The organism is Phytoactinopolyspora mesophila (assembly GCF_010122465.1).
GTDB lineage: Bacteria > Actinomycetota > Actinomycetes > Jiangellales > Jiangellaceae > Phytoactinopolyspora > Phytoactinopolyspora mesophila.
In genome coordinates this window covers 1-55,250 of record NZ_WLZY01000005.1, presented here as the reverse complement: position 1 = coordinate 55,250, position 55,250 = coordinate 1, and the positions used below count along the sequence as shown (strand labels likewise).

56 protein-coding genes and 1 pseudogene (1 of these 57 running past the window's edge) are annotated in these 55,250 nt (G+C 66.1%); 31 read left to right on the top strand and 26 right to left on the bottom strand.

What is annotated here, in order from left to right; all coding sequences use genetic code 11:
• The 5 genes from F7O44_RS15135 to F7O44_RS15115 form a co-directional block, all read left to right on the top strand.
• Positions 1-553, top strand: partial view of a hypothetical protein gene (locus F7O44_RS15135; protein ID WP_162451109.1) — the 3' portion only. The gene continues 113 nt to the left of window position 1, outside the view; the window shows 553 of its 666 coding nt (coding positions 114-666); its start codon lies off the left edge, out of view; the stop codon is at positions 551-553.
• A 233-nt stretch (positions 554-786) separates the two neighbouring features.
• The gene (locus F7O44_RS15130; RefSeq protein WP_162451108.1) at positions 787-1,506 is read left to right on the top strand and encodes a glycerophosphodiester phosphodiesterase; all 720 of its coding nucleotides are present in this window, start codon (positions 787-789) and stop codon (positions 1,504-1,506) included.
• Between the two features lie 106 nt (positions 1,507-1,612).
• Entirely contained in the window at positions 1,613-2,302 is a 690-nt protein-coding gene (locus tag F7O44_RS15125) for a PadR family transcriptional regulator (protein ID WP_162451107.1), read from the top strand.
• A 199-nt stretch (positions 2,303-2,501) separates the two neighbouring features.
• Positions 2,502-3,539, top strand: a complete 1,038-nt coding sequence (locus F7O44_RS15120; protein WP_162451106.1) for an ATP-binding cassette domain-containing protein — start codon at positions 2,502-2,504, stop codon at positions 3,537-3,539.
• Positions 3,536-4,309, top strand: a complete 774-nt coding sequence (locus tag F7O44_RS15115; RefSeq protein WP_162451105.1) for an ABC transporter permease — start codon at positions 3,536-3,538, stop codon at positions 4,307-4,309. The genes F7O44_RS15120 and F7O44_RS15115 overlap by 4 nt, the downstream gene beginning before the upstream one ends.
• Before the next feature lie 119 nt (positions 4,310-4,428).
• Here F7O44_RS15115 and F7O44_RS15110 read toward each other — a convergent pair whose 3' ends face one another.
• Positions 4,429-5,427 (bottom strand): NAD-dependent epimerase/dehydratase family protein, encoded by a 999-nt coding sequence (locus tag F7O44_RS15110; RefSeq protein ID WP_162451104.1) that lies wholly within the window; start codon positions 5,425-5,427, stop codon positions 4,429-4,431.
• A gap of 194 nt (positions 5,428-5,621) precedes the next feature.
• Between F7O44_RS15110 and F7O44_RS15105 the strand changes: the two genes are divergently transcribed.
• The gene (locus F7O44_RS15105) at positions 5,622-7,079 is read left to right on the top strand and encodes an IS1380 family transposase (RefSeq protein WP_162451103.1); all 1,458 of its coding nucleotides are present in this window, start codon (positions 5,622-5,624) and stop codon (positions 7,077-7,079) included.
• Positions 7,080-7,252: 173 nt separating this feature from the next.
• Here F7O44_RS15105 and F7O44_RS15100 read toward each other — a convergent pair whose 3' ends face one another.
• A complete protein-coding gene (locus tag F7O44_RS15100) occupies positions 7,253-7,510 on the bottom strand; it encodes a hypothetical protein (RefSeq protein WP_162451102.1) in 258 nt (85 codons plus the stop codon).
• 217 nt (positions 7,511-7,727) lie between these two features.
• On the opposite strand from F7O44_RS15100, the gene rpsR reads away from it, so the two are divergent.
• Entirely contained in the window at positions 7,728-7,988 is a 261-nt protein-coding gene (rpsR, locus tag F7O44_RS15095; protein ID WP_162451101.1) for a 30S ribosomal protein S18, read from the top strand.
• 16 nt (positions 7,989-8,004) lie between these two features.
• Here the strand turns inward: rpsR and F7O44_RS15090 are convergent, their stop codons facing one another.
• Together F7O44_RS15090 and F7O44_RS29345 are read right to left on the bottom strand one after the other, a co-directional pair.
• Positions 8,005-9,048, bottom strand: coding sequence for a DUF368 domain-containing protein (locus F7O44_RS15090; RefSeq protein WP_222851391.1), 1,044 nt, complete (start codon positions 9,046-9,048; stop codon positions 8,005-8,007).
• Positions 9,049-9,161: 113 nt separating this feature from the next.
• Positions 9,162-9,335 carry a hypothetical protein gene (locus F7O44_RS29345; RefSeq protein WP_174255938.1) on the bottom strand — a complete coding sequence of 58 codons (174 nt, stop codon included), beginning with the start codon at positions 9,333-9,335 and terminating at the stop codon, positions 9,162-9,164.
• 193 nt (positions 9,336-9,528) lie between these two features.
• Between F7O44_RS29345 and F7O44_RS15085 the strand changes: the two genes are divergently transcribed.
• Positions 9,529-9,933 (top strand): YjbQ family protein, encoded by a 405-nt coding sequence (locus F7O44_RS15085; RefSeq protein ID WP_162451100.1) that lies wholly within the window; start codon positions 9,529-9,531, stop codon positions 9,931-9,933.
• Between the two features lie 32 nt (positions 9,934-9,965).
• Here F7O44_RS15085 and F7O44_RS15080 read toward each other — a convergent pair whose 3' ends face one another.
• Positions 9,966-10,949: a sigma-70 family RNA polymerase sigma factor gene (locus F7O44_RS15080; RefSeq protein ID WP_246221116.1), complete on the bottom strand. Its 984-nt coding sequence runs from the start codon at positions 10,947-10,949 to the stop codon at positions 9,966-9,968.
• Positions 10,950-11,082: 133 nt separating this feature from the next.
• On the opposite strand from F7O44_RS15080, the gene F7O44_RS15075 reads away from it, so the two are divergent.
• Positions 11,083-11,427 carry a DUF3140 domain-containing protein gene (locus F7O44_RS15075; RefSeq protein ID WP_162451099.1) on the top strand — a complete coding sequence of 115 codons (345 nt, stop codon included), beginning with the start codon at positions 11,083-11,085 and terminating at the stop codon, positions 11,425-11,427.
• 33 nt (positions 11,428-11,460) lie between these two features.
• Here the strand turns inward: F7O44_RS15075 and F7O44_RS15070 are convergent, their stop codons facing one another.
• On the bottom strand, positions 11,461-12,420 hold the full coding sequence (locus F7O44_RS15070) for a LysR family transcriptional regulator (RefSeq protein ID WP_162451098.1): 960 nt from the start codon (positions 12,418-12,420) through the stop codon (positions 11,461-11,463).
• Between the two features lie 124 nt (positions 12,421-12,544).
• Between F7O44_RS15070 and F7O44_RS15065 the strand changes: the two genes are divergently transcribed.
• Positions 12,545-13,801 (top strand): pyridoxal phosphate-dependent aminotransferase, encoded by a 1,257-nt coding sequence (locus F7O44_RS15065; protein ID WP_162451097.1) that lies wholly within the window; start codon positions 12,545-12,547, stop codon positions 13,799-13,801.
• Here F7O44_RS15065 and F7O44_RS15060 read toward each other — a convergent pair.
• From F7O44_RS15060 to F7O44_RS15050, 3 genes and pseudogenes are all read right to left on the bottom strand, one after another.
• Positions 13,798-14,482, bottom strand: a pseudogene (locus F7O44_RS15060) (integrase core domain-containing protein). The gene F7O44_RS15065 and the pseudogene F7O44_RS15060 sit on opposite strands and share 4 nt — an antisense overlap.
• Before the next feature lie 18 nt (positions 14,483-14,500).
• Positions 14,501-14,860 carry a nuclear transport factor 2 family protein gene (locus F7O44_RS15055; RefSeq protein ID WP_162451096.1) on the bottom strand — a complete coding sequence of 120 codons (360 nt, stop codon included), beginning with the start codon at positions 14,858-14,860 and terminating at the stop codon, positions 14,501-14,503.
• Positions 14,857-15,744, bottom strand: coding sequence for an NAD(P)-dependent oxidoreductase (locus tag F7O44_RS15050; protein WP_162451095.1), 888 nt, complete (start codon positions 15,742-15,744; stop codon positions 14,857-14,859). Before F7O44_RS15050 ends, F7O44_RS15055 begins: the two co-directional genes overlap by 4 nt.
• Positions 15,745-15,791: 47 nt before the next feature.
• Between F7O44_RS15050 and F7O44_RS15045 the strand changes: the two genes are divergently transcribed.
• Positions 15,792-16,199 carry a MerR family transcriptional regulator gene (locus F7O44_RS15045; protein ID WP_162451094.1) on the top strand — a complete coding sequence of 136 codons (408 nt, stop codon included), beginning with the start codon at positions 15,792-15,794 and terminating at the stop codon, positions 16,197-16,199.
• A 131-nt stretch (positions 16,200-16,330) separates the two neighbouring features.
• On the opposite strand, the gene F7O44_RS15040 is transcribed toward F7O44_RS15045, so the two are convergent.
• Positions 16,331-16,915: a TetR/AcrR family transcriptional regulator gene (locus tag F7O44_RS15040; RefSeq protein WP_162451093.1), complete on the bottom strand. Its 585-nt coding sequence runs from the start codon at positions 16,913-16,915 to the stop codon at positions 16,331-16,333.
• Positions 16,916-17,001: 86 nt separating this feature from the next.
• On the opposite strand from F7O44_RS15040, the gene F7O44_RS15035 reads away from it, so the two are divergent.
• Positions 17,002-17,679 carry an ANTAR domain-containing protein gene (locus tag F7O44_RS15035; RefSeq protein WP_162451092.1) on the top strand — a complete coding sequence of 226 codons (678 nt, stop codon included), beginning with the start codon at positions 17,002-17,004 and terminating at the stop codon, positions 17,677-17,679.
• A gap of 31 nt (positions 17,680-17,710) precedes the next feature.
• On the opposite strand, the gene F7O44_RS15030 is transcribed toward F7O44_RS15035, so the two are convergent.
• The 5 genes from F7O44_RS15030 to F7O44_RS15010 all read right to left on the bottom strand — a co-directional run bounded on the left by F7O44_RS15030 (position 17,711) and on the right by F7O44_RS15010 (position 21,256).
• Positions 17,711-18,334, bottom strand: coding sequence for a helix-turn-helix domain-containing protein (locus F7O44_RS15030; RefSeq protein WP_162451091.1), 624 nt, complete (start codon positions 18,332-18,334; stop codon positions 17,711-17,713).
• On the bottom strand, positions 18,334-19,014 hold the full coding sequence (locus F7O44_RS15025; protein WP_162451090.1) for a helix-turn-helix domain-containing protein: 681 nt from the start codon (positions 19,012-19,014) through the stop codon (positions 18,334-18,336). The genes F7O44_RS15030 and F7O44_RS15025 overlap by 1 nt, the downstream gene beginning before the upstream one ends.
• An 83-nt stretch (positions 19,015-19,097) precedes the next feature.
• Positions 19,098-20,147, bottom strand: coding sequence for a dihydrodipicolinate reductase (locus F7O44_RS15020; RefSeq protein ID WP_162451089.1), 1,050 nt, complete (start codon positions 20,145-20,147; stop codon positions 19,098-19,100).
• 54 nt (positions 20,148-20,201) lie between these two features.
• Complete coding sequence (locus F7O44_RS15015) at positions 20,202-20,669, bottom strand: DUF4383 domain-containing protein (RefSeq protein ID WP_162451088.1); 468 nt, start codon at positions 20,667-20,669, stop codon at positions 20,202-20,204.
• A complete protein-coding gene (locus F7O44_RS15010) occupies positions 20,666-21,256 on the bottom strand; it encodes a DUF2231 domain-containing protein (RefSeq protein WP_222851390.1) in 591 nt (196 codons plus the stop codon). Before F7O44_RS15010 ends, F7O44_RS15015 begins: the two co-directional genes overlap by 4 nt.
• Before the next feature lie 73 nt (positions 21,257-21,329).
• Here F7O44_RS15010 and F7O44_RS15005 point away from each other — a divergent pair, with 73 nt between their 5' ends.
• The 7 genes from F7O44_RS15005 to F7O44_RS14975 all read left to right on the top strand — a co-directional run bounded on the left by F7O44_RS15005 (position 21,330) and on the right by F7O44_RS14975 (position 27,793).
• A complete protein-coding gene (locus F7O44_RS15005) occupies positions 21,330-22,331 on the top strand; it encodes a hypothetical protein (protein ID WP_162451087.1) in 1,002 nt (333 codons plus the stop codon).
• 162 nt (positions 22,332-22,493) lie between these two features.
• Entirely contained in the window at positions 22,494-23,465 is a 972-nt protein-coding gene (locus F7O44_RS15000) for an ABC transporter ATP-binding protein (protein WP_162451086.1), read from the top strand.
• A gap of 5 nt (positions 23,466-23,470) precedes the next feature.
• Positions 23,471-24,307 carry an ABC transporter permease subunit gene (locus F7O44_RS14995; protein WP_162451085.1) on the top strand — a complete coding sequence of 279 codons (837 nt, stop codon included), beginning with the start codon at positions 23,471-23,473 and terminating at the stop codon, positions 24,305-24,307.
• A gap of 37 nt (positions 24,308-24,344) precedes the next feature.
• Positions 24,345-25,256 carry an ABC transporter ATP-binding protein gene (locus F7O44_RS14990; protein ID WP_162451469.1) on the top strand — a complete coding sequence of 304 codons (912 nt, stop codon included), beginning with the start codon at positions 24,345-24,347 and terminating at the stop codon, positions 25,254-25,256.
• Positions 25,240-26,145: an ABC transporter permease gene (locus tag F7O44_RS14985; RefSeq protein WP_162451084.1), complete on the top strand. Its 906-nt coding sequence runs from the start codon at positions 25,240-25,242 to the stop codon at positions 26,143-26,145. The genes F7O44_RS14990 and F7O44_RS14985 overlap by 17 nt, the downstream gene beginning before the upstream one ends.
• Positions 26,145-27,062 carry an ABC transporter ATP-binding protein gene (locus F7O44_RS14980; protein ID WP_162451083.1) on the top strand — a complete coding sequence of 306 codons (918 nt, stop codon included), beginning with the start codon at positions 26,145-26,147 and terminating at the stop codon, positions 27,060-27,062. Before F7O44_RS14985 ends, F7O44_RS14980 begins: the two co-directional genes overlap by 1 nt.
• Before the next feature lie 50 nt (positions 27,063-27,112).
• Positions 27,113-27,793: an ABC transporter permease gene (locus tag F7O44_RS14975; protein WP_162451468.1), complete on the top strand. Its 681-nt coding sequence runs from the start codon at positions 27,113-27,115 to the stop codon at positions 27,791-27,793.
• Between the two features lie 260 nt (positions 27,794-28,053).
• On the opposite strand, the gene ald is transcribed toward F7O44_RS14975, so the two are convergent.
• Entirely contained in the window at positions 28,054-29,172 is a 1,119-nt protein-coding gene (gene ald, locus F7O44_RS14970; RefSeq protein WP_162451082.1) for an alanine dehydrogenase, read from the bottom strand.
• 129 nt (positions 29,173-29,301) lie between these two features.
• Between ald and F7O44_RS14965 the strand changes: the two genes are divergently transcribed.
• The 4 genes from F7O44_RS14965 to F7O44_RS14950 all read left to right on the top strand — a co-directional run bounded on the left by F7O44_RS14965 (position 29,302) and on the right by F7O44_RS14950 (position 35,807).
• Positions 29,302-30,927 (top strand): PucR family transcriptional regulator, encoded by a 1,626-nt coding sequence (locus F7O44_RS14965; RefSeq protein WP_162451081.1) that lies wholly within the window; start codon positions 29,302-29,304, stop codon positions 30,925-30,927.
• 58 nt (positions 30,928-30,985) lie between these two features.
• Positions 30,986-31,795, top strand: a complete 810-nt coding sequence (locus F7O44_RS14960) for a TrmH family RNA methyltransferase (protein WP_222851387.1) — start codon at positions 30,986-30,988, stop codon at positions 31,793-31,795.
• A gap of 187 nt (positions 31,796-31,982) precedes the next feature.
• Positions 31,983-35,123 (top strand): S8 family peptidase, encoded by a 3,141-nt coding sequence (locus F7O44_RS14955; RefSeq protein ID WP_162451080.1) that lies wholly within the window; start codon positions 31,983-31,985, stop codon positions 35,121-35,123.
• Between the two features lie 105 nt (positions 35,124-35,228).
• Positions 35,229-35,807: a hypothetical protein gene (locus F7O44_RS14950; RefSeq protein WP_162451079.1), complete on the top strand. Its 579-nt coding sequence runs from the start codon at positions 35,229-35,231 to the stop codon at positions 35,805-35,807.
• Positions 35,808-35,834: 27 nt separating this feature from the next.
• On the opposite strand, the gene F7O44_RS14945 is transcribed toward F7O44_RS14950, so the two are convergent.
• Together F7O44_RS14945 and F7O44_RS14940 are read right to left on the bottom strand one after the other, a co-directional pair.
• Positions 35,835-37,433: a BCCT family transporter gene (locus F7O44_RS14945; RefSeq protein WP_162451078.1), complete on the bottom strand. Its 1,599-nt coding sequence runs from the start codon at positions 37,431-37,433 to the stop codon at positions 35,835-35,837.
• Positions 37,434-37,647: 214 nt separating this feature from the next.
• Positions 37,648-38,139, bottom strand: a complete 492-nt coding sequence (locus F7O44_RS14940; RefSeq protein ID WP_162451077.1) for a DUF8129 domain-containing protein — start codon at positions 38,137-38,139, stop codon at positions 37,648-37,650.
• Positions 38,140-38,239: 100 nt separating this feature from the next.
• Between F7O44_RS14940 and F7O44_RS14935 the strand changes: the two genes are divergently transcribed.
• Together F7O44_RS14935 and F7O44_RS14930 are read left to right on the top strand one after the other, a co-directional pair.
• Entirely contained in the window at positions 38,240-39,424 is a 1,185-nt protein-coding gene (locus F7O44_RS14935; protein WP_222851386.1) for an exo-beta-N-acetylmuramidase NamZ family protein, read from the top strand.
• Between the two features lie 46 nt (positions 39,425-39,470).
• On the top strand, positions 39,471-40,358 hold the full coding sequence (locus F7O44_RS14930) for a MurR/RpiR family transcriptional regulator (protein ID WP_162451075.1): 888 nt from the start codon (positions 39,471-39,473) through the stop codon (positions 40,356-40,358).
• A 7-nt stretch (positions 40,359-40,365) separates the two neighbouring features.
• On the opposite strand, the gene F7O44_RS14925 is transcribed toward F7O44_RS14930, so the two are convergent.
• Complete coding sequence (locus F7O44_RS14925) at positions 40,366-41,334, bottom strand: zinc-binding dehydrogenase (RefSeq protein WP_162451074.1); 969 nt, start codon at positions 41,332-41,334, stop codon at positions 40,366-40,368.
• A gap of 224 nt (positions 41,335-41,558) precedes the next feature.
• Between F7O44_RS14925 and F7O44_RS14920 the strand changes: the two genes are divergently transcribed.
• On the top strand, positions 41,559-42,257 hold the full coding sequence (locus tag F7O44_RS14920; RefSeq protein WP_162451073.1) for a PIG-L family deacetylase: 699 nt from the start codon (positions 41,559-41,561) through the stop codon (positions 42,255-42,257).
• Positions 42,258-42,287: 30 nt separating this feature from the next.
• Positions 42,288-43,274 (top strand): GNAT family N-acetyltransferase, encoded by a 987-nt coding sequence (locus F7O44_RS14915; RefSeq protein WP_162451072.1) that lies wholly within the window; start codon positions 42,288-42,290, stop codon positions 43,272-43,274.
• Between the two features lie 737 nt (positions 43,275-44,011).
• On the opposite strand, the gene F7O44_RS14910 is transcribed toward F7O44_RS14915, so the two are convergent.
• The 5 genes from F7O44_RS14910 to ulaA form a co-directional block, all read right to left on the bottom strand.
• Positions 44,012-45,739 carry a gamma-glutamyltransferase gene (locus F7O44_RS14910; protein WP_162451466.1) on the bottom strand — a complete coding sequence of 576 codons (1,728 nt, stop codon included), beginning with the start codon at positions 45,737-45,739 and terminating at the stop codon, positions 44,012-44,014.
• Between the two features lie 268 nt (positions 45,740-46,007).
• Positions 46,008-47,366 carry a hypothetical protein gene (locus tag F7O44_RS14905; protein ID WP_222851384.1) on the bottom strand — a complete coding sequence of 453 codons (1,359 nt, stop codon included), beginning with the start codon at positions 47,364-47,366 and terminating at the stop codon, positions 46,008-46,010.
• A 20-nt stretch (positions 47,367-47,386) separates the two neighbouring features.
• Positions 47,387-47,845 (bottom strand): PTS sugar transporter subunit IIA, encoded by a 459-nt coding sequence (locus tag F7O44_RS14900; protein WP_222851383.1) that lies wholly within the window; start codon positions 47,843-47,845, stop codon positions 47,387-47,389.
• A 1-nt stretch (position 47,846) separates the two neighbouring features.
• Complete coding sequence (locus F7O44_RS14895) at positions 47,847-48,149, bottom strand: PTS sugar transporter subunit IIB (RefSeq protein WP_222851382.1); 303 nt, start codon at positions 48,147-48,149, stop codon at positions 47,847-47,849.
• Positions 48,150-48,156: 7 nt separating this feature from the next.
• Positions 48,157-49,596 (bottom strand): PTS ascorbate transporter subunit IIC, encoded by a 1,440-nt coding sequence (gene ulaA, locus F7O44_RS14890; protein WP_162451070.1) that lies wholly within the window; start codon positions 49,594-49,596, stop codon positions 48,157-48,159.
• 141 nt (positions 49,597-49,737) lie between these two features.
• Between ulaA and F7O44_RS14885 the strand changes: the two genes are divergently transcribed.
• Both F7O44_RS14885 and F7O44_RS14880 read left to right on the top strand, forming a co-directional pair.
• Positions 49,738-50,526 (top strand): GntR family transcriptional regulator, encoded by a 789-nt coding sequence (locus F7O44_RS14885; protein ID WP_162451069.1) that lies wholly within the window; start codon positions 49,738-49,740, stop codon positions 50,524-50,526.
• 87 nt (positions 50,527-50,613) lie between these two features.
• The gene (locus F7O44_RS14880) at positions 50,614-51,357 is read left to right on the top strand and encodes a sugar isomerase domain-containing protein (RefSeq protein WP_246221123.1); all 744 of its coding nucleotides are present in this window, start codon (positions 50,614-50,616) and stop codon (positions 51,355-51,357) included.
• Between the two features lie 4 nt (positions 51,358-51,361).
• On the opposite strand, the gene F7O44_RS14875 is transcribed toward F7O44_RS14880, so the two are convergent.
• Positions 51,362-52,117 carry a GbsR/MarR family transcriptional regulator gene (locus F7O44_RS14875; protein ID WP_162451067.1) on the bottom strand — a complete coding sequence of 252 codons (756 nt, stop codon included), beginning with the start codon at positions 52,115-52,117 and terminating at the stop codon, positions 51,362-51,364.
• Between the two features lie 226 nt (positions 52,118-52,343).
• Here F7O44_RS14875 and F7O44_RS14870 point away from each other — a divergent pair, with 226 nt between their 5' ends.
• Complete coding sequence (locus F7O44_RS14870) at positions 52,344-53,012, top strand: DUF4097 family beta strand repeat-containing protein (protein ID WP_162451066.1); 669 nt, start codon at positions 52,344-52,346, stop codon at positions 53,010-53,012.
• Between the two features lie 71 nt (positions 53,013-53,083).
• Here F7O44_RS14870 and F7O44_RS14865 read toward each other — a convergent pair whose 3' ends face one another.
• Positions 53,084-54,046 carry a quinone oxidoreductase family protein gene (locus F7O44_RS14865; RefSeq protein ID WP_162451065.1) on the bottom strand — a complete coding sequence of 321 codons (963 nt, stop codon included), beginning with the start codon at positions 54,044-54,046 and terminating at the stop codon, positions 53,084-53,086.
• A 103-nt stretch (positions 54,047-54,149) separates the two neighbouring features.
• On the opposite strand from F7O44_RS14865, the gene F7O44_RS14860 reads away from it, so the two are divergent.
• Complete coding sequence (locus F7O44_RS14860; protein WP_162451064.1) at positions 54,150-55,094, top strand: LLM class F420-dependent oxidoreductase; 945 nt, start codon at positions 54,150-54,152, stop codon at positions 55,092-55,094.
• Positions 55,095-55,250 lie beyond the last annotated feature (156 nt).

Here is a 55,250-nt window from a genome sequence, read left to right as displayed (position 1 = left end):
CCGGGCTTACGACGGCGTCGCACGCACCCTCGACGACACCCTGGCCGCCGCGCCACATGTCCAGCCGCGCCCTGGTTTCGATCACGCCGTGCTCCAAGCGATGGGTGTGGGCGAAGCCCACCATCAGGCAACCCCACCGCCGCGGCGGATCCGCTGGAACCGGCCTGCCACACTCCTTGCCGCTTGCCTGGCGGGCGTGGCGCTCGGCGTCGGAGGCACGGTGGCCGCCACCACGGCCGGCGATGACGCGCCGGCGGACTCGGTTGCCGCGGCCCCCGGGGCTCCCCTGCAGACCGAGGACGGCGACACCGTAGGCACCGCGGCATTCAGCTACCTCGACAACCAGCGAGTTGTGGTGGTCACGGTCGCCGGCGGCGGAGATGGACACTACGAATGCCGGCTCCGCCTCGCCGACGGCAACGCGACGACACTGGGTGAATGGCACGTCCCCGAGGCCGGCGCCACCTGGGTGATGCCGGTGCCGTCCGCACCGGTGGTCAGCATCGAACTGGTTGACGAGCAGGGTGCGATCTGGTCCACTGCTACGTTGTGACCGTCGTTCGAAACCCCTTCGAGCCGGACGGATGTGCAACGATGCTCGAAAGCTACCGCCACGCCTGACGATCAGACGGGCCGGACGTGACGATGGGCCCTCTTCGACCAAGTCCGGGTGAAGGCTGTCAGCGTGGGTACGTAGGAAGTGTGCCGCCGCACCGCCCTTGAGAGGGGCGTATCGAGCCTCGATAATGGAGTGAGGAAGGCACAGAAGGGAGTCAGGGACACCCCATGACCACCAGCGGCGATCCACGGCACAGCGAGGGCGCTCCCGCATTGCTGACCATCGCTCACCGCGCGGCCAATGACGCGAACATCCTCCGCGAGGCAATCGACTCCGGGATCGATCTCGTCGAGGCGGATGTCCGCTTCTTCAAAGGGGTACCGGAGATACGCCACACAAAGACCCTCGGCCCACGGCTCCTGTGGGAGCCGGGTGAGCTGGTTCGTCGCCGCGATACTGTGGTGCCCACGCTGGCTGACCTCCTCGTGTCCCTCGGAGACGACAGTCAGCGCCTCATGCTCGATCTCAAAGGGCTGCGTCCCGGCCTGGCGCCGGCGGTGGCCAAGGTGCTTCAGGAGCATGCGCCCGGCGTACCCCTCGCCATCTCTACACCGCATTGGTGGATGTTCAAAGCGTTCCACGACCTTCCACACATCCGGCCGATGCTGTCTGCCGGCAGCTGGCCCATGGTCGAACGCCTGCGAGAGCTGATCCGCAAGGACCCGAGCACGTGGCCCACTGCCCAGCCGGTGTTCGCGTGCTCGATTCATCGCACTCTGCTGACGCCGGACATCGTCTCCGAGGTCCGACGCCGGATCGATCACGTCGTCACCTGGCCAGTGGATACTCCGGAAGAGCTTGGGCAGGCCCGAGAGCTCGGTGTCACCGGGGTCACCAGCAAGGACCTCAACCTGCTCAAATCGCTGACCACGAATGGGCGGGCCTGAGCCCTACCTCAGCACGTTCCGTCGTTCGCCACGGCCACTTGACATCGGACACCCGACCCCTAATACTCGAACTCAAGTAACCGGTTCAGTATATTAGGGAGCGTGCATGGCGTCGAAGCGGCCGAGCAATCCACTGGCCCTTGCCGTGCTGACGCTCCTGAGTGAGAAGCCGATGCATCCGTACGAGATGTCGAGCACTCTGCGTGAGCGGCAGAAGGAGGAGAGCATCAAGCTGAACTTCGGCTCGCTCTACTCCGTCGTGGTTTCATTGGAGAAGCGCGAACTGATCGAGGCCACCGAGACAATCCGCGAGGGAAACCGGCCCGAGCGCACTGTCTACCGGATCAGCGGGGCCGGCAAGACCATGATGGTCGAGTGGCTCAGTGATCTGCTCAGCACTCCGGTGAAGGAGTTCCCGCAGTTCGAAGCTGCCCTGTCGTTGATGCCGGCCCTACCGCCGGACGACGTCATCTCCTTACTGGAACGCCGGTTGGCCCAGCAGCAAGAGACATACCAGGCCAACAAGACGCTGCTGGACAAGGGCAAGGCGCTGGGCATGCCACGCGTGTTCAGTATCGAGCACGAATACGAACTGGCACTGCTGAACGCCGAGATCGAGTTCCTCCGCCAACTGATCGACGACATGCGGTCCGGGACGTTGAGCGGTCTGAAGGGCTGGCGCCGGATGGCCGAGCTCCGCTCAGCGGGCATGCCGATGGAGGAGATCGAAGCCGTCATCAGCGATGAATTCAAGGAGGATTTCGCCTGGCTAGAGCATTTAGACGAACTCCGGTGAAACCACGACACCGGGAAAGATGACCCCCAGCCATCGGTGCGCCAACACCGAGGCCAGGGGCCACCACTGAAAACCCTGGAGCCGGACCCGCGTTAGGGGACCTTCCCAAGGCCCTGCAACCCCAAGGATACGAGGTCTTCCGCGACCTCGATGTCACCTGCCGCGGACCCGGTTCCTCACACCATGTGTAAGGAGCTCCATGTCCAGGCACACGCATGCCCTCGACGGGCAAACCCGAACAGCGGGCCGCGAACCGGCCATCGAAGCCACGAATCTGGTCAAGACGTACGGCGGTGGCGACAAGGCCGTGCGAGCGCTCGACGGCGTCAGCTTCACCGTGCCCAGCGGCTCCGTCTTCGGCCTGCTCGGCCCGAACGGCGCCGGCAAATCGACCACCGTGAAGATCCTGACGACACTCACCGCCGCCGACTCGGGGGCGGCCAAGGTGGCCGGGTTCGACGTCAACCGCGAAGCCGCCCAGGTACGGCACGCGATCGGATACGTTCCGCAGAAGCAGTGCTTCGACCCCACCGCCACCGGCCGGGAGAACCTCGTCCTGCAGGGACGGATATACGGCGTCCCCATCACGCAGACACGACAACGAACCGACGAACTTCTCGAACGATTCGGCCTGGCCGAAGCGGCCGATCGGATCACCAAGACGTGGTCGGGTGGGATGCAACGAAAACTAGATGTCGCACTCGGTCTGATCCACCGCCCACAAGTCCTGTTCCTCGACGAACCCACCACGGGCCTGGACCCCGAAGCCAGAGCGGACATGTGGGCGGAGATCTCCGGCCTGGCCAAGGCTGACGGGCTGACGGTGCTACTCACTACGCACTACCTCGAAGAGGCAGATCAGCTCGCCGATCAGCTCTTGATCGTCGACCGGGGAACAGCCGTCGCGGCCGGCACGCCCGAGGAACTCAAGGCTCTGCTGGACGGCGACACCATACAGGTTCACCTGGCCGACGTGGACACCCGCGAACACGCGCAAAAGGTCATCGTCGCGGTAGACGGCGTCCGAAGCGTCGAACTCGACGCCTCGACGCTGCACGCCCACGTCGCCGACGGCGCTTCGGCGCTTCCCAAGGTGCTGACCGCGCTGGCGTCCGCTGGCGTCCGGCTGTCGTCGATCACGGCCGCGCGGCCGTCGTTGGATGACGTCTATCTCCAGTTCGCCGGCCGCTCGTTCCGCGCGGCCGACCGCGCCGGCACCGAGGAGGAAACCAAATGAGCACCATCGTCAAACATTCGACGTACCTGACCGGCCGTTCGGTGCGGATGCTGCGCCGTGAGCCGATCTACGCCGCCTTCACCCTGGCCTCACCGCTGGTCTGGTTGCTGCTGTTCACTCAGCTGTTCCAGCGGGTGGTCGACGTTCCCGGGTTCGGCGACATCGCGTACATCGACTACATCACCCCGGGCATCGTCATCATGACGGCGATGATGAACGCCGGCTGGGCCGGAACCTCCTTCATCGACGACATGAGCCGGGGGGTCATGGACCGGAACCTGACCTCCCCGTTGAGCCGGACCGCGCTGATCGTGGGGAATCTGGGCTATAACGTGCTCATCACGATCGTCCAGTCCGCGGTCATCCTCGGCGTCGCGTTCCTGATGGGGGCACGCCCGGAGAACGCGCCTGGGTTGCTCGTCCTCCTGGTCTCCGCGATCCTCGTGTGCCTGATCTTCGCGGCGTTCTCGTGCACCATGGCGTTGCTGCTCGGAACGCAGGAGTCGTTGATCGGAATCTTCCAGTTCGTGGCGATGCCGCTGCTGTTCCTGTCGACCGTGCTGATCTCCCGCGACCTCATGCCCGGCTGGCTGGCCAACGTCGCGTTGTTCAACCCGGTGGACTGGGGCGTGGTCGCGGGCCGCGAAGCGCTGGCCACCGATCCCGACTGGAGCGTGGTCCTCGGCCGGGGTGCGCTGCTCATCGGCCTGACAGTGATCTTGAGCTGGCTAGCCACTCGAGCATTCCGGGCGTATCAGCGACGAGCCTGAGCAGACCGGCGTCACCGTGTGTTGATCATGGGCCCACGCACCCCCGTAACCTCTGAACGGCCGCACGGGCCCATGATCAACGTCTTTGCTGGTGCTGATGCGCGACGACCCGTCGCACATCAGCCGGCGGGCTGCAGGGGCGGGGTCGGCGCTCCAGCGCCGGCGACCATTCCGCCGAACATCTCCTCAAGAGCCTCCAGTCCGGTCCATCTCGGCCGCCATCCAAGCTCTCGCTTGATCCGCGTGACATCGAGTGTGGGAAGGTTCAACACGAGATTCAGCAGCGCCTCGTCGGCACGAGCCAGCCTCAGCCTCCAGGCAACGCCGAGCGAGGCCCGGGCAACCACCGCGGGAATGGTCACCCGGCGGGCGTGGAACAGATCAGCGATCATCGCGGCGTCTACGACGGGGTCCGCGGCCACGTTGTACGCCCCGCGCGCCTCGTTGTTCATCAGTGCGAGCCGGTAAGCCTGTGCGGCGTCGTCGGTATGAACCGCCTGGAACCTCAGGCCGGAGGGCATGGGCACCACGGGGAGTCGCTGGGAACGGAACAAGGCACGTGGCACGAACGGCCCGGCGAAGATCCGGTGCTGCTCCAAGCCGGACGCACGTTTGAAGATGAAACTCGGCCGGAGCCTGACCACCCGGATATCGGGGTGGCGCAGTTCGAAGGCGTCCAGATATCGCTCGACGTAGGCCTTCTCACGCCCGTAGGCCGCTGTGGGGAGGCTGTGTGTCGGCCAGGTCTCGTCCACGTGCTTACCGGGCCCGGGTGAATAGGCACCCACGGATGACGCATAGACGAGCGTGGAGACGCCCGCTCGCGCCGCCGCTTCGAAGACGCGGATGCTGCCCAGCACGTTGACTTCCCACGTGGTGACCGGAGCATGGGTGGGCTGAAAAGCCCAGGCAAGGTGGACGACGGCGCCGGCGCCGCGCACATGCCCGTCGAGATCGGCAGAACGAAAGTCAGCCTCGGCGAACGTGGCTTTTGGTGGCTTCCAGGCCGGTAGCCGCCGTGCCAGCCCAAGAATCTGTTCGACACCCGGCTCCTCACCCAACGCCTCGACGACGCCCGTTCCCACATTCCCGGTTGCGCCGGTGACCACGACCTTCATGCCCTTCGGCTACCCAATGGCATCCGAGCCAAACGTCGCGAACGCGGGCACCAGTGCCCTTACGGGGCCTTAGCCTCGATCCACCGATGAGAGTGGTGGGGTGAGCGTGCCGTAACGCGAGGATGCCCTTACGGGCTGGGAGATTGGGACTTGCGACGGTTCCAAAGACCTCAACCCGGAAGGGCACCTCTGGGATGCGACTCTCTCACACCCTTGGTCGGACCTCGGTAGCCTTCGATGATCCGAATCTCGTGTCGGCTGGCGGTCTGGTTCCGGTGCTTGCTCTGGCGGAGTCCGCGGGGCTTCGGGATCTGGCCGAGGAGCATTTGAGTGTGCCGACGGACAAGGGCGCGAACGCTGGGCTGAAGGTGAGCTCGCTGGTCGGCGGGATGGTCGCGGGTGCCGATTCGATCGACGACATGGCCCTGTTGCGACATGGCGGGATGGGGCGGCTGTTCGCCCGGGCCTACGCCCCCTCGACGTTGGGCACGTTCCTGCGGGCCTTCACGTTCGGCCACGTCCGCCAGCTCGATGCGATCGCATCCCGGTTGTTGATCGCGCTGGCCGGACTCACCCGACTCCTCGGCGCGAGGACCGACCTTGCCGTGGACGAGGCCGATGACACCGAAGGCGAGGCCGGGTACGCGTTGGTCGATGTTGACGACACCATCATTGAGGTCCACGGTCATGCCAAACAGGGCGCGGGGTTCGGCTACTCCGGGGTGCGTGGCTTGAACGCGCTGCTGGCCACCCTCACCATCCCTGTGGCTGCCGCGGCGACGGCGCCGGTGATCGTGGCGCAGAGGCTGCGCAAGGGCGCGGCTGGATCGCCCCGCGGCGCAAAGCGCCTGGTCGGCGACGCGGTGAAGACCACCCGGCGACTGCTCGGCAAGCAGCAGCTGATCCTGGTGCGGATGGACTCGGCGTACTACGGCCGCCGAGCAGTACACGCCGCCCTGGCCGGTGGCGCCGACGTGTCGGTCACCGTGCGGATGGACACCGCAGTTAAGAAGGCCATCGCCGCGATTCCCGACGACGCGTGGACGACGATCGAGTACACCGACGCCGTCTTCGACGAAGCCACCGGCCGCTGGATCTCGGTCGCCGAGGTCACCGAGATCGACTTCACCGCGTTCGCCGCGCAGAAGAAGGCCGACCACGTTGCTGGGCGGCTCGTCATCCGCCGGATCCCGGATTTCAACGCCGACAAGCACAAGGCAGCCGGCCAGGACACCCTGTTCGACCTATGGCGGTTCCACGCGTTCTTCACCACCGCCGATCCCCAGGTCCTCGACACCGTCGCAGCCGACAAGACCCACCGCGGCCACGCGGTCATCGAGCAGGTCCACGCCGACCTGAAGAACTCCGCGCTTGCACACCTGCCGTCCGGGGTGTTCACCGCGAACGCGGCCTGGCTGGTGCTCGCGGTCATCGCGTTCAACCTCACCCGCGCCGCCGCCAGCCTCACCAAGCCCGACCTGGCCAAGGCGACCACCGCGACCATCCGTCGCACACTGATCACCGTGCCCGCGAGGGTCGCGTCCTCAGCCCGACGCATCACCCTGCACCTCCCACACGCCTGGCCCTGGAAAACCGCCTGGACGGCACTGTTCAACCGAGTCAACGACCCGCCCTCAGCCCTCACGACCTGACCACCCAGCAGCCACCGCTGCGCGATACGAGGACCACAAAATGGAACAACCGGACAACGAGGTCCGGCGGATCCTCACGTCCTGGCAACCTCACACCCCGACGGGAACAACCACCTCAGCTCTTGCCAGCCGATCGGTGGATCGAGGCTTAGCCTGGTTCCACGGATCCAGGCTTAGTCCATCCCGCCGTCGCCGCCGGTGCCCCGGGGCGACTCAGGCTCTCTGATTCCCTCCGGCCCGCCGTCTTGATCGTCGGCGAAGGTGGGCCGGGAATGTTCTTCGGCGAAGTCACCTTCGTCTCCGAGGTCGTCGTCATCGAGCAGGTCGTCTTCTCCGGCGAGGTCTTCTTCAGCGGGCGAGCCGGGCGATCCCACACGGTCTTCGCCGGGCGGTGGTTCGTTCTCGCGATGATCGCGTTCATGGGCGTTCATGCCTCCAGCTAGTACCCCGGACCGAGCGATTCACGCTACCTGTCGATCCATCCGACGAACTATCCGCCGGAAACACGTGACTGCCGGCCGATATCAGTGGGACAATCTGCGGATAATCCGCAACGCTATTCCCGTTGTTGAGAGGTATTCTCATTTACCGTAGACTCCTGCGCGACGCGGGAGCACCCGACCCAGAGCAGAACAGAAACGGAAGACCATGGCCAACCGCAAACAAGTCAAGCCGGACAAGCGATCCGCCCGTAAGCGCAAGAATCCACTGGATGTCGCCGGCATCACGTACGTCGACTACAAAGACGTGAACCTACTGCGTACGTTCATCTCCGACCGCGGCAAGATCCGTTCGCGCCGGGTCACGGGGCTGACTCCTCAGCAGCAGCGCGAGGTCGCCCGCGCCATCAAGAACGCCCGTGAAATGGCTCTGCTGCCCTACACCGAGGGGTCCCGCGGCCCGCGCTGAGCAAGCTCGCGCAGGCTCATTCGGTGCGCGAGGCGGTCCAGCGATGCTCGGCGATCAGGAACACGAGGACGACACCGAAGCCCAGCACAGCGAAACCCACGGCCGCGCCCAGATGATCACCCGGCGCTTGCAGCGCCCGGTCTGCCTCCTGCCAAGGCCACAGTGCGCGCAAGCAGCCGGCCATCACACCGGTCAACAGCACCAAAGTGAGCTTTCTCCGCTGCTCCAGCAGCCATTGCAGCAGTTTGACAAATGATGCCAGGCCGATCGCGGCGCCGAGCATGAACAGTCCAAGGTAGCCGAAATCGCGATCATTGACCGCGGAGAGTGTCTCCTCGTAGAGCCCGAATGTCAGCAGGATGAACGACCCCGACAAGCCGGGTAACACCAGCGCGGATACCGCCAGAGCGGCCGCGGCCAGGATGACCAACGGCGCCGGGTCCACATGTCCTGGCGGCAGGCTGACCACTACGAAGGCCAGCGCCGCGGCGGCCACCGCGAGTCCGGTGTCGCGCCACCTCCAACCCGGTTGTGCGCCAGACCGGATCTCGGCGGCCTCGTCCGGCGCTCCGCCGGCGTCCGGGGATGCGGCCGCCGAGGTCACCCGGGACGCATGAACCGCCCTGGAGAAAGGCACCCACAACGACGCGAGCACGAGGCCGAAGAAGAGAGCACGGCTCTGTACCGGGTTGTCCTCCACCCAGCCTTCGATCAGCCGGGCCATGATCACCAGTGCCGCGAACATCCCGATCAACAGCGGAGCCAGGACACTCCAGTTCACCCGGCCGAACTCCACGGCGGCCCGGGAGCGACCACGACCCCGCGGAATGTCAGCGACGGCCAGCCGCAGCCCGGACAGGAAGTGCCCGGCCGAGGTGATGATCGTCTCGTATACCCCGACCACCAGGGCCACCGTTCCGCCGCTGACCCCCGGAACCGTCTCGACCGTGCCGATGAGCGCACCGCGGATCACATTCACGCCGCGCGAACGCCATTCCGGCACGTTGGACGTGCGTCGATGCCGGGGACTCGAGCCGGGCGATCTCACATCATTGGGCACCGAGGCACCTTACCTGGCAAACCATGTTCAAAGGAGACGACCCTCACCCTATACAGCCGCCGGCACCGGGTTTGGTCATCATGTGCGCAGGTATCAAGGCGCCAGCAACACCGTCAAGAGCCGAGCGAGCGGCGGCCGGTCAACCGTCTGCGCTGAGAATCGTCGAGCATCAGATAGCCTGCCACCGGAACCCCGACCAAGACGAGCAGAATGAACCACGTCGGCAGGAGCCACCACGCCACCAGGACGCCGCCGGCGCCGATGAGGACCTTCGTACCTGTAGACATCGCTTGACCTTCCTTGTCCAGGGCCAGCGGCCCCTCTCTGACTCAACTATCGCTCACGACGACGCCCTTCCGCCTCGGGGACCGCCCTGATCTCTGCCCCGAGAAACCGAGTTGTGCAGGCAGGGGGTCGGCAGTCCCGCCCACGCCGCGAGGGTGGAGGACCGGCCTCGACGAGCGCGCCACAATGGTGGGTATGCAAAGCACAGTCATCGACCTGCACACTGGAACCGAACTGTTCACAGATGTCACCGACGAAGTACGGCGCTTCTGCGCCGGACGCGGCGACGGCCTGTGCCACGTCTTCGTGCCGCATGCCACGGCAGGGCTTGCGATCATCGAAACCGGCGCCGGCAGCGAACCAGACCTCTCCGACGCCATCGACCGGTTGCTCCCCCGTGAGGACATCTATCGGCATCAGCACGGAAGTCATGCCCACGGCCGCGATCATGTACTCCCGGCGTTCATCTCGCCGTCGTTGTCAGTCCCGATCCTCGACGGTAACCCGGCGCTGGGAACGTGGCAGAGTGTGGTGTTCGTCGACTCCAACGTCGACAACCAGCACCGTACGTTGCGCCTGTCTTTCGTGCCTGTCCCGTGACTATGCCGGCGGCGCCGCTGGGGGCCAACTGGTCAACCAGCCCACTCCAGCAATGGTTCGTGCCGGGCAGGGTCCCGTAACTCGGCGATCGCCTGCTTCTCGAGCTGGCGGATGCGCTCCTTGGTCAAGCCGACCCGCTCACCGACTTCCTGCAGGGAATGCTGTCTGCCGTCGTGCAGCCCGAAACGCAACGTGATGATCATTGCTTCTCGCGGCGCGAGCGTGTCTACGAGTGCGCGTAGTTCCTCGCCCAGCGCGCGGAACTCCACCACATCGGTGGCCTGCAGGACCTCGGTGTCCTCGATCAGGTCGCCGACACTGGCCTGGCCGTCGTCGCCGATCGGCATGTCCAGGCTGATCACGTCGCGGGAGAGCTTGCGTAGTTCCTCTACCCGCTCGAGCGACATCTCGGCGGCTGCGGCGACCTCCGCGGCAGTGGGCTGCCGGCCTAGGTCAACGGCCAGCTTGCGCTCCGAGCGCCCCAGCTTCGACAGGCTCTCCACCTGATAGGCGGGGAGCCGGATACTACGGGCCTTCTCAGTCCGGCCTCGCTCGATCGCCTGCCGGATCCACCACATCGCATAGGTGGAGAATTTGTAACCCTTCGCATAGTCGAACTTCTCGACCGCGCGGATCAACCCGAGGTTTCCGTCCTGGACCACATCCAGGAACGACAGTCCGGTATTGCGGTAGTACTTCCGTGCGGCCGAGACCACCAAGCGCAGGTTCGCGCGGATCATGTGGTCCTTGGCTGCCTCGCCATCGCGGACAATCGCCTCGAGTTCCGGACGCGGGTGCGGAGTGCTTCCACCGGCATCTGCCTGGTTGAGCAATTCCTGGGCATAAAGACCGGCCTCGATCCGCTTGGCGAGATCGACCTCTTCGGCGGCTGTCAGCAGCGAAGTGGCCGCGATCTGCTTCAGATACTGACCGACGAGGTCGTAGTCCTCGTCGGTGTGCCGCGGCTCGGCGCGGCGCGCCGCGGCGCCGTTTCCGTGCCCGTTCACCATGGCCATAAGTTCGATTCCCCTCAGAGAACATGAACTCTTGCTTCATTTCTACTACCCGTTACCGCCGCATGACATGTGAGCGTGCGGGTATTCCACCGTAGGAGCGAAGATCTCGATCAGGTGAAGTTGGTGACGCCACATGACCACACACAGATCGGCAGAGGTTGACGATCTTTGGAAGACCTTCCACCGCGTAGTGAACATGACGTCTCGAGAGCTGCGCGAGTGGCTTGGCGTCCAGCCGGACATCGCACCGCAACCGACGCACGAACGCTCGCCGCTCGGGCTCGCGGTCGCCGACATTCTGGCCAAGCGACGCGTCGATCTCACTGTCGAAGACCTGGCCGTCATGCAGAGGGTGGTCGACGTCGTCGAGGAAGAAGCCGCCGCGGCACCTCGGCGGGCTCAGGCGAATGATGAGCGCAGACGCCACCGCTTGATGAACGTCGGCCACGATCCGTTGCGTGCGGACGACCAGCGGTAATCTCCGGTCGTTGGCAGTTCAAGCCCGCGCCCCCTATTTCCGGAGTTCTCGGGTGTCGTCGCTGCCCAGCAGCGACGAGATCTCGTGCTGAACTTTCTCGGCGGCCTTGGTCAGAACCTGCAGGACGAACGCCACGGAAGGTCGGCGCAGGCTGGCTGAGCGCGCGACCGCATAGATCTCCCGCACCGGCCCGCCTTCCGGAATGCGCCGGAACCGGATGTCGGCCGTACCAAGCGTCAGCGTCAGTGACGGAACTGCCGCGATTCCCATCCCGCGGGCCACAAGGCTCAAGATGGTGCCTTGGCCTTCGAACTCCCAAGCCGTCGCCGGTGGCCCGCCGTGTGGCGCCAGAAGCCGCTCGACGCCTTCGCGGGAGGGTTCGCCGTGCGGCGCTACGATCCAGGCGTCGTCCAGCAACGTCGGCAGGTAAACCGACTGTTCGGGTGCGGCGATCTGATGGCGCCTCGGTACGGCGAGAACGAGCGGGTCGCGAAGCAGGTGATAGTGCTTGAGCCGACCACCGTGCACGTCCGGCGCACCTCCGGACCAACGCTCCACCAAAGCGATGTCGGCGTCCCCGGCGCTGACCCTTCCGAGGCCCACAGCCCCTGCCGCCTGCCGCAGCACCAGCTGCAGCTGACGGTGCGGCCGGGTGCCGGCGGCTAGTTTGGGAGCGAACGCCACTGCGGCTGTGGGAAAGGCGGTGACGCTGACCTGGCCGGAGACATCTCCAGCCACCGCGGCCAGGGCCGACTCCGCGGCTTCGACGCTGGAGAGAATTTGATCAGCATGTTCGACGAGGAGCCGGCCGGCGTCGGTGAGCTCGGCACTTCGTGCGCTGCGATCAAGGAGCGGCGCGCCGACCTCGCGTTCGAGCGTGGACAGCTGCTGTGAGACAGCGGAGGCCGTGTATCCGAGGGACTGTGCCGTAGCGGCAATGGTCCCGTGGCGGGCGAATTCTCTCAAGACCAGCAGGCGCTGCACATCGAGCATAAGAATAGCTTAATCTATACGCAAAAAAGATTCGCTTGTATCGATGCTCAGATCCATGCAGGCTGGTTGCTGTAGACCACAGTTTGGTCACAACCGGACCCGCAACGATCTTGGAGAGCACCGTATGTCCGTCCCAGTGTCAGCGACACTAGCCATCAACGAAGCTCTGGCGGAACGGCAACGTGCGGGCCTACCGGTTCTCCCGCTCGGATTCGGTGAAGCAGGTTTGCCGGTTCATCCGGCCTTGCGAGCAGCTCTGTCAGCCGAAGGACACCGCAACGGATACGGTCCGGTAGCCGGCCTCGCGAGCCTGCGCACGGCCGCCGCCGGATACTGGATGCGCCGCGGCCTGCCGACGGATCCTGGCCTCGTGGTCGCCGGCCCCGGAAGCAAACCGCTGCTTTACAGCCTCCTGCACAGTCTCGGCGGCGACGTAGCCGTTGCGGCGCCGAGTTGGGTCAGCTACGCGACTCAGGCTCACCTGACCGGCCACACCCCCATTCATGTGCCCGTGGCACCCGGCCAGGGCGGTGTTCCACAGCCGGAGTTACTTGAGACGACCGTGATCCAAGCCCGCAAGCTGGGTCGCGACGTGCGAGCCGTCGTCGTCACCACGCCCGACAACCCCACGGGCACCGTGCCGTCGCGGGCCGCCGTCGCACGCGTGGCAGAGGTCGCCCGGGACCTCGATCTGACGATCATTTCCGATGAGATCTACCGCGATCTCGTCCACGATTCGCACACCACGGTGCACAGCGCCGCGGAGTTCGCCCCGGAACGCACCATCGTCACCACTGGGCTGAGCAAGAATCTCGCGCTGGGTGGTTGGCGCCTCGGGCTGGCCCGGTTTCCCGACAGCCTCATCGGGCACCGGCTTTACGCCGCGGTGGTAGGCGTCGCCAGCGAGATCTGGTCCAGCCCCGCCGCGCCGATCCAGCACGCCGCCGCCTACGCGTTCGACGAACCGGAAGAGCTGACCGAACGCATCGACCAGAGCCGCCGCCTGCACGGCGCGGTCGCACGTGCGGTCGCCGACCGGCTGCACTCGGCCGGAGTCACGGTTCCTCGGCCGCAAGCGGGCTTCTATCTGTATCCCGACTTCGAACCGGTCTCCGAGCGGCTAGCCCGGCATCATGTTCTGACCGGGCCGGACCTCACCCAGTTGCTCCTGGAGCGATACGGGATGGGCACGGTGCCCGCGGCAGAGTTCGAGGGTGGAGACAAAGCTCTGCGGCTACGTCTGGCCACCAGCCTCCTCTACGGCCAGAGCGAGCCGGAACGGATGGCGGCGCTGACGTCGCCGGAACCCACCGAACTCCCCTGGATCCGGGAACATCTCCGGCGACTCGAGTACGTCCTCGAAGACGTTCTGGAGTCCTAGTTATATGAGGGCTGGACGTTGGTGACACCTTTCGGGAGTCGTGAGGCTGGCGGTTGACCACCCGCTCCGCTGTGCGGCCGGTGGTAGTTGTAGTGGATGTTCCAAACGCTGAGCGAAGCGGCGCGTTCATCCTCGCTGGTGAACTCGCGGGCGTAGAGGACCTCCTCGGCCAATATCCGCTGGTAGCGCTCCACCTTCCCGTTGTGTCGGGGCGTGTACGGCCTGGTCCTCTTGTGCCGGGTTCGCCCGCCGACGATGCGGGCGAAGTCTCCTGATCGGTAACAGGCACCGTTGTCGCCTGCTCGCTGCCGCGGCCGTGGACGCGCCAGCCACCACCGTCGGGAATCCGGGTCAGGTGCCTGGTGACGGTGCGACGGTTGATGCTGATCCCGACATCGGCGAGTTCGTCGGTGATCCGCCGAGCGGACCACTTGTGCTCGCGTCTCCAGGTCTCGATCTGCTCGATGACCCACGAAGAAGTCGCCGTCGGGCTGGCGTGCGGCGCTGACGAGTGGTCGTGGAGTCCAGCGTCACCGTAGCGGCGCCACCGGTTGCCCCACTTCGACGCGCAGGCACGCGAGATGCCCATCTCCGTGGCCACGTGAGCAATGGGGCGCGTCTTGCAACGCTCGATGAGCCGTCGGCGTCCTTCCAGCTGAGCGGAGCATTCGGATGACTCAAGACCTTGTCCCTCATCATCTAGTCGAAGAAGCCGTAGATCTTGCTGATTCGGCCCCGCTCGATCACCACGACGTCCCCGCCCGAGGCTGCCGGTGGGCCGCCGGTCGGGCCGAAGCTCCAGCCGAAGTGCGCGACATCGTGGTGGCTGCGCACCTCACCGAGAACGAAGACGAAGTCGGGGAACTGTTCCTGCCAGCCTGCGACATAGGTGTCGATCGCTGACCTGCCCTGGGCCGAGGTGTTGGGGTCGACGTAGTACGCGTCGGGGGTGAAGACCTCGTCACTGATCGTCTGTCTGGTTTGCGGGTTCCGCTCGTTCCACACCGAGATGTACGCCCCCAACAGGTCGGTGACGGTGTCGCCTTTCTCGCCCGTCATGAGGTCCTCGACTCCTGGGTGAACTGCTCGATCAGAACGGGGTAGCTGTGTCCTGCCTGGCCGGCGGTGATCGCCTGATCCACCAGCGCCTTGAACAGCCTCGGGAGGTCCGCGTTGACGGCCAATCTCTCGCTCTCCTCGATTAGGTGGGCCATTCCGCCCGCATGGGTGGCGAGCGTCGCGTCGTCGGGTGGGTAGGTGCCACTGTCGACCTGGTCGGCATAACCGGCCAGCCACCCGACCGTTCCCTGCGCCATCTGCACCGCGAACGGCGTGTAGGTGGACGCGTCGACGCCGGCGGTGCCGAGCAGGGCCACGCCATGGAGCCAGGCGTTCAGGACGCCCCACATCATGCTCAGGCCGGCGACGTCGTACAGAGCAGACAAGCCGTGGTCCTCACCGAGATAGGTGGCGGTTCCGAGCGCGGCGAGGGTGGACTGGTGCGTCTTGAAGGCGGTCTTCGAGCCACTCAGCAGGATCACTGCCTCGTCGGTGCCGATGGTCGGCGGGACGGCCATGATCGCACCGTCGAGATAGTAGGCACCTCGTTGCTCGGTCCATCGGGCCATCTCGCGGGCCTGCGCCGAGTCGCCCGACGTCAGGTTGACCAGGAGTCGACCGTCGAGCTCGTCGGCGACTGGGGCGAACGCTTGCTGGAGTGACTTGTAGTCAGAGACACAAGTGATGGTCACCGGGCTGGCATTGACCGCAATGTTGACTGAGTCGGCAAGCCGTGCCCCCTGAGCCACCAGGTCCTCTGCTTTGGCGGACGTGCGGTTCCACACGGTGATCTGGTGTCCCACTTTGAGCAACGCGCCCGCTAGCGCCCTGCCCATGAGACCTAGGCCGATGAGTGTCACGTCAGAATCCGTTTGGGAAGACATAGCAGCATGGTGAACGTTCATACCGGTGTGAAGGTCAAGGAGGAACGGTGCATATCGGAGAATTGAGCCGCCGGACTGAGGTCAACGCCCATCAGTTGAGATACTACGAAGCACAAGGCCTGTTAGCGCCGGACCGCACCGGGGCCGGATACCGGGTGTACGACCAGGCGGACGTCGTCAAGGTGAAGCAGATCCGGCACCTCCTCAACGCCGGACTGTCGACCGAGGACATCGCCTACCTGTTGCCGTGTGCAACCGGCGAAGCCCCCGAACTCGTCGGCTGCCCAGAGCTGCTGACAGCCATGCGAACCCGGCTGCGCCGCTTGGACGACCAGGTAGACACGCTGACCCGCTCCCGAGAGGCGTTGGCCCACTACATCGACGAAGCCGCACGAATCGGCGGCGAGACCTATGGCCCCTTCGGTGCGACTGCGCAGGAGCCAAACCCCGCCTGAGCAGGCCGACAGACCCGGCCATCGACCCGCATCCGACGTCGTCAACGTCCTGTCCCGCAACACCTAGTGTCATAACGCTCATGCCGGGGACCGCGAGCGTAGGTGTCGCGGGCCGGGATCCCGCGTCCACGTCACTGGCGGTACTGGTCGATCAGGGATCGAGCCATCGAACGCGCGCGATGAGCGGCCTGGGTATCGCCTTCCATCGCCGAAATGATGGACCCTTTCATCAGGATGTGCCACGACCGGGCGAACTCGTCCGGCTGGCTTAGCCCGGCCTGCTGGGCACGCTCCCGGACAATAGAGCGAATGTTGTCGAGGTACCCAATGCTGGCCCGGCCGGCCGGGTGGTCGGGCCCCATTTCGAGCAGCACGTTCACGAACGAACACCCGTCGAAGTCTTTGTGGTTGAACCAGTCGTGAAAGACGTCGAAGATCGCGAGCAAGCGCTCAAGCGGGTTGCTTCCACGCTCTTCCGAGCCCTGTTTGACCAACGCGATGGTCCAGTCCCGCTCGCGCCGCTCGAGAAAGGCCAGAGCGAGATGGTCTTTGCTCGGGAAATGCCGGTAGAACGTGGCCTTGGCCACGCCCGCAGTACCGATGACCTCGTCCACACCGACGTCTCGTAGCCCGCGCCTGGAGAAGAGATCATATGCCGCGGCCAAGATCCGCTCCCGAGCGCCGACCACCGCGTCGCCACCTACCCTGTTGACCATATCCATTCAAATCTACGGGTTGACAGACATCGCTGTCCACGCTAAACAGACAGAACCGTCTGTCTAGATACGATCGAGGTGTCCCCGTGCACCATTCGCTGTCGGTCGAACTCGCAGCGCTCGCCAGGGAACTCCATTCCGACCTAGACGTCACACAGACGCTCCAGGCCATCCTTCAGCATGCTCCGACCATCACCGGCTGCGACCACGCCAGCGTGATCCTCGGAGATGGGCAGCCCTACGAGGTCACGTCGGCCACTGATCGGCAGGCCGAACGGGCCGATAGGTTTCAACTCGAGATCGGCGAAGGCCCCAGCGTCACGGCGATGACGGCGCGGTTGCCGGTGGTCGTGGCGGACATTCCCGGCGAGACTCGCTGGAGCCGGTGGACGACGGAGGCGGCGCAGCTCGGACTCCAAGGTGCGGTATCGCTGCGGCTGGGCACGCATCGCTCCAGCCTCGGTGCGTTGAGTTTGTATTCGTCTCACACGGACTGGGTCCAGCATGACCAGATCGACTCGGCAAGGCTGTGTGCCCGGCTCGCGTCGGTGGCCGTGGCGTCAACCCAGCGGATCTCGGCCCTGAGGCGCGCCGTGGACGACCGCACGGTCGTCGGTCAGGCACAGGGCATTTTGCAGGAACGCCACGGCATCGATACCGAGAAGGCGTTCACCGTGCTGACCGCCTACGCCAGGCGCCGGCGGATCGACGTGAGCGACGCAGCCGAAGAGATCATCTCGGGGCGAGGACACGCCGACGCGTGAGTAGCTTCCGGTGCGGGGTGTGCCCGGGCTGTCACGACGGGGGAGTGACAACCCAGAAGGTCGTCACCGGCCGATCGCCGAGCGCTCTCGTGCGGTGTGGCAGACGGCTCGAGAAATAGATGCTGTCCCCTTCCTCGAGCACGTACGGGACGTCGTCCACCGTGACCTCGTAGGTGCCCGCGAGCACCAGGCCGAACTCCTCTCCACGATGTGTATACGTCTCGTGGCCGTACCCTTCGCCGGGTTGGAGGACGCTCAATGTCACCTCGATCCTGCGGTTGAGGTCTGGCGTCAGCAGGGAGATGTCCGTGGTGGAGCCGGGATACCGGCGGACCTTGCGCTGATCTCGACGGACGATCGCCGCCTCGCCCGGCACCGGCTTCGAGTTTCCAGGCTGTACCGGAAGCGGATCGTCGTCGAGCAGTGCCCAGACCGGAATGTCTAGTACAGCGCAGATTCGCTTCAGCGTCCCCAGGGAGGCCGCGGACTGCCCCAGCTCGAGCTGACTGATGAAGCTTCTGGACAACCCCGCGCGCTCACCGATGTACTGCAGGCTGAACCGTCGCTCCGTCCGGGCCGCGCGTAGCCGCCGGCCGAGCTCGAGACGGCGCCGGCCGTCCTGATCTCCGGAAACCCCGCTCCTGTTCGCCGACATCAGAACGCCGGCGGGGTCGCGATCCATACGGCCCGGACCGGATGCGGTCCGATCGCCCGGACCCGGTAGGCGCCGTCAGCGGTGAAATAGATGCTGTCACCAGGCTCCAGAAGATGAGTCACCTCACCCACCTCGATCTCACACGATCCCTCGAGGATCAGCGCGAACTCCTCGTGCGCTGCCTTCGGGCGGCGGACCTCGTGCCAACTGCCTGGCGCGTCGACGCTCAACGTCGCCTCGAAGGCTCTCTGCAGATCAGGGGTGAGCAGCTCCATCGGCTGGCGGCCTCCGGGATAAGCGAGCGACTTTCTGCCGGATTTGCGCACGACATGAACGCTGCGATCCAGGCCATGCGAATCGGCAGGTACGTCCGTGGCGGCAGCCGGGCGGACGGAGCGGTCTTGTTCTTCATCGACAAGCAGCCGGGCCGACGTGGAGAGTACCGAGCTGATCTGTTCCAACGTGCCGACGGAAGGCGCGGCCTTGCCGATCTCGACCTGGCTGAGAAAACTCTTGGACAGGCCCGTTCGGTCGGCGACGTTCTGCAACGTGAGGCCCAGCTCGGTGCGCCGGGCCCGCACCCGGGCCCCGACCGTCTCCCGGTCGTGATCCTGGAGTGAATCCGGCATCCGGGCCGGCGGGCGGTCGCGACCAGCCTCCGAAGCGTCGTCGTCCGGCATCGGCGCACCTCCCCCAGCATTCAGGTCACGAAGCAGGTGATTCTACAGTTCTCACCGATCGCAACAGCAGCTGTTCGCCCGGCTCACATGTTGACCGGCGCGGCTGGGATCTCGTCCACGGTGCGCAGACCGGGTGGCGCGATCCGGACCCGCCCGAGCGAGTTGACGACCACGGCCGCGGTGGCGGAGTCACCATGCAGACCGCGAATGACCGACTCGAGCCCAGGTTCGCCGTCGAGCGTCACCGTGTCCCTCGGGTCATCGAGTCCGACTGCCATCTGCAGATGGAGGCGGACCAGGGTGACGCCGTCCCGCTGGCCGAGTACCAGCTGGTCAATGCCTAGCACCCGCCCTTCTTCTATGACTCCCGACCCCAACGGCACCGGGGCTCGGGCCACGATCGGGTCCAATGTCTCAGTGACGGCAGTGCATCCCAAGTTCAGTGCGCGGTCGATGATCCATGCCGATTCGGGCAACCCGACATGGCGAATCGCGCCCTCACGGACCCGCTCGGCGAACTCAGCCTCGCTCAACCCCGCACCCACCTTCCGCTGCAACGGCAGCCGCCGCTGGCCGGCGTCTTGCACCCGGTGCACGCTGACGGCCCGGACCGACCGCTGCGACGCGGCGAGCACGACGGGCAGATAATCCATCGAGTACCCAGGGTTGACCCCGGTGCCGAGTAACACGACGTTGTTGAGCTGCGCGGTTCGGTCCAAAGAAGCCGCTAGCTCCGGCTGGATGGCCCACGGGTTGGCCAGCTCCTCACACGTCGAGACGACATGGAAGCCAGCCTGCATCAACGATGTCAGCACCGGAGCCACGCGCTCGAGCGACGACCCGGCACAGTGGATGGCAACCGCGCCGGACGACACCGGCCCGACCTCGGTGATCGTCTCGACAACGCGCACCGAGTTCGAGGCGACCTCGGCCCCCAGCACGTCGTTGACGGTCCGCCCCGTCAGGTCCGGGTTGATGTCGACGGCACCGGCCGTGCGGTATCGGCTACGGCCGGCCATGAAATCCAGCACCTGCCGGCCGATGGGCCCGAGCCCTACGTGCACGACATCGATCACCGGGCCATCGGCCGGGTAGTCCTCAGCAACAGGTGGTGCGGCGCTCGTGGAAGTCATATCGGGACGGTATGGCAACACTGGACAAGTCGTCAAGTATTAGTTGACAGGCGCCTAGTCGGCAGGCTCGCTCTTCCGGATCCGCTGTGCGGGTAGGAATCCGAGCAGCACCATGAGGACGCCGATTCCCAGATGCAGCCAGTTGGACGCCTCGTTCACCGACAACACGTTCTCCTCAGCCGTGTGGTCGATGGCCACCCCGAATGCGAACATCGCCAGGTAGACCAATCCCCCGGCGAACAAGTACACCCGCGCCGCGCGCCTGAAACGAGCCATGATCAGCCCCGCGCCACCGACGATCAGGTGGACGAGATTGAGCAGGCCGGAAACCGCGAACGTGCCGAACAGCGTGGCCCCGGAGTCCGGTCCGGTGAACTCCAGATCCCCGAACCCGCTCGTGGCGCCCGGAACGAATCCCAGGACACCCACGATGAGCAAGGCCACGGCCATGACGTAGGCGGCGATCCGCACCGGGCTGCTGACCGGCCCCGGGCCATTCGGAACCTCGGGCGCGGGAGTCATGGCGTCTCATCTCCCTCGAAGACCGGGTGACGGGCACCGACCTTCCTGGCCAGCGTCAAATGTGCGCCGAGATATCCGGCGCCCGCCGACACGAGACCACCGGCCAAGCCGAGAGACACGCCCCCGGCGTGCCGGCCCCGCCGGCGCGCGATCCATGATGCGCCATAGAGACCGAGGGCGACAGTGTTGCCGGCGGCATGCAGGAATCCGACGCGCTTTTCCTCCGCATCAGTTCGCGCCCACTCCGCCACGCCGGTCAAAGCCGTCGGCACCGCACCGACCACACCCACCGCAACCAGCCGCCGGCTGGCCACCCGCGCCTTGCGGCCGCCGAGCAGGTCGAGCAGCATGCTGGACATCCAGGCGCCCAGCGGCAGATCGGTCAGCACGGGATGCGCGGCGTGCCCGAGCCATTTTCCGGTCAGCACATCGTGCCGGCGCTGGTCCGCGACCAGAGCGCGCGCTAGTGAATGGGCAGGCTCGTGGATCTTGTCCAGGACCTGCGCATGTTCGGCCCGCAGGGCCAGTCGCACCGGTAGAGGCAACTCTGTATCCGCTCCGGCATCATTGCTCATCTGCTCGGTCATGTCTGGTCGATACCCGCGGCCGGACAGTCCATGCTGGAAGTCACCATGTTGGAACGAAAGCGAGCGTGCGGCCATGCGGAGCGAAGATGCGGCCTTGGACATCGCCGAGGCCTCGGCCCGGCTATACAGCGCTCCGTTGCCCGAGTTCGTCGCCACCCGCGATGCGCTGGCTAAAGAGGTCACCGACAAAGCGGCGGCGAAACGGATTCGCGGCCTGCGCAAGCCGACGGTGCCGGCATGGCTGGCCAACCAGCTCGCCCGGAGACATCCCGATGACATGGAGACGCTCGTTCGGACCGGCGACGAGATGCGCGCGGCCACGGCCAACCGCGACGGCCGCCGGCTGCGCGAACTGAGCGCCGAAGGCCGGCAGATCGTCGGCACGCTGGTTCAGCATGCCCGCCGTATCGCCGACGAGACTGGCCAGGCGGTCAGCGGCGATGCGGCCGAAGCTCTGGAGACCACGCTGCACGCGGCTATGGCTGATCCAGGCGCTGCTCAAGTAGTGCTGACCGGCCGCCTGGCCCGTCCTCTCGGACATGCGGGGTTCGGAGCCGCGGACGTCGCGGGCGACCCGGTGGACACGATGTCTCCCGCCCGGCCCGAACCGGACCCGTCAGCCCCACCGTCAGCGGACGTCCAGGGCACGGATGGGGTCGAGACTGCCGTCGGCACCACCGATCAGAGTCCAGGGCTGGTCCAGGCCTCGGCGGATGTCGCGGCCGCCGAGGCCGTCGTCGATCAACGCACTGCCGAACGTCTGGAAGCCGCCCGCCGTCTCGACGAGGCACAGCAAGCGCGGGAAGATGCGCGGGACGACGCGGAAACCGCACGGCGCACGGCCGACGAGGCCCGCGACGAACTCGAGCGGATCCGGCTCGAGTTCGAGGAGGCTCAGCGTGTGTTCGAAGCCGCGCAGACCGAGCTGGAGCAGGCCGAGGCAGAGTCCGAGCGCGCCGGAAGCGAGGCACGGGCAGCCGAGCACGAGCTCCAGGCTCGTGAGGCAGAGCTGAACCAGGCCCGCCGCGCAGCGGACGAGGCCCGCGAACGCCGCCGGCGCGCTGCCACCGACTAGCTGGTCTCCGGCCGGTAGGTCGTCACTCCGGGCAGACCCCGAGATGACCCTGAAACTGGCCCTGGAGTGCCCCTTGAAAGGGTTATACGCAAGTCAGCGGAGCCCTAACGTGACGGATGACGAAGCCATTCCGCATCCGTTCGACACCCGAGGACAGGGCTCATGATCACTGCACGCGGCCTCACCAAACGCTACGGAGACACCACCGCCGTCGACGCCATCGATTTCACCGTCAAGCCAGGCTCGGTGACCGGCTTCCTGGGCCCGAACGGAGCCGGAAAGTCAACCACCATGCGCATGGTGACGGGCCTCGACCATCCCACCAGCGGCACCGTGACGGTGAACGGACGCAGCTACCGCGACCATCCCGCGCCGCTTCACGAAGTGGGCTGCCTCCTCGAAGCGAAAGCGATCCACGGCGGCCGCAGCGCCTACAACCATCTGCTCTGGCTGGCGAAGAGCAACGGGATCTCCAGGGGCCGGGTAGACGAGGTGATCGGGCTGGTCGGTTTGGAAGATGTCGCACACAAGCGCGCCGGCGCGTTCTCGCTCGGAATGGGCCAGCGTCTCGGTATCGCCGCCGCTCTGCTGGGCGATCCGGGCGTCCTGCTCTTCGACGAACCGGTCAACGGTCTCGACCCGGAAGGTATCCGCTGGATCCGCACCTTGATCCGCAACCTGGCCGCCGACGGCCGGACCGTCTTCGTCTCCAGCCACCTCATGTCGGAGATGGCGCTCACCGCGGACCACCTGCTCGTGATCGGCCGGGGGAAGATTCTGGCGGACACCAACATGGCGGATTTCATCGCGCGAAACTCGACCGAGCATGTGCTCGTGCGCTCGCCGCATGCGGCGAGGCTCACCGCCGAGCTTCGAGCCAAGGGCTGGCAGGTCGAAGCCGCCGACGACAACGCTCTGACCGTCTACGGGGCAAGCATGGAGCAGATCGGGGACGTGGCCGGCTCCCATGGCCTTTTCCTGTACGAGCTGCGCCAGGTCCAGGCGTCTCTCGAAGAGGCCTTCATGCGTCTCACCGCGGACAGCGTCGAGTTCCACGCGGGTAGGCCCGCCGAACCCGCGCCGGCCCCGGCCACAGCCGGTTCCCCCGCAAACCTGACTACGGCCGGAGTGTGAGCCACATGACCACGACACTTCTCGAAACGCCGGCGCCGGATCAGCACCCCACCGCCGCCGCGCCGGAACGCGCACACCTTCCTTTCAGACAGATCCTGAGCGCCGAGTGGATCAAAATCCGCACGGTGCGTTCCACCGCATGGACACTGGCCGGACTGGTCGTGGTGAGCGTCGGCCTGACCGCCCTGGCGTGCATGCTAGCCGCCGGCGAGATCGCCGCTGAGGGTTCACGGGAACCGGTCGGCCCATACGTCCTGTGGGGCCTGCTGTTCGGCCAGATCGCGGCGCTGGTCCTGGGCATCCTGGCCGCCACCTCCGAGTATTCGAGCGGCATGATCCGAACCACGCTCGCGGCCGTCCCGCGGCGGGGATCGGTACTGGCAGCCAAGTCTGTCGTCCTCGGCTCCATCCTGCTTGTGGTCGGCTTCATCACCGCCCTGACCAGTTTCGTGGCCGGCAATTTCTTCTTCAGCCGTGAAGGCATCGGGCTGGCGTTCGACGATCCCGGGGTGCTGCGTGCCATCGTCGGCGGCGGCCTGTACTTCGCCGTACTCGGCATCTTCGGCGTGGCGCTCGGAATCGTGATGCGGCACACGGCAGGCGCCGTCACCGTCGGCATCGCGCTGATCTTCGTCGTCGGCGGTCTGGTGGGGTTGATTCCCGGTGCCATCGGTGAGTGGCTGAACAAACTCATGCCCGGCAATGCCGGGTCTTCCGTCGCCAACGTCGAGATGTTCGACCCGAACCTGCTGGACCCCTGGGTGGGGTTCGCTGTGTTCTGCGGCGAGACGGGCCTCCTGCTGGCCGTAGCCGCGTTGCTCTTCTCCCGGCGCGACGCCTGAGCGCCACCACAACCGCGATAGCGTGACCACCGTGCCTATGATCACCACAGATCAACTCACCAAGCGGTACCCAGGGACAACCGCCCTGGACCGGCTCACCGTGGAGATCGAACCAGGAGTTGTCGGACTGGTCGGCGCCAACGGCGCCGGAAAGTCCACACTCATCAAGATCTTGCTCGGCTTGACCGACGCGACGTCGGGGCGGGGCAGCATGCTCGGTCTCGATGTCGCCACCGACGGATGGAAGATCCGCGAGCGAGTGGGCTACATGCCCGAGCATGATTGCCTGCCCGGCGACGTCTCCGCCACCGAGTTCGTGGTTCACATGGCGCGTATGTCCGGTCTTCCGGCCAACGCCGCCCGGGAGCGCGCGGCCGACACGCTGCGCCACGTCGGCCTGTACGAGGAGCGCTACCGTCCGATCGGCGGCTATTCGACCGGCATGAAGCAGCGGGTCAAGCTCGCTCAAACGCTGGTCCACGACCCCGACCTGGTGCTGCTCGACGAGCCCACGAATGGCCTGGATCCGGTGGGACGCGATGAGATGCTCGCACTCATCCGCCGGATCCGTACCGACTTCGGCATCTCGGTCCTCGTCACGTCCCACCTGCTCGGCGAACTCGAACGCATCTGCGACCACGTGGTCATCATCGATGCCGGGGTCTTGTTGCGCTCGTCATCGACCGCCGAGTTCACTCAGGCCAGCCAGAAGCTCGCGCTCGAGGTAACCGACCACGCGGCGGCCGTGGCCGATACCCTCGCCCGCGTCGGCCTGGAGGTCGAGCGCGATGGCCAGCTCCTCGTCGTCGGGCTGACCAGTGAGGACACCTACGACGTCGTCCGCGACACGGTAGCGCGGCTCGGCGCCGGTCTGGTCCGGCTGCAACCCCGGCGGCACAAGATCGCCGAGGTCTTCGAAGGGAACGCCGCTGATGAATCCACCGTCTGAGTCGCCTACCGGCGTCATCCACGACATCGGCTATCGCGGCTACGAGGGCCCACGGCTGGGCCGGCGTGCCGTCGCGCGGGCTCTGTTCGTGCACAGCCTGCGCGGTGTCTTCGGGCTCGGCCGCTCGGGGCGGTCAAAGGTGTTGCCGATCGGGATGTTCGTCCTGATGTGCCTGCCCGCCGTGGTCCTGGCCACCGTGACCGTGGTCGGCGCCGGCCAAGGGGTGGTCACCCAGCCTCCGCTGGCATACAGCAGCTACGCGATGGTGATGCAGGCCGCGATCGCCATCTTCCTCGCTACCCAAGCGCCGCAGGCTGTCTCGCTCGACCTGCGCTTCAACACCGTACCGCTCTACTTCTCCCGCCCCTTGGAGAGGATCGACTACGTCACCGCCAAGTACGCGGCGCTGGCGGCCGGCGTGTTCATCCTGCTGGCCGTGCCGATCATTGTCATGTACGCCGGGGCGCTGCTGGCGGAGTTCTCGTTCGGCGGCGAGACCTCGGACGTTGCCGTCGCACTCGGCGGTGCTGTCCTGTACTCGCTCGTGTTGTCCGGCTTGTGCCTGCTGATCGCGTCGACGACGTCGCGACGCGGCTTCGGGGTCGCCGCGATCATCACGGTACTGGCCCTGAGCTACACCGTCGTCACCGTGCTGCAGGGCATTGTCGGGCACGGCCAGAACGACATGGCCACTGCCGGCTGGCTCGGCCTGTTCTCCCCCATGACACTGGTTGATGGAGTCCAGGCATGGGCCCTCGGCGCTGATCCGTCGACCATCGCCGGCCCACCCAACGACGTCGCGGGGATCGTCTTCTGCCTGGTAGCGCTCGCAGTGATCGCCGGTTGCTTCCGCTTACTGGTCTTCCGCTACCGAAAGGTGAAGCTCTGATGGCCACGCTGATGATCAACGGGGTCTCGCGCTGGTTCGGCAACGTCGTTGCCGTCAACGACATCACCATGACCATCGGGCCGGGCATCACCGGACTGCTAGGTCCGAACGGTGCCGGCAAATCGACGCTGATCAACATGCTCGGCGGGTTCCTGCCACCGTCCACCGGCACCGTCACTCTCGACGACGAACCCACCTGGAAGAACCCGGGCATCTACCGCACGATCGGCCTCGTGCCCGAGCGGGAGACGGTCTACGACTTCCTGACCGGTTGGGACTTCGTGCTCGCCAACGCCGAGTTGCACGGCCTCGAGCACCCAGCCGAAGCGACCCGCAAAGCGCTCGGCACGGTCGCGATGGAGTACGCACAGGAACGCAAGATCGGTGAGTACTCCAAAGGCATGAAACAACGGGTCAAGATGGCATCCGCCCTGGTGCACGACCCTTCGGTGCTGTTGCTGGACGAACCGTTCAACGGGATGGATCCGCGGCAACGCCTGCACCTGATGGACCTGCTGCGGGCCATGGGGGCCGACGGCCGGACGGTCCTGTTCAGCTCACACATCCTCGAAGAGGTGGAACAGCTGGCGCACCACATCGAGGTGGTCGTGGCCGGGCGGCACGCCGCGTCGGGCGACTACCGGGAGATCCGCCGGCTGATGACCGACCGGCCGCACCAGTACCTGATCCGTTCCAGCGACGACCGCGCGCTCGCTTCGGCGCTCATCGCCGACGGCAGCACCGAAGGCGTGTCTCTCGACACCACGGAAAAAGTGCTGAACGTGCAAGCGACCGAGTTCCTCCGCTTCGCCGAACTGCTGCCGCGGGTCGCTCGCGATGCCGGTGTGCGGCTCTTCGAGGTCACCCCGTCCGACGAGTCGCTCGAAAGCGTCTTCGCATACCTGGTCCGGAACTAAGAGGTGGCGCTGAAGTGAACCCCACGATTGTCCGCCTCACCGCTCGGGCGATGCTGGGCGGGCGGCGGATCATCCTGCTGGCAGCCCTGGCTGCCCTGCTCCTGGCACTCGCTGTGTTCCTGCGGCTGGTCGTCGATGTCAACGAGGCCGAGGCCGCGGACCTGCTCCGGGGCGTCTCGCTCGGCACACTGCTGCCGCTCTTCGGGCTGATCGTCGGCACCGGCGCGATCGGACCGGAGATCGACGACGGCTCGATCGTCTACCTGTTGTCCAAACCAGTGCCGAGGTCCACGATCATCCACAGCAAGCTCGCGGTGGCAGTCACCGCGATGCTGGTCTTCGCGGCGCTGCCTACCTTCCTCGCCGGCCTGATCATGGCCGGCGGCTCGGGCGACGTCGCGGTTGGCTTCGGCGTCGGCGCGTTCGCCGCCGGAGCGGTCTACAGCGCGATCTTCCTGCTACTGGCCACCGCTATGCGCCATGCCGTCGTACTCGGCCTGGTCTATGCGCTGATCTGGGAGAGCCTGGTGGGCAGCTTCGTTCCGGGCGCCCAGGTGCTCAGCGTTCACCAATGGGCGGTGTCGGTGACAGCCGCGATCACCGGCCCCGGGACTGTGGACAGCAATGTCGGCCTAGGGATGGCCATCGTGCTGCTGGCAGCCGCGTTCGCCGCCGCGACCTGGTACGCCGGGCAGCGGCTGCGCGTGCACACGCTCGCCGGAGACGAATAGCCCATCCCGCGACGAATCTCCATCCAACGGACACCCCACCCAACGAACACCCCACCCCCTTGCCGGTGATCGTCAGTACGTTGTGGTCGCTGCTTGACAGCCACAACGCACTGACGATCACCCAGGTGCGACCACAACGTACTGACGATCACCGGCAAGGGTTGGGGGGGTGGGGTTGGGGGGGTGGGGTTGGGGGGTGGGGCCGAGGCCAGCGGGTGAGGCCAGCGGGTGAGGCCAGCGGGCGAGGCCAGCGGGCGAGGTCAGCGGGCGAGAGTTGCAGCGACGTCGTCGTAGTCGAGTTCGAAGGCGGCGGCCACGTACTGATTGGTGAGGCGCCCGTCGTGTGTGTTCAGCCCACCCGCCAAGCTGGCATCACCCCGGAGCGCTTCACGCCAGCCCAGGTCGGCAATGCGCACCGCATACGGCAACGTCGCGTTTGTCAGAGCGGATGTCGAGGTGACGGGCACCGCGCCGGGCATGTTGGCCACGCAATAGTAGACGGCGTCGTGCACCGAAAACGTAGGTTCGTCATGTGTGGTGGGACGCGTGCCTTCGAAGCAGCCACCCTGGTCTACGGCTATGTCCACCAGAACGGCGCCGGGCTTCATCCGGGACACCAGTTCCTTGGAGATCAGCCGCGGCGCCTGCGCGCCCGGAATGAGTACGGCACCGATGACGAGGTCGGCTGTCAGTGCGGCCCGCTCGATCTCGAACGCATTCGACACCACGGTGCGCACTCGCCCGCGGTACAACGCATCCGCGGCACGCAACCGGTCGACGTCGAGGTCCAGGAGCGTCACCTCGGCGCCCATGCCGACGGCGACGGCCGTCGCATTCATCCCGGCCACACCCGCGCCGATCACCACGACGTCGGCAGCACGCGTACCCGGCACACCGCCAGGCAGCACACCCCGGCCACCAGCGGACTGCATCAGGTGGTACGCACCCACCTGCGGTGCAAGCCGGCCGGCGACCTCGCTCATCGGCGCAAGCAACGGCAGCGCTCCGTCGGCACGCTGTACGGTCTCGTAGGCGATGCCGGTGACTCTCCGGCCGAGCAGTGCGTCCGTGCAATCTCGCGACGCCGCAAGATGAAGGTAAGTGAACAGGATCTGCCCGGCACGCATGCGGTGATACTCCGCGGCGATCGGCTCTTTCACCTTGAGAATCAGTTCGCCTTCGGCCCACACGTCATCTGCAGAGTCGAGCACCTTCGCGCCGGCAGCCACGTAGTCGTCGTCGTTGATGGACGAACCGGCACCGGCCTCGCGTTCGATATAGACCTCATGACCGTGGCGTGCGAGTTCGCGGACCCCAGCTGGGGTGACAGCGACTCGATACTCGTGGTTCTTCAGCTCACGCGGGATACCGATCTTCACGACGTGCCCTTCGCGTTGGCTCGGATGGTTTGGTGCGCTACCGCCATCCAAACCTTGCACCGCCGGGCTAACAACCGACATCCTGTCAGAAGTTGCTCGGCTTCGCCGACGTTCTGTCAGGAGGTGCCCATGCTGCCTACAGTCTCGGATGTGCTGGCGATGCCGGCGGTAAGGCAGGGCGGCCCACGGGTCGTGGCCGGCGCCTCGGGGCTCGATCGCCGCGTCCGCTGGGTACATTCGGCCGAGGTATCCGACATCGCCCGGCTGCTACGCGGTGGGGACCTCGTTCTGACCACCGGCATCGCATTACCTTCCGACGACACCGGGCTCACCAGGTACGTCGCGGATCTGGTCACCGCCGATGCCTCGGGATTGATCGTCGAGCTGGGCAGGCGATGGACCGAGCAACTTCCCGCCGCGATGGTCGAGGCATGCGATCAGGCTGGCCTACCCCTGATCGCCTGGGCACGAGAGGTCCGCTTCGCTCAGGTGACGGAGGCGGTCGGCGAGCTCGTCGTCGACGCGCAGCTCACTGAGCTCAGAGCTGTCGAGCAGGTTCACCGGACTTTCACCAGCCTGAGTGTCGCCGGAGCCGAGCCCGCGGAGATCCTGGCCGAGATCCGGCGCATCTCTGGTTTGGCCGTCGTACTCGAGTCCACCCGGCATCACATCCTCGCCTTCGACGCCACCGGCGACGACGTCACCGAACTGCTCGCGAACTGGGAAGAGCGGTCTCGGGCCGTGACGCCGTCCGAGCGCACGGCCTACGACGACGCGGCTGGATGGCTGGTCACCGTGGTCGGCGCCCGAGGTGACGATTGGGGACGGCTGATCCTCATATCACCGGAACCCCCTCCACATCGGCTCGTCGTCCTCGCCGAACGAGGCGCGTCGACGCTCGCGCTGCAACGCCTCGCCGCGCGGGACCGGGAGAGCCTCGAACGTCAGACTCACCGGACGCTGCTGACGGCGCTGGCCGCAGGCGGCCCCCCAGCACAGGAAACGCTGACCCGATCCGCCGCGGCAGGAGTGCCGCTCGCCGGCCGGCTGCTCATCGGGCTCGTCGCCATGCCTGTCGGCGACGGACTTCTCAACGCTCCGATCCTCGCCACCCAGGAACGTCTCCGCGACCTCGCCGAAATCACGGCCAGCACGCTGCGTCCGGCCGGCGTCGCGGCCCTGGTCGGCGTGGTTGACGATGAAGCCGTCCTGGTTCTGCTTTCGCTGCCGACTACTACAGCCTTACCCGGCGCCGTCGACCACTTGGCCGAACTCATCCATCGTGCCGCCAAGGCGGCACCGAGGCCCATGTCCGTGCTGGTGGCTGCCGGCACCCCGGTCAGCCATGTGCCGTCTGCGCAGCGCACCCTGAACGAGGCCCGGCATGTCGCGTCGGCCGCGCTGCGGACATCGAGCGGCGCGAATGTCATCTGTCATCGGCTGGAGAACGTGCGTCTGCGCGGGCTGATCCAGCTCCTCCGCGACGACGACCGGCTGGCCGCATTCGCCGAGCGGGAGCTTGCGCCGTTGATCTCCCACGACGAACAGCACGGCACCGCTCTGGTCGATGTTCTGCGCGCCTACGTCGAACACGGGGGCCGCAAGTCCCGTGCCGCCGAATCGGTCCACCTGTCCCGGCCGGCGTTCTACGAACGCCTGGCCCGGATCGAGCAAATCCTGGGCGTGGACCTGTCGGACCCAGAGTCCGTGACCTCTCTGCATGTCGCGCTACTGGCCAGCTCGACCAGCCGGTGACAAGCTCGACAGCACGTCCGCCACGAGCGCAGACGGCACCCTCCGGTAACGTCGTTGCGTGCGTCAGGTCACGATCACTTCACGCAATGCACGATTCCAGCAATGGCAGGCCCTGCTGGGGAACCGCTCGAAACGGCAACGTTCCGGTGAGTTCCTGGTGCAAGGCGTCCGGCCCATCACCCTGGCAGTCGAACACGGCTGGGTGCTTCGCGCGCTCATTCACCCGACAACCGGAATCCGGTCGCGTTGGGCCTCGCAGCTATTGGACGAGATCCAAGCCGAACGCGTGGCGATGGCACCGGAACTGCTCCGTGAGCTCTCCGAGAAGACCGAGGGTGTCCCGGAACTGCTCGCCGTCGTCGAGATAGCGCCGGACCACCTGGACCGGATTCCCGCGGCAGCACAGCAGCTCGTCGTGGTCTTCGATCGACCAACCAGCCCGGGCAACATCGGCACGCTCGTCCGCTCTGCTGACGCGTTCGGCGCGCACGGTTTCGTGGTCACCGGCCACGCCGCCGACATCTACGATCCGAAGGCCGTGCGGGCCAGCACCGGCTCCCTGTTCGCCGTGCCTACGGTCCGCGCTGAAGGGCCAAGAGACGTGCTGGACTGGATCCGTTCCGGCTCTGCCCAGGTGGTCGGCACGGACGAGTCGGCAACGGTCGATGTCGATCGTCACGACCTCACCGGGCCTACCGTGCTCGTCGTCGGCAACGAAACCACGGGCATGAGCAATACATGGCACGATGCATGCGACGCGACCATCCGGATTCCCATCGCCGGCGCCGCGAGCTCACTGAACGCAGCGGCCGCGGGCACCGCCGTGCTGTATGAAGCCGCCCGCCAGCGGCGGTCCGAGCGGCGGTAATGCCACTGCCACTGCCCGTTCGGATGATTCCTACGCTCGCCCATCGGACGCTCGTTTGTGTCGTTCGGCCCCCTATGCACGGGTGTGACTCGGTGCTAACGTCACGTCACGCCGGTTCCGCGTAAAGCGCAGAACATCCGGAAAAGGCGGGGGAAAACAGCATAATCTGCCCGGGAGGTTCCCCGAGATGGTAAGAAGGCTCGTCGTTGCCCTCGCGTCGTTAGGCTTGATCGCCAGCGGTGCCACGTCGGTGGTAGCTCAGGAAGACACCCAGCGGCTTGACCGGTCGCTCACCGAACATCTCGAGGACCTCAAACTCGACGCAGCCGTTACCGCTTCTGAGGCCGAGGTGGCAGGCAAACTCGATCCCGCGCTGGTCGATGCCACCGGCACCGAGCTGGTGAGCATCCAGCTCAGTGAGGATCCCGTGGCATCCGTCGCCGCTGCCAACGGGTCGCGGAACCAGCAGCGAGCGCAAAAGGCCGCCGTAGAACGCCAGCAGGAGGACGTGCTCGGTGTGATCGCAAGCCGGGATCACGCCGCCACTCAAGTCGCCTCCGTCTCCGGTGCACTGAACGCGGTGATGGTGGACGTCGATGCCGAGATTCTGGCCGCCATCGCCGAGGACGAGCGTGTGCTCTCCATCGCCCGAGTGATCGACTACGAGAAGGCACTCACCGAGACCGTGCCGTACATCGGCGGAGACAAAGTCCATGACGCCGGCTTCGACGGCAGTGGCATCAGGGTCGCCGTGCTCGACTCCGGCATCGACTACACACACGCCAACCTCGGCGGAGAAGGAACCGTCGAGGCATACGAGGCCGCCTACGGGACAAGTCCGGACGACCCGCGGAACACGCAGCGAAACGGCCTGTTCCCCACCGAGAAGGTGGTCGAGGGTTATGACTTCGTCGGAGAGTTCTGGGTGGGCGGCGCCCCCGCCGAGGATCTCAACCCGAACCCGGATCCCATCGACGGCGAAGGCCACGGCACCAACGTCGCGGACATCGTCGGCGGCGAGAACGGCGTCGCCCCCGGCGTCGAGCTCTATGCCGGCAAGGTGTGCGCCACACTCGACTCGGCCTGTTCCGGTGTCGCCCTGATGCAGGCGATGGACTGGGTGCTCGACCCGTACGGCACAGGCGACACGAGCGACCCGGTGCACATCGTCAACATGTCGCTCGGAGCATCGTACGGTCAGCATTTCGACAATCAGCTCTCGCAGGCAGTCGAGAACGTTGCCGGTCTGGACGTGCTCGTGGTGGCCGCATCCGGCAACAGCTCCGATCGGCCTTTCATCACCTCGACGCCGGCCGCCGCTCCGTCAGCGCTGTCCGTTGCGCAGACCCACGTGCCGTCGGACATTCTGCCGGTGCTCGAAGTCGTATCGCCGGAGGCCATAGCGGGACAGTACGGTGCCATCTTCCAGCCCTGGTCGCAGCCGCTGGAGGAGCTCATCGAGGGTCCGCTGCAGTATGCCGACGGGGCGGGTGGCAATCTGCTCGGTTGTGAGCCGTTCGAGCCGGGCAGCCTGGAAGGCCTCGTCGTGCTCGTCGATCGAGGCGAGTGCAACTTCAGCCTCAAGATCAGCCACATCAGCCAAGCCGGTGGCATGGCCGGCATCATCGGTCTGGTGACCCCAGAGGCGCCGTTCACCACGGGTGACGGCGGCGACCGCCCGATCGACATTCCCGGCTTCATGATCGGCATGGACGAGAACAACGCTCTGAAGAGCCACCTCGACGACGGCGTCGTGGTGCGTTTCGACCCGGACGACGGAGCACCGCTGGTCGGCCACGTGGTCGGATCGTCGTCACGCGGCCCGACGATGCTGACCAGCGTCATCAAGCCGGAAATCGCCGCGCCCGGAGCTTCGGTGTCCGCCGTTGCCGGTACCGGCGACGAGGAGCGGCCCTTCGGCGGCACATCGGGAGCCACCCCGATGGTCTCGGGGGCCGCCGCACTTCTCATGCACGCCTACCCGGAACGGGACTCGATGCAGATCAAGTCCACCTTGATCAACACCGGGGAGACAGACATCCGCAACGCCCATGAGCTGCTCGGAGGTGGGCTGGCCCCCATCGCCCGGATCGGCGGCGGCGAGGTCCGGGTTGACCGCGCCCTGGAGGCCGAAGCCGCGGCTTGGGTACCAGAGCAGCGCAGCGCGGCGTTGTCGTTCGGCTTCCACGAGATCCACCAGCGCCGGACGTCGATGACGGAGACAGTACAGGTCACCAACTTGTCGGATCGCCGGATCACCTACGACGTCACCTCGAGCTTCCGATTCGACAACGACGAAGCCAATGGCGCCGTCAGCGTACGAGCGCCGAGCAAGGTCACGGTACCGGCCGGGCGCTCTCGCGATGTGCGCGTGCGGATCGACATCGACGGCTCCAAACTGCGGGACTGGGAGCTCAACTCCGGAGCCCTCGGCGCCGACGGCCAGGCCATCACCGACATGGAGTACGACGGCTACCTCACGTTCACCGAGGCCGGCCACGAACAGAACACGCTCCACGTGCCGTGGCACATCCTGCCGCGACAGTCGGGGAACGTGCGCGAGACGTCGATCCGCGACGGGTACCGGCTGGTGAACAGCGGCGTCGGTGATGCTCCGGTCGAGACGTACTCGCTGATCGCCAGCAGCGAGCGGCAGGAGCCTGGTGGACCGGGCCAAGGCATGCCGACGCCGGACTTCCGGCACATCGGTGTGGCGACGTCTCCGGTGCCGGCGGGATTCTGCTCCGCGGAGGAGTCCTTCGTCATGACGTTCGCCGTGAACACCTGGGAGCGGCAAACACATGCCAACGCGCCGGCGTCGTTCCAGTTCTGGCTGGACACCAACCAGGACGGCGACCCGGACTACGTCGTGCTGAACCGCGACCTCTCCTTCAGTGGTTTTGCCGACGGCCGGAACGCGACGTTCGTCGTCGACTTGTCCACCGGGGCGGCCGAAGCATGGTTCCTGACCGACCACGACACCAACAGCGCCAACACGGTGCTGCCGTTCTGTGGCGAGCAGATCGGGATGAACGCCGAAGACGCAGGCGATCCCATGGACGTCACCGCGCTGGCCACCGACTTCTACTTCGGCGGCCCGGGCGACGAAATCGACGGCATCACGCTCGCGCCGATGGGCGAGCGGTTCGTCGGCGTCTTCGGCGACGGGGCGGTCGGCTCCGGGACCGTTCCGGGCCGTGGCCGGGAGACGCTCGAGGTCGTGGACGCCGGCGAGGGGCCGAACACTACAGAGACCGGGTTGCTCCTGCTCTACCGCAACGGAGCGCCTGGGCTCGGCGAGGCAACCGCCCTCGACCTCGTCGACTAGCCTCTTCCGCTGATCATGAACATTTGTTGACCGTATTGGTCAACAAATGTTCATGATCAGCGGGGCGGGACGGAACCGAGGTGCGTCGTGCGGGGTCTAACCAATATGAGAACTGGCGTGTTGGTGGCGGCCGCGGTGCTCGCGCTTGCCGTGTCCGGTTGCGGCACGGAGGATGACGCCGTCACCGGCACCCCTGAACCTGGCGCCACCGAACTGGACGAGACGGCGACACCGGCCGATCCCACACCCGCCCCGGAGGAGACCGTGCCAGACGAGGAGACCCGGGGGCCCACCCCGGAGCCCGAGCCGACTCCAGAACCCGAGCCGACCAAGCCGGAGCGCACGCCGGGCGAACGGATCACCCCCGCACCAACCGAGGCGCCGCCACCGGCCACCGGAGAGGTTCCCGAACAGTTCATGAACGACGTCCTCGCGGACGCCGCTGATCGGGCATCAGTCTCGACTGGCGACCTCACCGTCATCCGGGCCCAAGCCGTCCAGTGGCCCGACGGCTCGCTGGGCTGCCCCGAACCCGGGCAGATGTACACGCAGGCTCTGGTGGACGGGTACTGGGTCGAGCTGGAGGCCGCGGGCAAGGTCTACGACTATCGGCTCAACGACCAAGGCATGTTCCGCTGGTGCACCTCGCCCACACTCACCCCACCCGGCCACGACACCCGCTAGTGTCGCGTGACGAGGGAGGGGCAAGTCTTACGGCGAACCCTGCACCCCGTCGCGGAACGGACTCCGGCGCTCCGGGCATTCGGGGACTTTCTCGTGTTCGGGGTCGACGACCACCACTTTGTCCAGCGGCCACCGGTGATCGTCGGCGTAGACGGCACGCACGATGCCGTAACACATCACGATCATCACCAGGCTGAACGGCAACGCGGTGGTGACCGCCGCTGTTCGCAAGGCGTCCAGCCCCCCGGTGCCCGCCACCAGGAGCACGGCGGCGATCGCGCCTTCGAGGACGGCCCAGAATATCCGCTGGATCTTCGGCGAGTTCGTGTTGCCGCCCGAGGTCAGCATGTCGATGACGAGCGACGCCGAGTCCGACGACGTCACGAAGTAGGTAGCCACCAGCAGGATGGCCAGCACCGTCATGATCGTGCTGAGCGGTAGCTCGTCGAGCAGACCGAACAGGGCAACCGCGGGGTCCTCGGCCACCTGTTCGGACAACATTCCGCCGGTGTCACGGTCAGCGGAGAACGCGTTGTTCCCGAAGATACCCATCCAAGTGAACGTGAAGGCCACAGGCACGAGTAGCACGCCGAAGATGAACTCGCGAATGGTGCGCCCGCGCGACACCCTGGCGATGAACAGCCCGACGAACGGCGCCCAACTGATCCACCAGCCCCAGTAGAAGATGGTCCAGTCCACCTGCCACCCGGTCTGCTCTTGCGCGTCGGTCCAGAGCGTGGTCTCGGGCAGTGTCTGAACGTAGGTTCCGACCTGCTGCACGACATTGGACAACACGTCCGTCGTCGGCCCGGCGAACAGGACGAACATCAGCAGGGCTAACCCGATACAGAGGTTCGTCACCGACAGCCGCAGGATGCCCTTGTCAAGGCCCGCCATCAAGGACGCCACGGCGGCCAGCGTGATGCCGGCGATCAGCAAGACCTGGACGGTCGTGGATTGTTCCAGTATGCCGAGACTATCCAGCCCAGCATTCACCTGCAGAATGCCGAACCCGAGCGAGGTCGCGACCCCGAACATCGTGCCGAATACGGCGAAGATGTCCGCGGCGTCGCCCCAGCGACCATGAATCCGCTGGCCGAGGATCGGGTACAGCGCACTGCGGATGGACAGCGGAAGCCCGTGCCGATAGGCGAAGTAGGCAAGCGCGAGCCCGACCACGATATAGATGGCCCATGCGTGCAGGCCCCAGTGGAAGAAGGTGAAGCGCATCGCCTCGGCTTCGGCGGCCGCGGTGTTCGGGTCCGCCATCGGTGGTTGCGCCAGGTGCGACAACGGCTCGGCGACGGCCCAGAACACCAACCCGATCCCCATGCCGGCGGTGAAGAGCATGGCGAACCAGGTGACATAGCTGTATTCCGGCCGGCTGTCTTGGGGTCCGAGCCGGATCTTGCCGAAGCGCGTCGAGCCGAGCCACACCACGAACACGAGGAAGGCACCGACGACCAGGATGTAGTACCAGCCGAGTGCGTCGGCGATGACGCCCTGAATGGAGTCGAAGACCCGGCCGAGAGTGTCGGTGGCGGTGATCCCAGCAATCAGGAACGCCACGATCACCACCACGGACGTGCCGAAGACCACCGGGTTTGTCTCGAGCCGGAACCGCACCGTTTGTTACCTTCCTGATCGTCGCCGGAGGCAGAGTCTGCCAGGACGCCTGGCCCTCGCGGCACGCGACACTCCGGGATGCCGGTCATCCCCGATCTGCCGGGACCGGCTCACCGTATCGGCGAAGGGCGCGACCAGCCCACGTCGAGAGGTTTTCTGGTGCCTCACCACCCCGGCGGGCATGGTGCGGCAAGAGAAAACGTACCAAACATGATCATTTGGGACCCTCGCGGGACTTGTGGCCGGTTCTCGGGACACCGTGTGACGGCTGGATGATCCGCTCGGCCTGCCCTCCGGGTTCCACCGGCTGCTCGTGTCGTGGTTGCGCCGACGACGGTGGACCTGCCGGAGGCTCGCCCGCCGATGGCTCGGCGCCGTGGGCCAGCTCGTCCATGCGGTTGCTCAGCAGTTCTTTCACCAGTGGCCGGTTCGCGTGTTCTCGCTCGTAGTCCAGCAGCGTGCGCAGGTCTTCATGAGACAGCGAACGGATCGCATGCTGCAGCGTCCCGACGGTGTGATGATCATAGTCCTCGATAGGTAAGTGCACGTGATGATTCACCTTCGCCTCCTTGATCCCCGGAATCCGGTTCTGCCCCATGTGGTTACCCGGTACCAGGCGGACGACACCCCACGCGCCGGCCAGCAGCGTCTCTCCTCTGCGCCGAACCGCTCCCGGCGCGCTGCTCCCGCCCCGTTGCAGCTTCACTCGCTGCCGCTTCACCCGGCACTTGCGGACTCGTTACTGATTGACTCTGATCACGGACGATGGGTAATTTGCCAACATCTAGGCGTGGAGGATGGCGAACGTGAACCAGGCAACCCGCACGGGCGCCCAGCGCCTCTGCCAAGACCCGACCCTGATCGACGGCCGGCGCATCGGCCTGGTCACCAACTACACGGGCGTCATGCCCGATCTCCAGCCGAATGTGACCGCGCTGCTTGCCGCGGAAGTTGGGCTGAGTGCACTGTTCGGGCCCGAACACGGCTTGGGGGGCACTGCTCAGGCTGGTGAGAGCGAGTCCGCCGCCATCGACCCGGAAAGCGGGCTCCCCCTATACGACACCTACCGGCACAGCGGCGCGGCACTCGACGAGCTGGTCCGGGCGTCCGGCGTCGACACGCTGGTGTTCGACCTCCAGGACATCGGCACCCGCTTCTACACCTACATCTGGACGATGTACGACCTCATGGTCAGCGCGGCGCGGCTCGAGATCCCTTTCGTAGTGCTGGACCGGCCGAATCCGGTCAGCGGCCTACTGGCTGAGGGCCCGCTGCTGACACCGCACTATGCGAGCTTCGTCGGCCGGCGCGCGATTCCCATCCGGCACGGATTGACCGTGGGCGAGCTCGCCCGGCACTTGAATGCCGCCGATGTCGAAGCCGACGCCGGTCGCCCCGCGGACCTTCAGGTCATCACCATGACCGGGTGGATTCGGTCCCAATATTTCGACGAAACCGGCCTGCCGTGGGTGATGCCGTCGGTCAATATCCCCACACTGGACAGCGCGCTTGTGTACCCGGGAACTGGCCTCTTCGAAGGCACCAACCTGTCCGAAGGACGCGGCACCACACGGCCGTTCGAACTCATCGGCGCCCCGTACGTGGACGGCCGGTGGGCCGCCGCACTGAACGAACGGAAGCTGCCCGGAGCGCGATTCCGTGCTGTCCGCTTCTCTCCGACCTTCCACAAACATGCGGGCGAAACACTGCGCGGCGTGCAGGTATACATCACCGACCGCCGGACGTTCGCGCCAGTGCGCACCGGTACCGTCATGCTGAGCGTGCTGCGGGAGCTCTATCCGGACGATTTCGGCTGGCGCGCGGGCCCCGGCTCGAACGACCGCCACTTCATCGACCTGCTCTGGGGCAGCGACCTCCTCCGGCAAAGCATCGATGCGGGCGAGGAACCTGAGTCCTTCCTCGCGTCGGCTGGATCCGATGAACCTTATGCGCCGGCCGACTGGACCGCTGACGAGACACTGCTCTACTAAGAACCCGCGCGAATGGGGCGCCGGGCACCCTCGGGAGGAGCAAGCAATGGCAACGGATGCGACACCACGTGGCTGGTCCGGTGGCGTGCGGCAACACGTCCGCGCCCTTGCCCCCACTCTCGCGCCCGCGGAGCGGCGGGTCGCCGAGGCCATCCTCTCGGACCCGTCATTCGTCGTCGAGAAGACGATCACCGAGGTCGCCCAGGCATGTCAGACCTCCGAGACCACGGTGGTCCGTTTCTGCCGCACCGCCGGCTTTCGCGGCTACCCCGAACTCCGGCTGGCGGTGGCGACTGAACTCGGCCGGGATCACGCCCGACGGCCGGACGACTACGCGCCGGGAACCGACATCGGCCGCGAAGACACGCTGGAAGAGCTCGTTCGCAAGGTGGCCTACGCCGACACCCGTGCCATCGAGGACACCGTCGACGAACTCGATCTCGACGTCCTCGGCCAGGTGATCGACGCCGTCGTCGACGCTCGACGAGTCAGTCTGTTCGGCCTCGGCGCCAGTACCTTCGCAGCGCAGGACTTGCAGCAGAAACTGCTGCGGATCGACCGGGTGGCGCTATTTATCGCCGACCCCCATCTCACGCTTGCGTCGGCAGCGCTCATGACGACCGACGACGTCGCCATCGCGCTGTCGCACAGCGGCGATACCGACGAGATCGTCGCCTGGCTGCGGCACGCGCATCAGAATGCCGTCACTACGGTAGCCATCACCAGCTACGCGAAGTCGGCGCTCGCGGCCCATGCCGACCTGGTGCTCACCACCGCCGCCCAAGAGTCCAAGTTCCGCTCCGGCGCGATGGCCAGCCGGATCGCGCAGCTGGCTGTGGTGGACTGCATCTACCTCGGCGTCGCACAGCGAACGTACGACGCCTCCGTGGCCGCTCTCGCGTCCACCCACCAGGTGGTCCACCCGGACGCGTGAACCGGATTCACATTTTCAGCAGTGTCTTCCCGACGACGGAGCGTGCCTCGATCGCGGCATGTGCGTCCGCAGCGCCGTCCAGCGGAAACGTCTGCCCGATGATCGGGGTGACGGTGCCCGAGGCGATCTCAGCCAGTCCGCGCCGGATCAAGAGTTCTCGCTCCCCCGGCGCGAACTGGTCGTCGATGCCGATCACGGAAATTCCCTTCGCGGCTGCCTGCCCCTCGTCGATGGGCGCGAAATCGCCGCTGGCTGCTCCGTAGCTGAAGAACCGGCCGCCATCCGCGGTGATCTCGAACGCCGCACCGCCGGTCCGGCCACCCGCGCCGTCAAATACCACGTCGACTCCATGCCCCTTCGTCGCCTCCAGCACCTGCTGTGCCCAGTCGGCTCCGGTGTAGTCGATCGCGACATCCGCACCGAGGTCACGTGCCGATTCCAGCTTCTGCTCACCCCGGGCCGTCGCGATCACCTGGGCGCCCGCTGCCCGCGAGAGCGGGATGAGCCAACCACCAAGGCTTCCTCCGGCGGCCGTGACCAGCACTCGATGCCCCGGTTCGATCTTCGCCTTCTCGATCCTGCTCAACGCCGTGGTTCCGTCGTGCAAGGCGGCCACAGCCGTCGTCAGCTCAACCTCATCAGGTACCGACACAACCTTGTCGGCGACCGCCTGGACCTGTTCTGCATAACCGCCGGAGAATCCCAGGCCGGCGACCACTCGTTGCCCGATCAACGCCGGGTCGACGCCGTCGCCGGCAGACATCACTGTGCCGGCGACTCCGGCGCCGGGAACGTACGGCGGCTCGATCGGAAAGTAGTCACTTCCCCAGCCGCTGCGTAGTTGGGTGTCGAGGAACAGGATCTCGGCCACGGAAACGCCGATCACCACGTGTCCCGGTTGCGCTACAGGTTCGTCGATCTCGACAGCCGTCAGGACTTTGGGTCCGCCGAACCGGACTGCATGGACTGCTCGCATCGTTGCTCGTTCTCCTCGTCGTAGGCGATCGGGGCGGGGTCCCTTCCCCTTCAAACCACTCTCCTACCTAAACCAATATTGAGGTCAAGGCGGCGATCGGCGTGGCGAGATCACACCCGAAGGGATTGAAGCAAACTGTTGACTCAAATTGCTGCCGATCGGTAAATTTCCAACCTGTTCGGCTCATCGTATTTCCACCTCCAGTCCGAGAGAGCAGAGGCATCGTGAAACAGCGCACGGTCATGGCGGTCGGCGGCCACATCGGCGACATGGACCTGGCTGTTGGACCGCTCCTCGCACAGGCCGTCCTCGACGGCGGCCGCGCCGCTCTCGTCGCGCTGACTCCGGGCGAGCGCGGCCATCCCCGACTCGGCATCGACGAATACCGGAAGCAGAAACTCACCGAGGGCCATGCCTTCGCCGCCGCGATCGGGGCCGAGTTCCATGTGTTCGACGACATCTCCGACGGCTTCCTACAGCCCACCGACGACGTCGCCGCGCGGCTCGCCCGGCTGATTCGCGACATCCGCCCGGACACGCTGATCGCGCATTGGCGGCACAGCATCCACACCGATCACGAACACGCGTGCCAGATCACCGAACGTGCCCGCTTCCTGGCCGGCCTTCCCGGCTGGGCACCCGAGGACGGCGAACGGCACGGCGTCGCCCGTCTGCTCTATGCCGAGAACTGGGAGGACGCACGCGGGTTCGAGGCGGACAGTTACGCACCCATCTCAACAGAGGCTTTCGAGATGTGGAGCACAGCGATCCAAGGTCAAGCATTCGCGCGAGGTGAGACGTACGGCTTCCGCTATATCGACTACTACAGCGCCCAGCTCATCATGCAGGGCTGTCTCGCCCGGACCGATCGGGCCGTGGCGTTGTCCAGCGGCGACGGCGGCCGTTTCGTCGTCATCGACTGAACCCGAATAGGACCGGAGGCGAGTAGGGCGATGAACCAGATCAACTACCGGAGCTTCCAGCCCGGCGATTCCGGACAACTCGTGGATCTGATCGCGCGCGGAATGCCCACCGACGCAGTCTCGGCCGAGTGGTTCGCCGAATGGGTACTGCTCGAGCCGAACTTCGATCCGGACGGATTGATCGTCGCCGAAGACGCCCGCACCACCAAGATACTCGGCTTCGTCTACGCAGTACGCAGCCAGAACACCCCCGGGGTTCCCGTCGACCCGACCGGAGGCTGGATCACCATCGGCGTCGTCGATCCGGCTGCCCGCCGCCAGGGCATCGGCACCCGGCTTGCCGAACGGGCCAAGGAGTTCTTGCGTGCCGGCGGTTCTGAATGGGTCGTCTACTCCGGCTATCCGCCGGCGTACTTCCTGCCTGGGCTGGATGCCGAGACCTACCCGGACGGGCTCCGGCTGCTCCAGCGAGCCGGGTTCGAGACGGTGTCCCAACCAGTCGCCATGGACCTGAGCCTGGGCGCCTACCGCCAGCCGGAAGCCGTCGTCAAACTGCGGGCCGACCGCGAGGCCGAGGGCTACACCTTCGCACCGGCAACCGCCGACGACATCCCGGAGGTCATCACCTTCGCGAACCGGGAGCTGGCGCCGGACTGGGGCGAAGTGATCCGCCAGGCCGTTGTCCGCTCCGGTCGTCCCCGCCGGGTGGTCATGTCTCGCCGACCGGACGGCGTCGTCGTCGGCTTCGCCATCTACGGGGCGTTTCGTGAGATCACCGACCGGTTCGGTCCGTTCGGCGTCGCCGATGGTTACCGCGGACTGGGTCTCGGCAAGATCCTCCTGCACACCACACTCGAACAGATGCGTGCCGAGGGCGCACACAGCGCCTGGTTTCTCTGGACAGGCACCACGAACCCGGCCGGGCGCCTATACCTGAGCACGGGTTTCTCGATCACACGGACGTTCCACGTCATGCGGGCGGGGTTGAGCGCTGCGGCGAACAGAAGCACCGGATAGGGCGCGCGCTACCTCGGCCACGACCTGTACTTGCTCGACCAACTGCGCCGAGAGGCACAGTTGGCGGTGCTCTACATCACCCCCGATCTCGGCAGCGCATAGGCATACTCCGACGAGGCACTGGTCATGTACCACGGGCAGGTAGTCGAGCGCGGGCAGTCACGTGAGTTGATCGACGCACCCCGGCACGAATACACCCAGACTGCTCGCGGCGGCCCGACCTCCGTCGCCGCCTCGCCTAGCGCCCCACCTAGATGGGGCTCTTGTGACATATGCCTGGGTGGATCCAAGAGAGGTCGCTGCGGGCGGGTACTCACCGGGGCTTTGGTGGAGTCCGGCTGTGGTGTGTCGTGTTCGCTGGGTGGGGTTGTGTCTGGTTGTGAAGATTGTCGTGTGACCCACGACGGGCGCCGGGGCGGTATTCGGGGTCGTGAAGATCGTCGTGCCAGGGGACGCCGCTGTCGGCCGTCAGGACTCACACGAGCGAGCACACACCGGTCGTGAAGATTGTCGTGTGAATCACGACGAACCGCCGGCTCCCTGGCGCGCTGAGCGGCGGAGTAGGCCCCGGCGCCGTCCCGGCTACCGCCGGCAGTCACGCCGTCCAACCCCAAAGGGGGCGGAGCCCGGTCATGCCACGACACGCCGCCCATCGACACGGCGCGCCAAAGACGCCTCCACCCACGGACACGACACAACCGCCCTAATGACCAGCGGGTATGGCCGCGCCCTTCGGATCAGCGGCCGACCGCGTACCCTTGCATGCCGCGAGGATTCGCCGCGGCCCGCAGGGTGCCATCCGCCCTGTACGACGCCGCTGACATCCTGCCCAGGCTCCAGTCGCCTTCGACGACGACGTCGTGCCCGCGTTCCTGCAGCGCACGCGCGGTCTCCCCACCCACCCGGGCCTCGACATGAAGCCGTCCTGGATAGGCGGCCCGAGGGTAGAACGACGACGTGAAATGAGTGGTGTGCCACGCGGGCGCATCGATGGCTTCTTGCAGATTCAACCCATGGTGAACGTGCCGGAGGAACCAGAGCAGCGACCACTGGTCCTGCTGATCGCCGCCGGGTGTGCCGAAGGCGATCACCTCGTCGTCGCGTATAGCCATCGACGGTGTCAACGTGGTCCGCGGCCGTTTTCCCGGCGCGAGTGAGTTCGGCAGCCCTTCTTCCAGCCAGAACATCTGCGCCCGAGTGCCGAGGCAGAATCCGAGCCCGGGCATGGCCGGTGAGCTGTGCAGCCAGCCCCCGCTGGGCGTCGCGGAGACGGCGTTGCCGTGCCGGTCCACCACATCGAGGTGGCAGGTGTCGCCCTCGACGGGGCCCAGGGTCGGCTCGCCGATGCCACGTCCAGCCGGCAGTTGGGGCGCCGGGCGGAGCACCGGCAACCGCCCGGCTCGTCCACCTGGGTTTCCAGGGCGCAGGTCGCCGGCGTCGGCGGCGTCCGTGACCTGCTTGCGCCGCTCGGCGGCGTACTCCCGGGAGAGAAGCTCGTCGAGCGGCACGTCGGCGAACGACGGGTCGCCGTAAAACGCCTCGCGATCGGCGAAGGCCAGTTTCGCCGACTCGACAACCGTGTGGATGAGCTCAGGGCCGCACGGGTCCATCGCCGCCAGGTCATACCCTTCAAGCAACCTGAGCTGCTGCAAGAAAACCGGCGCCTGGCTCCACGGGCCCGGCTTGAACACGGAATATCCGTGATAATCGACCATGACCGGTCGCTCGATCCCAGCCTGCCAGCCGGCGAGATCTTCGTAGCTCAGCAGGCCTCGATGTGCCCGGCCGCTGATGTCCATGACCTCCACGCCGGCTTGATCGGCAATCGCCTCGGCCACGAAGCCCTGGTAGAAGCTGCGAAGCGCATGATCGATCTGCTGGTCGCGGTCTTGAGAGGCGGCGTGTGCCTCATCGACGATGCGTTGGTAGGTCGCGGCGAGTTCGGCGTTGACGAAGCGGGAACCAGGTGCTGGCGGAGCCCCCGACCGTAACCACAACCGTGCCGAACTCGGCCAGTGCGCCTGGAACCACGGTGTGACGCTGGCGATGGTGTTCACGGCCGAAAGCCCGATGGGAAATCCGCCGCCCGCGTACTCGATGGCGTACCTCAGCACATCACCCGGTCGCATTGTGCCGTGCCGCTGAAGCAGCGTCATCCACGCGCCGAAGGCCCCGGGAACACACGCCGGCAGCTGTCCATTGCCCGGGATGAGGTCGAGGCCCAGTCCGCGCAGTGTGTCGATGTCCGCCCCGGCGGGAGCAGTGCCCTGGCCGCACACGACAAACGGTTCCTCGTCTCCCGCACTCCGCCCGAGGATAGGCACCTCGCCGCCGGGACCGTTCATCTCCGGCTCGACCACCTGGAGGACGAAGCCGGCGGCTACCGCCGCGTCGAAAGCATTACCGCCGCGCTCCAAGACCGACATGCCGGCCTGCGACGCCAGCCAGTGCGTCGAGGCGACCATGCCGTACGAGCCGGCGAGTTCAGGTCTCGTCGTGAATGCCGATGATCGAATAGCCACGGACCCACGCTACCGGCCCTCGACAGGGCTCAACAGTGGCGAGCCCCAGCTCGAAGCATGTTCGCTGTCGCGTACGCCGCGAGCCTTCAGGAAGGCAGGCTCACCGGCCGACAGAGTTCGTTCGGGGTTGCAACTGAGTGACGCTCACGCCAACCGTTGGCGTGAGCGTCACTCAGTGTGTGAATCCTGCTCAAGAACTCGCGGTCAGACCTCAGCGCGGCACATAGAGACGGACGTTGTCGATGTGCGCACTGCCCTCGTAGTAGTTCATGTGCGGCTGCCCGATCAGGAAGTAGTCAGGGTACGCCGAACCGGCCGGCCAGACGTCCTCGTCGACGAACGTCGCGTCGGGCGAGGTGTAGGTCCAGTCCCGGTTGTAGCGGCCGTCGTACTCGTCAGCCCTCTGGTTGTAATGCCAGATCGGGTTCTCGCCGTCGTCGAACGGCTGCTCGTATCGGACGGTCCGGTGCCCGACGTGCCGGAAGTTGCCCGTCACCTCGAGCACGTAGGCGCCGTCACGGCGTTCGATGGCGAAGGTGTAGCTCTCTCTCGGCATCAGCTCAGGCATCAGGTCCACCTGACTGACAATGCCTCCGCCGACCTCGGTACCGCACTCGCTGTGCATGAGGTACTCGGTTCCCGGCTGGTTGGCGTACCGCTTCTCCGGGATCATGAACAGCATGTTGACCCCATTGCCGCTGCCCCACTCGTATGGCTGCAGCTCCCCGGTGTTGGGGTCGCAGTACCGCAGCCCGTTGCCGGTGTAGCGGTAACGGTTGTACCCATCCATGACCACCTTGCGGTGGGTGTGGATGAAGACATTGTTATGCGGCGCCGGCCGGTCGTAGTCCATGATCGACAGGTAGTAGAACCCGTTCGAGTCCGTTGTGACGTCGTGGAAGTCACACTCGTCCTGGTCGTAGTTCCATGTCGTGCCGCCGGCCCACGGGAAGAATGTCTTGCATCCAGTGGGCACGTAGCCATTGACCAAGCCGTCGTAATCCCATTCGCCACCACGCTGACCACCGAAGTCGATAGCGCGCAGGGTGGTCTCGATGCGGTACTCCTCCGGCAGCGGATCGGTGGAACGCAGGATCACGCCGCCGTGGTGAGTCGGCACGTCGAACTTGCCCGTCGGCCCGGCACCGCGCAGCATCGATCGGGTGAAACTCGGGGCCTCGTTCTCGACGCCGGTGCCGTCGGTGTCCCGGGCCGCCAGTTCCGCGGTCAGCCAGCCGTCCCGGCCCAGGGTGAACGATCGCCGGTACAGGTCGATTCCGTCCAGATGCTCGTCGAACGTCTCGCCGCCGAACGTGCGGAAATAGTCTCCGTCGTTGTCGTAATGGTCGACGTCGTACGGGCTTCCCGGGCCGTCCTTGTCCCGGAACCAGCCGGTGTCGTCGGACGGAATCATCCGGCCGAAGTTCTCCGATTGGACCAGTCGCCAGTCCGATGACGGCTGGCCGGCAGCGGCTTCGTCTGTGCCGGGCTCATCCGCTACCGCGATCACCGGCGCCAGCAAGACGGCGACCGCCGCTCCTCCAGTTACGAGCGCGCGCTTACGTGCCACGTTGGCCTTCCTTTCCTCTACTACAGGTCCCCCACCACATTGCTGAGCGCCTGAACTGCTGTCGCCTGATCAGGCGCTTGGCGCAAGGTGTCCGCGAGCCCGCTCAGCAGATGCTCCGCGAGCTTCTGCAACAGGCCGATATGACTGGAGTCGTCCGGCGAGCCGAAGGCCAGCACGACGTCGACAGGGTCGTTGTCCGGATGCCCGAAGGAGACCGGCTCCGCCAGTGTGGCCGAAGCCAGGCACAGCCGATTGACGCCGTCCTCGGGCCGGGCATGCGCCAGCGCCAGACCCGGCGCCAGCACCATGTACGGTCCGTGCTCCTCGACCATGTCGACGCATCGGTCGGCATACCGGGCCTCGACGGCGCCGGCGTCGACCAGCGGCTGGCATGCCGCCCGTACCGCTGCCCGCCAATCGGCGACCCGCACCTCCGTCACGGCCTTGATCACTGGCTGGTCAGTGTCGGCACCACCCACGCTAGAGCCACCCCTGCCCGCGCAGTGCCTCATCGAGTTGCTGGCGCAGTCCGTCGACGTCCATGAAGTTGGATATCGGGATGACTACCGGGGCCACACCTGTGAGGTCGTCGGTGTGCAGGCCTTGCGCGATCACCACGTCGGCTTTCATGCTGCGCGCCGACGATACGTCGGTGTGCTCCACCTTCGCGCTGACCCCGAGGGTGCTGAGCGCCTTCTCCGCGTTCATCCGCAGGATCAGACTGCTGCCCATGCCCACGCCACACACGGTGAGGACCTTCAGTTCACGATTCGCTTGATTCATCTCATTCTCACTGTTCTCCGGAGGACTGTTCGGTCAGCTCCGATTCTTTCTCCAAACCGGTGACTGGCTCTCCGGCGCGCCGCTGGATGCGCTTGAGAATCCACAACCAGACACCGAAGACCGCGGCGATGACGACACCCACGAGCAGCACGGCATTCTCGCCAAGCCCCGAGAAGAGTTCACCGAGGCCGAGGACCACCAGGATCATCAGGTACCAGTCGGGGTCGGCCAGCGTGGCGAGCTCCGGAGCGGTGTCGGAGAGCAGATGCCAGCCGGCCCACTGGCCGAAGGCCAGCGCGAAGCCGGTAATCACACCCGCCAGCGCCGCACCCCGCCAGCCGCCGAATGCGTTGCCGTAGACCGCGGCGCCGGCGCCGACAAAGAAGAGCATGATCATCGGCGGCACCAAGACGAACCAGCCGGCCGCGGCAAAGACTCCCATCAAGATCAGGAAGGTCACGGTTGTCGTGAGGAAACCGACCATGACGGCCGTGGGCGCCACCGGGAAGATGGTGGGCGCGTCCAGGCCCGGCCGGGAGCCAGGAATGGCCTTCTGGCTGATGCCGGTGAATGCGGGCACGATCTCCGCCAGGAACATCCGCACGCCGTACAACAGAATCGCGATGCCTGCCGCGAAACGCAACGCGGCGATGAATCCCCACACCCAGCTGTTGATCTCCGGGTCGTAGGCGGCTGCCTGTTCCGCGGCGACGTCGCTGTCGGCGAAGATGAGACCGACCAGCATGATCACGCCGATGACAACGGCAGTGGAGACGGTGACATCCTTGAAGAAGGAGAACTTCTTCGGCACATGGATCTTCTCGATGTCGTGCTGCTTCGGGTCACCGGCGAGCGGCGCGACCTTACCGGCGATCCAGGCCACGGATGAGCTGGTGTGGGCATATCCCCAGTCGTCCGAGGAAATCACCTTGCGCATCATCGGCGCGATGAACACCGGCTGGACGGTCCAGTAGCAACCGACGATGATCGAGCCCACCAGGACCAGGCGCCACTGATCGATCTCGCCGAATGCCTGGACGATGCAGGCGGTCACGACGAGCGACATCCAGAACAGCAGGTGTCCGGTCAGGTACACGTAGCGCGTCTTCAAGATCCGGACCAAGGCAAGATGCAGGATGAATCCGCACGTGATGATCATCGCTACGTTGCCACCGTGCGAGCCGAGGAAGCCGTCGAGGGTATTGGTCGCGGCCGGCGGATCGAGACCCACCGCGCTGGCGACAATGGCCTGGAACGACGCGAGGCCGCCGACGAACACTTCGACGCCGATGAACAAGATGATGATGCCGACGGTGGCCCGGACCGCGCCGCCGACCACGTCGTCAACGGGTTTGCGCTGCAGAACCAGCCCGACCAGGGTGATCAGGCCGATCAGAATCGCTACCTCGTTGAATATGTTATTGGCGATGAACTCGAGGACATCCACGGCCGCTGTCCCTCCCTGGGCTTACTGATGTGGGCCTTCCCGTTCCGAACTTGTTCAGTAGGACTGTACTGGCCTAGACCGGCCTGGACAATAGCTTTAGACTGCAGATTACAAGAACTCCTGAACGGCAGGGAGGCGCCAATGGCGGCTGAGCACGGTCGGACACCGGCCCACGGCAGCGTGGATCCGCACAGCCCGGTACCGAAACATGCCCAGGTGCGAGGGCTCATCCTCGATGCCATCTCCGACCTCGAGCCGGACGCTCCGGTTCCGTCCGAGCGGGTCCTCGGCGTGCAATACGGCGTGGCTCGTATGACCGTGCGCCAAGCGCTCGACCTGCTGGTCACCGAAGGCCGTCTTTATCGCGTCCCTGGCCGGGGGACGTTCGTCGCACCCGGCAAGGTTCGGCTTCCGGTTCGGCTCACGTCGTTCACCAGCGACATGAACGCCCGCGGCGTACGCGCGGGAGCTCGGGTCCTCGAACAACGCACGACCACGGCCGGCCGGGTGATCGGCAAGCTCCTGGAGATTCCGTCGGATGCCAACATTCATGTGATCGAAAGGGTGCGGCTGGCCGACGACATCCCGATGGCCATCGAGCGGACACACGTGCCCGCGGCGATAGCACCGGACTTGCTTGCCTGCGACCTGGAGAACCAGTCGCTGTACGAGACTCTGGAGCAAGAGTTCGGAGTCGTCCTGGATGCGGGCGAAGAATCGATCGAGGCCGTGTCCAGCGGTGCCGCCGAGGCAGAGTTGCTCGGGGTGCCGCGCGGCAGTCCGATGCTACTGCTCGAACGTGTCACCACCTCTGGCGGCAAACCCATCGAATACGTGGTCTCCCGGTACCGCGGCGACCGTTACCAACTCCGGGCGTCTCTCGACGTCCCGGCCGACGGCGGGGCACCCACCCGCCGCCGAATGATCTAGGGGCGTAACCCGACACGCCCTGCACCTATGCAGAGGAGCGCACCAGTGCCAGCAAGCCCATCGGCTGGTCCCGCCAGCACCACCCCCATGCCCGCAGCCCGCCGCTATCTCGACGCGGCCATCGGCATTCTCCAGCAGATCGCCGACGACGAAGCGGAGAACGTCGCCGAGGTCGGCGGCCGGATCGCTGAGTCGATCGCCGGAGGCGCGCGGTTGTTCGCGTTCGGGTGCGGCCATTCGGCGCTGGCCGTGCAGGAGATCGTGTACCGGGCCGGCGGGCTGATGCTCGTCAATCCGCTGCTCGGACCAGGCGTGGACAGCATGACGGTGCGCCCGGCAACCCTGACGTCCAAGCTCGAGCGGCTCTCCGGTTACGCCCCCGCGCTGATCGAGACCAGCCCGCTGAGAGCTGGCGACGTGTTGATCATCGTCTCGTTGTCGGGACGTAACGCGATGCCGGTCCAGGCCGCACAGAGCGCGCGTGAACTCGGTGCGACGGTGGTCGCGGTGACATCGTCCGCCTACGGTGACCTACCCGCCCGGGATGCCTCTGGTGAGCGGCTGATCGACATCAGCGACATCGTGCTGGACACCAAAGTGCCGGTGGGCGACGCGGTGCTTACCGACGACGGCGTGCCGCAACCGTTCGGGCCGGCGTCCGGCGTGGCCGCCACGGCCATCTTGCACGCCTTGATGGCGGCGGTGATCGACGGCATGCTGGCCCGTGGGCTCACACCGCCGGTCTTCCTCTCGGCGAACATCGACGGCGGGGCGGAGCGCAACGACGCATTGCTCCGCGAGCACCGGGAGAACATCTTCTACCTGGATTAGCGGGCTAGCCACGACGTGAACGTGGCGTCGCCAACGCCGCCGAGGTCGTTTCGGCTTTTGTGTGGAGGATCTCCCGGGCCTGCTCCGCGGCGCGCATTGTGCTCTCACCGACGAAGTCGATGAACCGGGCGATGTTCTCGAGGCGGGCGGCGGCCGTGGTGTCCGGCCCGAGGATGTTGACGCCTTGCCGTGCCGTTTCGGCGAGCTGCGTGCTGGATCGCGCGCTGGCGACCATCGCCTGGTACCAGACGTCGTCGTCGACGACGTAGCGCTCGCGGCGACCTTCGTCGCGTTCGCGGCGGACGAGGTCTTGGCCCTCGAGGAACGCGATCGCTTTGGAGATCGACGCCGGGCTGACCCCGAGGCGCTGGACGAGTTCGGACGCGGTGAGGCTGCCTGCGTCCGTGGTGTAGAGACAGGTCAGCACCCGCGACATCATCTTGGGCAAGCCCGATTGCATGAGCATGGTGGTGAACGTCTCCTCATACTCGCGTACGGCGTCGGCGTCGCGTCCATGCGCATGTGGGGGCACCTTCGCTCCTCGGGCCGCTGCCCGACCGCGCCGGCGAGCCCGGCGTTCGGTGGCGCGGTGAGCCAGCTCGGCGCGGTAAGCACCGGGACCGCCGTTGCGCATCACCTCACGCGTGATGGTTGAGGTGGGGCGGTCCAGACGCCTGGCGATCTCCGCGTAGGCAATGCCGTCCGCCAGACCCAGCGCGATCTGCTGACGTTCTTGCTGAGTGAGCCTGCCTCCCGGCATCTAGATCTCCTTCGTGTGTCCTTGACACCTCCCAACATAGCGTTCACCCTCACTTCATTGCAACGATCAAACCGGCATTGTTGCATTACCACTCAAGGTCATTGCAACAATTGCATTGCTCTGAGCAGCGCGGTTAGAGAACGGGCGCAACTTGACCATTGAAAGCAGAATGAATGCAACGTAGCGTTTCCATCATCAGAAACAACGAGCCCAGGAGTTGAGCACCATGCAGAAGTTCGATACCCCCTCCCCGATCTCCGTCGTCCTCGACATCCCCGCGGGGTACCTGCGGTTCATTGCCGCCGACCGGGCCGACGCCGTCGTTGAGGTCCTGCCCGCCGATGCCTCGAAGGGCCGTGACGTGAAGATGGCGGAGCAGACCACGGTGGAATACGCCGACGGCATCCTGCGGATCGAGGCCTCTGTGAAGAAGCATGTCCTCAGCAACCCAGGATCCATCGAGGTAACGGTCCAGCTGCCGGCCGGTTCCCGCATCGAGGCGAAAGCGGCCAGCGCAGAGCTCAGGGGCGTGGGCCGGCTTGGCGAGGTCATCTATGAGAGTTCGCACGGCCCGATCAAGCTCGACGAGGCCGCCAGTGTCCACCTCACGACCGCCGCCGGCGACGTCTCGGTCGGCCGCCTGGGCGGCCCCGCGGAGATCACTACCCAAAAGGGTGACATCCGGATCACCGAGGCCAGCCGCGGCACGGTCGTGCTCCGCACCCAGGCCGGCGACGTATCGGTCGGCGCCGCTACCGGAGTTTCCGCGTCGCTGGACGCCGGCATCACTTATGGCCGCGTCCACAACACGCTGAAGAACGCCGATGGCGCTGCCGCCGAGCTGAACATCCAGGCAACCACCGCTTACGGCAGCATTACCGCCCGCAGCCTCTGACCAGCAGTCGTCATGGCCAAACCGGCGAAGGCACCGGCCGGACCGCGACCCCGCGGTCCGGCCGAGCGCTGTCAGGGAAGAAGTAGAAGCTTGCCGGTGGTGCGGCGAGCCTCGAGGTCTTCATGTGCCCGCCCGGCCTCGACCAGCGGGTACCGGCCTCCGATCCGGACGTCGAGCTTTTCGGCGCCAACCCAGCCCAGGAGGTCCTGCGCACGCGCGGTGAGCTCGGCGCGATCCCTGGTGTAGTGCGCCAGGGTGGGGCGGGTCAGAAAGAGCGACCCCTTCGCGTTCAGCTGCTGTGGGTTGAACGGCGGCACCGGCCCACTGGCGGCGCCGAACAAGGCCATCGTCCCGCGCACTCGCAGCGCGTCCAGGCTGCCTTCGAACGTGGCCTGCCCCACGCCGTCATAGACACATGCCACGCCAGCACCGTCGGTGACGTCACGGGCGCGCTCGGAGAAGTCTTCGTAGGACGCGATCACATCGGCCCCTGCCGCGGTAGCGAGCTCAGCCTTCTCCGCGGTGGAAACCGTCGCCAGCACCCGCCCGCCCCGGAGCTTCACGATCTGCGTCAGCAGGAGACCGACACCTCCGGCTCCGGCGTGCACCACCACCCAGTCGCCCGGCTGCACTGGATAGAGCGATGTGGCAAGGTAATGCGCCGTCATGCCCTGAAGCATCAATGCCGCGGCGAGCTCGTCGGAAACCTCAGCGGTCACCGGCACGGCCTGGGATGCCGGAACGACGGCCTGCTCGGCGTATGAGCCGAGCGCGTCCTTCCACGCGACCCGATCACCGGCCGCCACGCCGCTGACGCCCTCGCCAACGGCGACGACAGTACCCGCGCCCTCGATGCCCAGCACGAAGGGCGTCGGCAACGGATACAGCCCGCTGCGCTGATAGGTGTCGATGTAGTTCACACCGGCGGCACCGATGTCTACCAGCACCTCGCCGGGACCAGGCTCCGGGGTTTCGACATCCGCCAGCTGGAGAACGTCTGGTCCTCCGACCTCGCGTACCTGAATCGCGCGCATCCAATCACCTCGTGGCACATGGTACGCACCGACGCCATCGCACCCTCTTCGCCGGTAGCGATCATGCCTTCCGCGATCGACGGCAATAGGGCAGCGTGAGCTGATGCGAGATTTTAGGTTCGGGTTCAACTTCTCCGGGCTCCGGCCGGCCAGTGAAGTGGCCGACCTGTGCCGAACAGCCGAAGAACTCGGTTACGACATCGCCCTGGGCACCGACCACCTGCCCAACGGGTCACCGTTCTCACCGCTGGCCATCGCCGCGCATGCAACCTCCCGGATGCGGGTCGGCACGTTGACCATCAACAACGAGTTCTGGAACCCTGCCATGCTCGCCCGTGAGGCGATCACGCTCGATTACCTGACCGACGGCCGCTTCGAGCTCGGCCTGGGCGCCGGGCACATGAAATGGGAATTCGACGCGGCCGGCCTGCCGTGGCGACCTATCGGCGAACGGATCGAACGGCTCGGCCGTACGGTGGAGGAACTCAGACGCCTGTTCACCGACGGCCCCGGAGAACCCGAGTCCGCGGTGCAAGTCCGCAACCGGTTCGGGCGCCGCGAGCTCAAACCGGTGCAGAAGGACGGCCTCCACGCATCGGGGCCGCCGCTGCTGATCGGCGGGACCGGCGATCGCGTGCTCTCCCTCGCCGCGCAACACGCCGACATCGTCGGCATCGGCGGCTTGTTCCAAGTCAAGGGTGAGCCTCCCGGGACGTTCCGGATGACCACGGCAGCCATCGCCGAAGAGCGGGTCACCTTCATCCGGGAGCAGGCGGGCGACCGTGCGAATGGCGTCGAATTCAACGTGCTCGTCCAGTTCGTCGCCATCACCGATGACCGCCGCGGCCTCGCCGAGAACCTCGTCGCGGAGCGGGCGCCGTACCTCACCGTGGACGAAGCCCTCGAGACGCCGTTCGTCCTGATCGGCACGGCTGAACAGATCGCCGAGCAGCTACGGGAGAATCGTGAACGGTTCGGCTTCTCCTACATCGTGGTTCATGAGCCTTACATGCGTGAATTCGCGCCCGTCATCGAGAAGCTCTCCTAGAAAGCCTGGGCCGATCAGCTTCGGCACTTAGCCTGGATCCGTGGACCGGTTGGTTGATCGTTCGGCGTGGTGAATAGAGAAAGTGCCTTCTGTGCAGGGACAATGAGGATTGTCTAGGCCCTAATCGTCTCTGCGTCGGAAGGCACTTTCAGTGCA

What these genes read in the sequence shown, in the direction of transcription:
- F7O44_RS15130 (WP_162451108.1), top strand. Translation starts at nt 787, where the DNA reads ATGACCACCAGCGGCGATCCACGGCACAGCGAGGGCGCTCCCGCATTG.
- F7O44_RS15125 (WP_162451107.1), top strand. Translation starts at nt 1,613, where the DNA reads ATGGCGTCGAAGCGGCCGAGCAATCCACTGGCCCTTGCCGTGCTGACG.
- F7O44_RS15120 (WP_162451106.1), top strand. Translation starts at nt 2,502, where the DNA reads ATGTCCAGGCACACGCATGCCCTCGACGGGCAAACCCGAACAGCGGGC.
- F7O44_RS15115 (WP_162451105.1), top strand. Translation starts at nt 3,536, where the DNA reads ATGAGCACCATCGTCAAACATTCGACGTACCTGACCGGCCGTTCGGTG.
- F7O44_RS15110 (WP_162451104.1), bottom strand. Translation starts at nt 5,427, where the DNA reads ATGAAGGTCGTGGTCACCGGCGCAACCGGGAATGTGGGAACGGGCGTC.
- F7O44_RS15105 (WP_162451103.1), top strand. Translation starts at nt 5,622, where the DNA reads ATGCGACTCTCTCACACCCTTGGTCGGACCTCGGTAGCCTTCGATGAT.
- F7O44_RS15100 (WP_162451102.1), bottom strand. Translation starts at nt 7,510, where the DNA reads ATGAACGCCCATGAACGCGATCATCGCGAGAACGAACCACCGCCCGGC.
- rpsR (WP_162451101.1), top strand. Translation starts at nt 7,728, where the DNA reads ATGGCCAACCGCAAACAAGTCAAGCCGGACAAGCGATCCGCCCGTAAG.
- F7O44_RS29345 (WP_174255938.1), bottom strand. Translation starts at nt 9,335, where the DNA reads ATGTCTACAGGTACGAAGGTCCTCATCGGCGCCGGCGGCGTCCTGGTG.
- F7O44_RS15085 (WP_162451100.1), top strand. Translation starts at nt 9,529, where the DNA reads ATGCAAAGCACAGTCATCGACCTGCACACTGGAACCGAACTGTTCACA.
- F7O44_RS15080 (WP_246221116.1), bottom strand. Translation starts at nt 10,949, where the DNA reads ATGGCCATGGTGAACGGGCACGGAAACGGCGCCGCGGCGCGCCGCGCC.
- F7O44_RS15075 (WP_162451099.1), top strand. Translation starts at nt 11,083, where the DNA reads ATGACCACACACAGATCGGCAGAGGTTGACGATCTTTGGAAGACCTTC.
- F7O44_RS15070 (WP_162451098.1), bottom strand. Translation starts at nt 12,420, where the DNA reads ATGCTCGATGTGCAGCGCCTGCTGGTCTTGAGAGAATTCGCCCGCCAC.
- F7O44_RS15065 (WP_162451097.1), top strand. Translation starts at nt 12,545, where the DNA reads ATGTCCGTCCCAGTGTCAGCGACACTAGCCATCAACGAAGCTCTGGCG.
- F7O44_RS15055 (WP_162451096.1), bottom strand. Translation starts at nt 14,860, where the DNA reads ATGACGGGCGAGAAAGGCGACACCGTCACCGACCTGTTGGGGGCGTAC.
- F7O44_RS15050 (WP_162451095.1), bottom strand. Translation starts at nt 15,744, where the DNA reads ATGTCTTCCCAAACGGATTCTGACGTGACACTCATCGGCCTAGGTCTC.
- F7O44_RS15040 (WP_162451093.1), bottom strand. Translation starts at nt 16,915, where the DNA reads ATGGTCAACAGGGTAGGTGGCGACGCGGTGGTCGGCGCTCGGGAGCGG.
- F7O44_RS15030 (WP_162451091.1), bottom strand. Translation starts at nt 18,334, where the DNA reads ATGTCGGCGAACAGGAGCGGGGTTTCCGGAGATCAGGACGGCCGGCGC.
- F7O44_RS15025 (WP_162451090.1), bottom strand. Translation starts at nt 19,014, where the DNA reads ATGCCGGACGACGACGCTTCGGAGGCTGGTCGCGACCGCCCGCCGGCC.
- F7O44_RS15020 (WP_162451089.1), bottom strand. Translation starts at nt 20,147, where the DNA reads ATGACTTCCACGAGCGCCGCACCACCTGTTGCTGAGGACTACCCGGCC.
- F7O44_RS15015 (WP_162451088.1), bottom strand. Translation starts at nt 20,669, where the DNA reads ATGACTCCCGCGCCCGAGGTTCCGAATGGCCCGGGGCCGGTCAGCAGC.
- F7O44_RS15010 (WP_222851390.1), bottom strand. Translation starts at nt 21,256, where the DNA reads ATGACCGAGCAGATGAGCAATGATGCCGGAGCGGATACAGAGTTGCCT.
- F7O44_RS15005 (WP_162451087.1), top strand. Translation starts at nt 21,330, where the DNA reads ATGCGGAGCGAAGATGCGGCCTTGGACATCGCCGAGGCCTCGGCCCGG.
- F7O44_RS15000 (WP_162451086.1), top strand. Translation starts at nt 22,494, where the DNA reads ATGATCACTGCACGCGGCCTCACCAAACGCTACGGAGACACCACCGCC.
- F7O44_RS14995 (WP_162451085.1), top strand. Translation starts at nt 23,471, where the DNA reads ATGACCACGACACTTCTCGAAACGCCGGCGCCGGATCAGCACCCCACC.
- F7O44_RS14990 (WP_162451469.1), top strand. Translation starts at nt 24,345, where the DNA reads ATGATCACCACAGATCAACTCACCAAGCGGTACCCAGGGACAACCGCC.
- F7O44_RS14985 (WP_162451084.1), top strand. Translation starts at nt 25,240, where the DNA reads ATGAATCCACCGTCTGAGTCGCCTACCGGCGTCATCCACGACATCGGC.
- F7O44_RS14980 (WP_162451083.1), top strand. Translation starts at nt 26,145, where the DNA reads ATGGCCACGCTGATGATCAACGGGGTCTCGCGCTGGTTCGGCAACGTC.
- F7O44_RS14975 (WP_162451468.1), top strand. Translation starts at nt 27,113, where the DNA reads ATGCTGGGCGGGCGGCGGATCATCCTGCTGGCAGCCCTGGCTGCCCTG.
- F7O44_RS14965 (WP_162451081.1), top strand. Translation starts at nt 29,302, where the DNA reads ATGCTGCCTACAGTCTCGGATGTGCTGGCGATGCCGGCGGTAAGGCAG.
- F7O44_RS14955 (WP_162451080.1), top strand. Translation starts at nt 31,983, where the DNA reads ATGGTAAGAAGGCTCGTCGTTGCCCTCGCGTCGTTAGGCTTGATCGCC.
- F7O44_RS14950 (WP_162451079.1), top strand. Translation starts at nt 35,229, where the DNA reads ATGAGAACTGGCGTGTTGGTGGCGGCCGCGGTGCTCGCGCTTGCCGTG.
- F7O44_RS14930 (WP_162451075.1), top strand. Translation starts at nt 39,471, where the DNA reads ATGGCAACGGATGCGACACCACGTGGCTGGTCCGGTGGCGTGCGGCAA.
- F7O44_RS14925 (WP_162451074.1), bottom strand. Translation starts at nt 41,334, where the DNA reads ATGCGAGCAGTCCATGCAGTCCGGTTCGGCGGACCCAAAGTCCTGACG.
- F7O44_RS14915 (WP_162451072.1), top strand. Translation starts at nt 42,288, where the DNA reads ATGAACCAGATCAACTACCGGAGCTTCCAGCCCGGCGATTCCGGACAA.
- F7O44_RS14910 (WP_162451466.1), bottom strand. Translation starts at nt 45,739, where the DNA reads ATGGTCGCCTCGACGCACTGGCTGGCGTCGCAGGCCGGCATGTCGGTC.
- F7O44_RS14895 (WP_222851382.1), bottom strand. Translation starts at nt 48,149, where the DNA reads ATGAATCAAGCGAATCGTGAACTGAAGGTCCTCACCGTGTGTGGCGTG.
- F7O44_RS14885 (WP_162451069.1), top strand. Translation starts at nt 49,738, where the DNA reads ATGGCGGCTGAGCACGGTCGGACACCGGCCCACGGCAGCGTGGATCCG.
- F7O44_RS14880 (WP_246221123.1), top strand. Translation starts at nt 50,614, where the DNA reads ATGCCCGCAGCCCGCCGCTATCTCGACGCGGCCATCGGCATTCTCCAG.
- F7O44_RS14875 (WP_162451067.1), bottom strand. Translation starts at nt 52,117, where the DNA reads ATGCCGGGAGGCAGGCTCACTCAGCAAGAACGTCAGCAGATCGCGCTG.
- F7O44_RS14870 (WP_162451066.1), top strand. Translation starts at nt 52,344, where the DNA reads ATGCAGAAGTTCGATACCCCCTCCCCGATCTCCGTCGTCCTCGACATC.
- F7O44_RS14865 (WP_162451065.1), bottom strand. Translation starts at nt 54,046, where the DNA reads ATGCGCGCGATTCAGGTACGCGAGGTCGGAGGACCAGACGTTCTCCAG.
- F7O44_RS14860 (WP_162451064.1), top strand. Translation starts at nt 54,150, where the DNA reads ATGCGAGATTTTAGGTTCGGGTTCAACTTCTCCGGGCTCCGGCCGGCC.